Origin of the sequence: Methanobrevibacter sp., assembly GCF_036307625.1 — an archaeon.
GTDB lineage: Archaea > Methanobacteriota > Methanobacteria > Methanobacteriales > Methanobacteriaceae > Methanocatella.
The window spans coordinates 1-57,671 of record NZ_JAXJXF010000066.1; the positions used below are offsets into that span (position 1 = coordinate 1).

Here is a 57,671-nt window from a genome sequence, read left to right on the forward strand (position 1 = left end):
ATCTTAAGTTGTTGATTGCACCTAAGATAAAACCGATGTTGGTGTATAAAAGACCAACTGCGATAGCTATTATCAAAATAGTATCAGGGTGCACGAATGCCTCAACAGGTCCATAAATGGTTGGTAAACGCATACCTAATAACCTTTCTGGGAAGTCCCCGATACAACCGTTGGTTATCAGACCTAGTACAACGGCCCACAGACCGGACCAGATTAAGATCCAACCAAAGGATTTCATGGATTCTTTGATTTTACCTAATCCTTTTAACAATACAACACCAATAAGAGATACAAATAATCCATAAACTGCATCGGTTAAACAGAAACCGAAGAAAAATGGGAATGTGATTGCAACAAATATTGTTGGATCCATTGCGTTATAACGTACTGGAGAGTACATATCAACAAGGTATTCGAAAGGTTTTGCATACCATCCGTTTTGTTGTAAAATAGGAACATCTTCATCATCTGTACCTTCAACTTCTATTATTTCAAAGGCACAATGTCCATCAGAACTTTTTTCAACTAATTGTTCAACTTTTTCAGTGTCTTTTTTTGGTACCCAACCTTCAAAGACATAAGCATCTTTAGTTTGAACAAAAGATGAAAGAATTTCGTTCTTTTCTTTTTCATTTTCTAATTGTTCTTTGAGAGCCAATATCTCATCATCCCATTGCTCAGCAACAGCTCTCAATTCAGTTTTAACTGAAGCACGTTCTGATTCAATGGTTAATAATCTTGCATCAGCATTTGAAATAATCTGTTGAGGAGTGCCTTCAACATCACCTATTTCAATTTTCTCAAAGTCATATTTACGAAGTGTTGAATAAACATCATCACTTGATTCTTTTAATGTTACTACGACAATAATATCATCTTCTTTATTGTCTGCAGGAACAGTAAATACATCTAATTCATCTGTCAAGTTACTTAATTCATTTTTGATTTCTGAAGCAGATTCAGCATTAATCCTTCCAACAGTAGTAGAAGTGTACTTTGAATCTTTTAAAAGTGCTAAATCCATGTCAAAATTAGATAAGCGATTAGCCAAACTTTTATTAGACTTTAGTTCACTTGTTTCAGTGTCGAGTGCGCTTAGTTTTCCTTCAATAACACTGGTCTTAGCTTCAACTTGAGCTAATGTATCCTCAGCTTTTCCAATGAAAGCTTCAGTATCCAATTTATCTACTTCTTTTTGAACTGGCATGTCTGGACTAATTAAAGACATTAAAGTGTCCTTTAACCCATGGCCTTCTGATAAAGAATTTCCTAATAGTTCAGATATACCATTTGTTTTCATAAGAAGAGAAGATAACTTACCAGTGTGACGAGTAGCTTTTGCAGGAGTAACTAATTCCGCTAATTCAGGATCTTGCTGAACACTATCAGAAATATCACTGATTTGTACGAGTCCTGATTCGTGGAGAGCATCCACTGTAGGAGCCACATACTTTTCCAGTGTAACTATTCTAATTTTTCGCATTCTAGCTGTCTTGAACATATAATCTCACACTACAAAATATTTTTGACAATAACGGAAGCAGCTTCATCAACATTTGCCATTGCCGCATTTTTAATAGCTGCAACATCCTCATCGGACTTTTTAGCAATAGATTCTGCTTCTACTTTAGCTTTATCTTCTGCATCAAAAACAGTATTTTTCGCTTCTTCTTCTGCTGCTTGTTTAGCCTGGGAAATGATTTCCTCAGCATTTACTTTTGATTCAGCAATCAAATCCTTAGATTGAGATTCTGAATCAATAATAAGTTGTTCAGCGTCAGATTCAGCTTTTTTTATCATTGCGATTGCGTCTGATATCTCTGCCATAATTAATCACCATGGTACACTTATTTTTGTTGAGTAATATATATATCTTTTACTATTCAATATTTGTAAAAATAGCTGAAATTTAATTTTAATTAAAAAATAATATCCAAAATATAAAACTTATATAAAAATATTAAATAAAAAAAAGAATAAAAGATAAATAATTTATCTATAGAACCATTTTAAAATACTAGGCGGTAATTTTTGCAAATAAGCAAGAATTGCTATAATAATGATGATTAAACCAATTATAAGAAGTTCAATATTGTACGGATAAGCCAATAACATATATCCACATACTGCAATAACAATTCCTTCAAAAAAGAAAACTGCCTTTGTCCAGGATGGATTGAACAATATGATAAGATATGCAATTGCAATCAATATCAAGATAATTGCAGTAGCCAAAACCTCATTGGTTAAAGGCTGGTGTCTTAAAATTGGATAAATAGCCCAAACAATTAACATTATAGCTAACAACACACCCAATAATTTAAACATTTTAACGTTTGCCATAATAACACTAATTTTAATATCAACTTCATAATATTTATATCATTTTATCTAATGAATACATATGGAAAGAGCAGTTTGGATAATTTTAAATAAAAATTTTTCACTAACATTGGATAGTGAGATAAAAGAAGGCAAAATTACTGATAAAAAATTTTCCCCTGGAGGAGACATTTGGACCGAAGAGCTTCCGCGCTTAGGTTTCAGTGATGAAAACATCCAAAAGGATTATGATAATTTTATAACAGACATCATTGCACTATTCAGCGAACCAAATGCAGATAATGTATTTATAGATGCAAAAATAGGTGAAGAGTCAGAATACATAAATGCTAAAAGTCCATTATTAATTAGAAAAATAGAAGAATATAATGTGAATGAAATTATAGAATAGCATTCGCTTTATTCAAAACATCATCCATACTATCAAATTCAAGTTTTTCACCATCTTCCCCCACTTTTTCTGTTGTAATTAAAACGTGTGGAGATGCCCATAGATAAGAATACGTAAAGTAAACCAAATTAATAATTAAAAATAATGAAGATACTGAAAATGCCAATATTAAACAGACTACCTGTATCAAAACATTACCATATCGTCTTTTCTTCATTAAAACAAAAGAATCTCCAGTTTCAACAACTTTAAATTTTTTCTCGGATAATTGTCCAGAAATTTTATCTATCTCTTTTGAATTATCCGCACTCAATATAAAAAGTTTCATTTTAATCTACATAAACAACAAATTCATCTAACTCTTTTCTTGGAGTATCTCTTGGTTCAGCATTTGGATATCCTAAAGGAGTAAACAATACGACTTCTTCGTTTTCATCCAAGTTTAAAAATTCGTAAGCTTTATTTTTCTTGAATGCACCAATATAACAGGTGCCTAATCCCACATCAGTAGCTGCAAGAATAATATGGTCCATTACAATAGTTGCATCAATATCTGCAATATTTTTTCCATCCCAAGGTCTGGTCCATGCTTTATCTCTTAAAGCAACAACAGCTATAACATATGGAGCTTCAACAAACCATTTTGCAGCATAGATTTCAGATAATTCTTGTTTATATTTTTTAGCATCAATTACAAACACTTTAAAAGGTTGTGCATTAACACCTGTAGGAGCTATAGTTGCAGCATTCAAAACATATTCAAGCTTTTCTTTTTCAATTTCCTTGTCCAAATATCCTCTTACACTATATCTTTTCTTAATAACCTCTAAAAATTCCATATTATTACCTTCCATAATATTCTATATCATCAAGATCACAAAATTTTCTGAATTCATCTTCTTCCATGTTCTCTTCATTAATGTGAGCTATGATTCCAGGAACCCTGCCAATAATAAAAACACCAAGTCCCATTTCTGGAGTAAATGCCAAATCAGATAAAATAGCTGCATTTGCACCATCAACATTCAGCCTGATTCTTTTCTTTTGATAAATCAAATCTTCAAGAGCCAATGCTAATTTAATATGCGGTCCAACAAAACCTTCTTTTATGACTATATCCATTAATTTATCGGCTCTCGGGTCAACATTATGATACCTGTGGCCAAAACCAGGGAGTTTTTCATCACCAAAGGCATATTCATTATATATATCAATGGCTAAACTTGCAATTTGCTTATTATCCAATATTGAATCTTCAGTCAAATAAAGAGAATTTATCTTGGATTGATACAATTCCATTGTTTTTTGAATTGCACCTGCATGCTTATGTCCAAAAGACAGTAACGCTCCTGCAACTGCAGAATTAATGGGTGAACCTGAAGAAGCAACCAGACGTGCAGTTTGAGTGCTTGGAGGAGTAACCCCATGGTCACAAAATGAAACCAGCACATGATTGAATATTCTTCCTTCTTTAATTGATGGCAATCTACCTTTCAATAATAGGTAAATCATATCACTATACCTGATCTTTTCAATCAAATCCCTTTGATTATAACCTCTTGTAATAATTTTATCCTTTTCAACTTTGGAAATACTAGTTTTTAAAGAACGAGGATTAACTCTAAAATTATTTTCTTGCATAATTTTCTTATCCTATTTCAATTAATTAAAATAACATTAATAAAGTATATAAATCTTACAACATTAAACAGGCCACCCTTGGTTCAACAAAACAAGAAGGCCTGACTGAAACTATCCTAACGCCACTTGCCCTTTGATTGCCTATATTGACATATGTTCCCAAAACGGTTGTATTTCCACCCAAACCCAGAGGGCCAATTTGAGTTTCATTCAATCTATCAGTAACGAACTTTTCGACATCATTTTGATTATCCAAGTTCCCATAAGCAATTGATTTCAATAAAAGAGATGTGGCTTCAAAATGAGTTCTTCCGATGCCTATTGCTGGAATAGACGGAGTGCAACCAAGCATTTTTAAAGAATCGCCCAACCAATCAACTGCAGTATTAATTACATTTGAAAAGGAACGTTTATGATAAACTCTAAATGTTTTTGCCCTTATTTCAGGACCTCCACCTTCAAGCAGGAAATGAATGTTTAAAGTATCCGGAGAAATATCTCTTTTATATGTTGATTCATCATTTACGGAGTCAATCAAAATTGGAGCCGGCTTAAGCATTCCAGGACTTTCAAATAAACCCTGACTTTGTTCAATTCTTTCAATTTCATTGCCTTTCACTGCCATTGGTCTTGCTGGAAGGTTATTTAATCCCAATTCAATTCCTTCATGGATTTGATTTAAAAGGTCTCCAGTAATCTCTCTTTCACTACCCACCTCAATTATTACATGGGCAATGCCTGTATCATCACATAATGGAAATTTGGTATCTTGGGCAACTTCATAATTTTCTAAAATCTGTGATAAACACCAGGACGCATTGTCATTAGTTTCAATTTCGATAGCTCTTTTTAAGGCATTTAACTTATCTTTTGACAACCTGGTTGAAGCTTCAACAATTGTCCTGGAAATATCTTCAATAACATCCATAAAATCACTCAGGAATTGATAAATACTTTGAATCTTTTGGAGATGGAATCGCATCCTGCATATAACTATCAATAACTCTTTTAACCAATTTAACCTGTTTGATTCTAGCTATGGCCTCTTTTTCTGTAGTGTCCCAATTATGATTGGCTGCAACAGATCCCCCAGTTTTCAGATAAACCGGAGAAGCTGCCTTAATAAAATCTGGAACTTCGTAATGCCTTATAAAACCCCCAGTAGATTTAGGATTTTCAGTGTGCAAATCAATTGGAATATCAATTGCATTTCTAATGGATGCAATCATCGGAATTTGCAAATCACGAACAGGATTTAATGAATTGAGACCAATATGTTCAAGTAAAATTGCAGAAGCAGGATTACAGTGACCGGCATGTGCAGACAATTTAAAATGAACATTTAAAGGTATTTCACATGCTTTTCTCATTTTATTTAAAACATACAGTAATCCCTCATCATATAACAGGATTCCACGAACACCAAGCCTGCAGGCACGCTTAACATCTTCAATTGCATAAACCAGATTATCATAACCCCTTAACCTATATCCTATTCTGCTGCCTTCCTTAGTATGAACAGTTGCTGAAGTATCATAAGTTGCCCTAGGCCCTACGGATAAAAACAGTTCACATCCATAATCAATTGCCAAATCAACCATTTCCTTAATCTCTTCATCAGTCAACATCATTATTCCTTTGGTTTGAGTAACCCTATGAATAAATATATTATTTTTAACTGATTCCTTTAAAAGAGCATCCATAGTTTTTGGAGATTGGATTCCTGGAACTTCAAAACGATATTGTCCCCCATCCTTGAACCTCTTGTCTGATTGAAAATCCTTGCAAGTCTCTTCAATGCCAATTTTTTTAAGAAATTCTTTTGTTTCATCCATAATATCTACCTGTTTAATTTATCGACAACATACGACATGGAATAATCTTCCAAAGAATCAATTACTGTTAAATTCTTTATATCATACATAGGATTTAATCCTTTAAATTTATCAAGAAGTTCTCTTAATTGCAATGGATTTTCAAAATCACCCTTAGGAAGAAGGGTTAAATTTTGAAATACACCATTTCTAAACTGATCATCCAATTTGATAATAACATTTGAAGGTCGCTTATCAGGATATAATGCATTCAGCTTATCATCAGAAATTAAAATCATTTTGTTTGCAATACTTTTAATGCTGTTTACAACATCAACACTGGAATAATTATCCAAAAGACCATATTCTATCAGTTGATTGATGGAATCTACACTAACTTCGCCAACAACCAATGAAATTGCTACAGCATAAGGCAAGCTCTGTTTAAGCTCTTCCAAATTCTTAGGATTATAATTATCATGTTCCGCAGCAATTTTATATGTCTTAACAGCAACATTATCAATGTGCTCGTATTCATCGCCAATACTGGCTTTAAGCTTTAATGCAGTGTCAATTGATGAATGCAAATGTCTGCAAAAAGGATATTTTTTAAAGTAAATATCCCTAACTCTCACTTTCCCAACATCTTTGAGAGCAGTTTCAAATGAGAAATTCTCCATATCGAAATCAGTATTATCAAAAACCATTGTTTTTAGAAAACCTTCATCTCCCTCAAAAATAGTTCCACTACCAGTAAAACCATTTCTTGCCAATAATGCAGATAATAATCCATTATATGCTGCTTTTCCAGCATGCAATGATTTACCCATGGATCCCCCATGGTCAGACTCCAAAAGACCGGCAGCCTGAGTACCGCATAATCCTAAAGCATTAATTGTTTGTTTTCCATCAAGTTTTAATAATTTAGAAGCAACTGCACCTGCAATAAAAGTACCAATAGTACCTGTCGTGTGAAATCCTTTATTCCTATGGTCAGGATTTACCAATTTACCCAATAAAATCCCAACTTCATATCCTACCATTACTCCTTCTAAAAATTCTTTCCCACTTAAATTATTACTTTGAGAAATCGCCAGCGCAGTTGGAAAAATGACCGCCCCTAAATGAATTTGAGCGCCCCTATGACCATCATCCAATTCAAGCACATGAGCTGCAACACCATTTAAAAAAGCAGCACTTAAAATATCTGTTTTTGCTTTTCTGCCAATAACTGATGCTTTCATATTCAAATTTAAGTTTCCAGAAAATATTTCTTCAACTGTATTGAAAGCTATATTAGACGCATCTTCACAAGACCCTCTGTAAGTCACTCCAAAGAAGTCTAAGAATGCAGCTTTAACAGTAGTGATGGATTCAACAGTTGCTTGTTCATATCTATAGTTTGAAATAAATTTAGAAATATTTTGTAAAAACATAAAACACCTATAATTAGTATATGTAAAAAGAACTATTAAAGTTAACTTATAATGTAAAACAATTTTTCAAAAAGAAAGAAAAAAAGAAAGTTAAACGGCCGGAACTCCTGTAAGAACCAAAACTATATGCGCCACAATTGCTGCACCATAATAAGTGGCCGCAATAACCAGAACAGTTACAACAATAGCTCTCCAACCCAAAGCTTTAAATTCATCCCAACTTTTACCCATTCCAATACCGACATAAGCTAAAAATACAGTCACTATAGATAAAAGTTCAACCTTTGAAACATAATAAAGTACAAATTCTGATGTAGGCATTCCTGGAAAAGCCAATATAATACCAAATACACTAATATAAAGAATTGAAGAAATGTTAAAAGGCAAATATCTTTCCATCCATACTCCCAAAAGAGTAATACCTGATAAAATACCCATACCTACCAAAGAATCAGTCATCGGATGTTTATAACCTAAATAATTACCAATGACCGCGATAACAGAAAATATTGCCAATAATAAAATCCAATTAAAAATTCCATGAACGGAAACATTTTCAGATCCATCAATCAACTCAGGCATTAGTCATCCCCCTTCTTAATTGAATCCTTTCCGATTTTTGGCTCTAACCATCTGTACATTCTCTCAGTCAATGGGATGGCAACAAATATTACAATATATATACCTACACAGAAAGACAATAGATTACTGAATCCTGCAAATGCTTCAATTTGAGATTCCATTCCCGGAAATGCTGCAAGAGTTGGACCGATAGCAGCCGCATTCATACTGGCACTTCCAACACCACTAGCCATAGCAAAAGCATAAGGATGCAATGGCAAGAAAGATAATGACAAAGTAACAAGGAAACTGATAAATATTGTACCAATTACAGTACCAATAATGAATATTGCAAAAACCCCTCTAGATTCTGGAGAATTAAAACCATACCTATCAACAACTACAGCCACATTCGGTTCACGACCAATTGAATTAGTCATACCAATGGCCTCTTCTTTAAATCCTAAAAACAATGCAATAGGAAGAATTAAAATTGTTGCCAAATGTCCCAATTCCTGTAAAATCAATGCAGGACCCATTTCAAAAATCAAATGAATAGATTGGCCACTGGAAACAGCCAACTTAGCAATCAAAACACCAATAAATAGCATCATAGCCCCTTCAGCAATACGAGCCTGTTTTCTTTTAATCCAAGTAATAGGCTTTGCCAAATAAAATGCCAAGCCCAATATAATAGTATAAATCAAAGGCATTATTGTAATTGCAACATCATTAGTTATGGGAATTGTTTGGGTACCGATCAACTCAGCAATAATTACCAAAACAAGTACAGTACCATGTAATCTATAATCTCTCCAAGGATTTTTCTTTAAAATTCGTTTATCGGTTTTTTCACGATAAATATGTTCAACCTGCTCCCCATCATCTTTCATCGGAATAATAGCCAACTCCCAATTAGCATAAAAATTAACCATAATTTATTATAATTAATATTAGATTTCTAAAAACATATTAATAAATCATTAGCATTTAATTTTCAAAATTTCATAAAATACGAATAAAAATATATAAGAATATGAGTAAAATTACACAAAAAGAGAATAAAAATTAAAAAAGTTATGCTGGAACACCAGTCATAACCAATACAATATGAGCCACAATAGCGGATCCAAAATATGTGGATGCGATAACCAGCATTGTAACGATAATTGCTTTCCATCCGAGAGCTTTAAACTCATCCCAACTTTTTCCCATACCTATACCGACATAAGCTAAAAATACTGTCACTATAGACAACAATTCAACTTTGGAAACATAATAAAGAACAGTTTCAGATGTTGGAACTCCAGGAAATGCAATGAAAATGCCTATTAAACTTATGTAAATTATTGAAGATATATCTAATGGAAGTTTACGCTCCAGCCAAACACCAATCAAGGTAATCAAAGCCAAAATTCCCATTCCAATAAATGAATCGGCAAGAGGATGACCATATCCTATATAATTTCCAATGACAGTGATTACTGAAAAAATTGTCAATAGCAAAATCCAGTTAAAGACACCATGGGTGGACACATCAACAGGTTCATCGATTAGGTCAACCATTTAGCTACCCCCATTACTTGCCATATCCTCATCTGAATCATCGTTTTCATTATGATTTCTTCCGAGTTTAGGCTCCAATATATAATATAATTTCTCAGTCAACGGCAATGCTATAAATATCACAATATACAAACTGAAAGAGAATGAAAGCAAATTACTGAATCCTGCAAATGCCTCAATATTTGTTTCCAATGCAGGAAATGCCGCAAGAGTTGGACCTAAAGCAGCAGCATTCATACTTGCACTGCCAACACCACTGGCCATAGCAAAAGCATAAGGATGTAAAGGCAATAATGAAGTACTTAAACTAGCTAAAAAACTAATAAATACAGTACCAATTATAGTTCCAATAATGAATAACGCAAAAACACCTCTGGACTCTGGAGAATTAAATCCATACTTATCCACAACAATACCAACTTCTGGTTCACGACCAATTGAATTAGTCATACCAATAGCTTCTCTTTTAAATCCTAAAAGGATGGCCACAGGAAGTGCGATCAGAAGTGTTGCCAAATGCCCCAATTCCTGCAGTAACAAAGCTGGACCCATTTCAAAAATCAAATGAATGGATTGACCACTGGAAACAGCCAACTTAGCAATTAAAACACCAATAAACAACATCATTGCCCCTTCAGCAATACGAGCCTGTTTTCTTCCGATCCATTTAATCGGTTTGGCCAAATAAAAAACTAATCCCAAAACCATTGCATAAAGCAATGGCATTATTGAAACTTCAACACTTTCAGATAATGGAATTTTGATTGGACCTATCAGTTCTGCAATAATTACAAGCAGAAGAACAGTCGCATGCAACCTATAATCCTTCCAAGGATTTTTTTTCAAAATTCTTTTATCTGTTTTTTCACGATAGATATGATTAACTTGATTCGTTTCATCAGAAATAATAACCCTCTCCCACCCAACATAAATTAAAAATATGTTTAAAAAATTATTATTAAAAACTAATATATAAATTAGTATGATTTAATTCACAAAAGTTCAAAAAATGAGAATAAAAAATAGTAAAAATTAATTAAAAGTTCACAAAAAGTGAATATAAAAAAATAAATAAAATTGCATAATTTTACGAATAAAGATATAAAAAGGATTATTTAATTTAAACCCATACGACAGAGAGGTTTTGATAGATGGCGCCTTGCAGAAACAGGTGTTTCATAAAATTGAGAATTTTTTAGGTTACGGGTGATTACAATAGGAACTTTTTTACTAGATTTTATCTTATTTCCACAACGCTTACATTTAAATCCCTTGTTTTTGCCTGCAGAAGTCATTCTTTTTCCACATTCACAAATTGGATTTTTATATTCAATGTCATTTAATTTTACCATTTGAAACTTTTCAATATTAAATGTATTATGCTCCCCAATACCACCAAAGACTTTGATAATGTCACCCGGCCTCAAATGAGAAACGGTTTTTCTAAAGTTTTTTGTTGGTTCATAAGCACCGCATTCAATCTCACCAGAATCATCGGAAAGTAAAAAGAACATATGCCCACCATCAATAATATTAGGTTTGTTTTTGACTTCACCAACCACCTCATAGCAACCAAATTGATCCATATCCGAAATTTTGTCAACTTTTTGAATATGCATATCTGTATGTTGATTTGTCTTGAAAATACACCAGTCCACAAGGGGTTCATTAACTTTTACAATGCTTTTTGCCAAATGTAGTGCATCAACATTATTAGACCTGATGCCATATAAAACAGGACATGGAGTTTTAGGTTCAATTGCAATATAATCTTCAGAATAATCAATATTTTCAAAAGTATCCGGAAAAGTTTTTTTATCCATCAGATAAACAGAATCATAATCTATTTGCCTTTTAGTCCCATAATTTTCAGAACTCCTATATGTAAGCAACTCATAAGTACAATCAGATAAAGGTAGGCTTATTGCTGCAATCGATCCGATGATGCCTCTGCCTTTTTTAAATTTATGAATCTCACATCCCACAGATTTCCCAAATTCCTCTGCCTCTCCAATTGTTATGAATTCATAAATGGCCCTGAATGCATAATCTTCCATTTCCTTAGTTATTTCACCATTATAAAAAATTACGCCAGGATTTGTATTATCACAGTCAAACATGGATAGCTTTTCAACTTCATTCAATACAATTTGGCGAGCAAGATTAGCCTTATCATTGTCCAATATCTTTAAACTAACTCCACCATTACCACGAGTCTTGAATCTTGCAAAAGGATTTAATCTAATTAACCGAGGATAATCCACCAGTTCAATTCCATTATCTTTAAATTTATTGATGATTTGACTTGCCAAATAAGTAGTGCACATTCCATCGGGAGAATCAGTATCATCAATTCCAATATATAAATATTTAATTACGACCACCTTCAAATATAGAATTATATTAGAGTTAAAACAATATATAGTTTACAAGAGGTCAGTTAATATGTTAACTAGAAGCCAATTACTACACAATATCGAAAATCTGTTAAAGTCGCAAGGTTATAAAACTTCAGACATTTATGAACAGGGATCATTTGATATTGTAGCTCGTAAAAACTTACTCATTTTACTTTTAAAAACATTTCAAAATATAGACAGCATTAATGAAAGTAATGCTTATGAAATGAAGCAATTAGCCAACATATTTCTTGCTTCTCCAATTATAATTGGTGAAAAATCAAGAAATGGACTTTTGGAAGAAGGAGTAGTATACGAAAGATACGATATCCCAACAATTGGCTTTGAAACCTTAAAAAATATGATTATTTATAATGAATATCCCGAAATTCTAGCGGACAGGGGAGGATACTTCGTTAAAATTGACGGCAATGTCATTAAACAATATCGTGAAGAATATTCGCTGTCCCTGAAAGATTTAGCAGATTTAGCTCATGTATCAAGAGCCACCATGTACAAATATGAAAATGAAATAGTGCGTGCAAATACTGAAACTGCAATGATTTTGGAGGAAATCCTAAATACAAAAGTCACATTAGACATTGATTTATTAAAACAACCTCAAAAAGATGATATTGCATTCAGTAACGGCGATGATACTCTTGATTTGTCTAAATTAGGATATGGGGTTGTTTCAACTAATAAAAGTCCATTTGATGCTGTAGCTAAAATGAAAAGTTCAGACAAACAATCACCATTGATTGCAAATGTTGAAAAAAACAGAACTGAAAAAACTTTAAAGAGAATGGCAGTTCCTTTAAAAGACTTGTCAATGGTTACAACATCAGAACCAGTATTTATCATCAATAATGAAAAAATTAAAGAATCAATCGGAACCATACCCGTAATTAAATCTTGGGAATTAAAAGAATTCGAGAATTCAAGAGAATTACTGAAAATGATTAAAGAAAGAAAAGAAAAGTAGGTGGTAGAATGGAAAATTTAAGTATTGATGGATTAGAGAATTATCCAATCAAATGGGTTTGTAATTATGCCGGTCAAAAAGCTATTGGAATTTGTGGAAAAACACAGAAAATAGCCATGTTTGCATCTGATGAAAGAGTGTCAAGAATACTGGATGATATAGTTATCGGAACCGATGAAAATCAAGAAGGATACGGTTGTGAAGAAAAAGGAAGATGCTGCAATTTTGAATGTGAATACTGTGAAATCAGTCCAAGACAATACTTGCAAATCACAGGTAAAAAACCATCCAACAAAAATATAAAAAATTTAATTAACGGATTGAAGGATTTAAATGAAACCCTTGAAAAAGAAAATTTAGTTCCTTTTGAAAAATATGAAGTAGTCAAATACTAATATTTGCTCAAAAGTGAAAAATCTTCTTTTGCTTCATCCTTACTGGCCACACCCAGAGTTATTGCATCTACAAAATCAACATTTTTATAAAATTCAAAAGAATCTTCAGGCTTTAAAACACCTACTGCAAACACTCTTGTGGCAATAATCTTTTTATTTAAATCCACTATTTTTTCTATGAATTCATTACGTTGTTTTTTATTAAAAGCACTGATATCCATCATATAAGATAATGAATTATATGGAATCATATAAAGATCAAATAGACCCATATCAATATTATCTTTAAGCAAATCTGTAGTTTTTGATGGAAATGCAGTAACCAAACCGGAAACTGAACCGGTTTCATTAATTCTAGACAATATTTTTGAAGTTAATTTCCAATCATAACCATCAACAATGAACTCATCAACCAGCATTGCGGGACAGTCATAACTTGAAAAAAAGTCAATATCTTCATCCCAATCAGCTTCTTTTGCAATCTCATAATTGGGATTCAAATAATCCACATCACTTTTCCCAATAGTTGCAATAACCTTCATTTCACAACCACAGTCGGCTGCTATTTCATATCCTTCAATCAGATTTTTATCATTGATTAAATTGATTGCACGAACCCCCATATTATATGATTCGACAATCACATCGGCAATATTATGAGGATTATCATATAAATCAATTTGATATAATCTGGATCTATGTCCAAAATAAGGTTCTGCAATAAATGGACCATATCCCAAGATTGTTTGAGGAATAACCTCATTATTAACTTCAAAATAATCTGAAAAAATATTTTCACCTATTCTTTTTCAACAACAACAGCAGTCCCATATACTAAAATCTCTTGCATAACATCGGAAATTTCATTAGAATCAAATCTGATTGCAATGATAGCATTTGCACCTAACTCTTTAGCATGTACAATTGCCCTATTCAATGCCTCATCTCTTGATTCTTCCATCATTTTAACATATTGAGTAATTTCTCCACCGAATAATGATTTTATGCCTGCGCCGATTTGTCCACCGGCACCTCTACTTCTGACGGTTAAACCATATATAAATCCTTTTGTTTCAACAACTTTAAAACCAGGAATATCATTTGCAGTAGAAATTGGAAATTCATTTACAGATACCATATTTTCATCTCATATTATATGACTTAAAAACAATTAAGTTAAATTTTGTATAATTTAAATTTAATATTTACTAGAATATATATTTTATTTAAAATTTTAAATATAATAAAAAACATAAATTAGAATAATATTTATTACTAAATATTTCTTTTTCAAAAAAAAAACAAAAAATGGTGAAAAAATGAAAGTACTTATTGCTGATGCTATTAATGAAAAAGGTATTGAAAATTTAAAGGAAGTAGCTGAAGTTGTAGTAGATACAAGCATTACTCCTGAAGAATTAGCAAATACCATACATGAATATGATGGAATCGTTGTTCGGAGCCGAACAAAACTTACTGCAGACATTATTAAAAAAGCAGACAACATGAAAATTATTGCAAGAGCCGGTGTTGGAGTGGACAACATTGATTTAAATGCTGCAACTGAAAAAGGTATTATGGTTGTAAATTCACCAGAATCTACTTCCATCACAGTAGCGGAACATACTATGGGATTATTACTTACCATGGCTCGTAAATTATCCATTGCTGATAAATCTGTTAAAGAAGGAAAATGGGAAAAGAAAAAATTCATGGGTGTTGAACTTAGAAACAAAACCCTTGGTGTAATTGGAATGGGTAGAATAGGTTCCCAAGTAGTAAACAGATGTAAAGCATTTGAAATGGATGCAATGGCATATGATCCATACTTGCCTGAAGAAGTTGCAAAACAGATGGGTGTAAAATTAACTGATTTAGACACCGTGCTTAAAAATGCAGATTTTATTACAATTCACGTGCCACTTACCCCTGAAACCAAACATTTAATTTCAACAGAACAATTTGAAATCATGAAAGACAGTGCTTTCATTACAAACTGTGCTCGTGGAGGAATTATTGATGAAGATGCATTATACGATGCCCTATCCAATAACAAAATTGGTGGAGCTGCACTAGACGTATATGAAGAAGAACCTCCAGCAGAAGATTCAAAATTATTTGAACTTGACAACATAGTATTAACCCCACACATTGCTGCTTCCACTAAAGAAGCTCAAAGAGATGCGGCAATTATCGTAGCTGACGAAATTATTGATTTGTTCAATGGAGGAACTCCTAAAAATGTTTTAAATATGCCACGTATCGATAATAAAACCTACAAAGAAGTATCCCCATACTTGGAATTATGTGACAAATTAGGTAGTTTCATTTCCCAAGCTGTTAATGGAAAAATTAAAGAAATTGAAATCGTGTACAGTGGGGAATTAGCTGAAATTGACAATTTAGAAATATTAACAAGAACAGTACTTCAGGGAGTTGTCAATCCCTTCTTGAGTTCTCCTGTAAATGCAGTTAATGCTTCCCTTGTTGCTAAAGACAGAGGCATAAGCGTAACTGAAGGCAGGAAAAACAACGCTAAAGGATATGATTCATTAATCAAAGTTACTGCTAAAAGTAGCAAAGATAAATTCTCCGCTGAAGGTACCAATTTACACGAACCAAGAATCCTAAAAGTTAATGATTATTGGGTAGACGTGATTCCTGAAGGACACATGTTTATTGCAAAATATGAAGATGTTCCTGGAAGTATCGGTAAAATTGGAACAAAATTAGGAGAACATGGAGTGAATATTGGAATTATGCAAGTTGGAAGAGATGAACAAGGCGGAAGAGCCATCATGATTCTGACTTTAGATAAAGAAATTCCAAATGAAGTCATAAAAGAAATCCAAAATTTAGACAATGTTTATGATGCTGTCGGACTTGAATTATAAATAAAAAACAATTTCACCATTTTGTTTTTTATTTTTTTCTTATTTTTTCAACCATTCAAAAAAAAAAGAGTATTATTTTCTTAATTCTCTGTGAATACTCTTAACAGTGCCATCAGGGTTAAGTTCTATTTTTATTACATGAGGATTGTTATTGATACGTGTGGCTTCAAATTCTTCATAATGGTCAACGAAAGTATCATCTGTAGTGAAAAACTCATCATCCGCTTCATCAAGAAGTCCAGGTTTGAATTCATCATCTTCTGTTAACACATCATCCTCATCAAAGAATTCATGAGAATTATCTTCTACCAGATGACTGTAATCGCCAATCGTATAGTTTTGAGGTTCACCATACCTATCATAAGCCTTAAATGTTTGCAATGAATATGGAAGGCAAACAATCATATGAAAATAGCCATTCTTTGAAAAGGTCACAAGATCTGCATCGGACGGCATTGCGCTAGGTCCTGGATGTGAGTGAACTGAACCCCAGTATTTGGTATTCAGAGGAATCATTTCTGTATGCACAACAGCACCTGTTTCACAGGTTTCACCTGGAACAAATATCAATCCAGTTATGTAAAGAATTTTATCCTTTATTTCTCCATCGAAAAAAGCTAAAAATTCATTTGGATAAGCTTTCTTAGAATAATAGATTACAGAATCAAGAACTTCCCGATCAATTCTAACTTCATTAAACTCTTCATCATCATTTCCTAATAACTTTGAAATAAAGCCCATCATATCACCTAAATCAAATTTTCAAAAAATTCTTTATTAAATTTCGGAACTTCCCAATCCACATAAGTATAAGTCCTATATGACACCTGTTCCCTATTCTCTTTTTTATTAAAACCAACAACTTTTTTATTTTTCCTATATACTGCAATTCCTCTTTTCTTATACGTTTCAACATCATTCAAGTTAATGCCATTTTGATACAGCAATTCATGAATTTCGCTTGACTTGAGTCCAGTTATCATGTCGTTTGCTCGTTTATTTGAATATTTCGATTTCAAAAATGAAATTCCATGGGATGCAATGCAATTTTTCCAGGACTCGTCCTGTCTCCATTTAAAATATTTTAAAACATCTTCATCAGAAATTGGAATGATTCTTGAATCAAAAGATGGTGGTTTTTTAAAATCCTCATCATAATGCAATACAAACGAACTAGCTGTAAAACTAGCAATTACAGAATTGATTTTTTCAATTCTACCATCAAAAGGTATCTTATCTAAAAGTAAGCTTATTTCATCTGAAAAAGTATATACAAACACAGGAGAAAATTCTTTAAATAAATCATTGCAGACTTTTGACATGACTCTGTAAAAATTTTCATCATAAGGTTTTACCAGATTTAAATCCCTTGCCAGCTTATGAAAACTTCTGCCGTCTAATCTGACAATAATTTTTGAGTTTTTCGGAACTTTCAATGATGAATAAACTTCAAAATCCTTCATTACATACCCACACTAATGGTTTCATTGAAACTTTTAAGCAACCTAATAGCTGAAAGTGCCGCCAACATACTGGTTTTCGGATTGGCAGCACAAGGATAATTCATAGTTGTTGTTTTGAATTCACCGAAATCACCTCTTGCAGTAATTTCATGAACATTCCTATCCACCTTAGGGTCTACAATAATCTTTACATTAATATCCCTTTGACAGGCAACACTAATTGTCGCCGCAACATTGATATTTAAAGGAAATTCCTTAACAGCTTCGGATGCCTTTCCTTCAAACAAAATCTCCTCTTTATCAATATTTTTACCCAAAGATTTTGGAGATTTGCGTGTAACCAGATTAACATCTTTTAAACCAAACTTAGCAACTGCTTTAATTCCATCCAAACCAACAATAGCTCCAGAAGGCAAATGTATTTTAGCATTGTTCTTTTTTGCAATTTTTTCAATATTCTGATAAAAGTCAATGTCCATAAATGCCCCTACACTCATTATAATCATGTCACGACCTTTACCTAATACTTCAGGTGCAAATGACCTAACAGAATCCGGTGAAGCACATTCAAGAACCAAATCCACATTATCAACCATTTCATCAAAATCAAGTGCTGCAACACCGCCAGCTAGAGAAGCTAAATTTTCTGCCCTCTCGATATCCTTATCAAAAAGGTATGCTATTTCAATACCATTATTTTCAGGAACAATACTTGTTGTAATTATATTAGCAATTGCTCCACAGCCTATAATGCCCACTTTCATAAAAATCACACTATAAAATTAAATTCTGAATAAAGATAATTAAAAAAAAGAATTGAAGAAAGATTAACTATAATCTTTCAGCATCAAATTGAACTTGAGTTTCGTTTTGTGGTTGAGTTTCAGGTTGTTTTGGAACTACTGGATCAGGGATTTGTGGTTCTTGATTCACTTTTTTTATGTCCCTAGGATTGATTAACATGATATCCCCAATAGCTTGAACTTTATCAAAATCCACAGTCAATAAATCATTTTGGAAAGATCTCATATCATGTTCCTCTGGAGATTCCCCACGAATAGAACCAAATAATTGATTTACAATTGAACCAGTAGGTCTTCTTTCTTGTTCAATAGCTCTAACTTGTAATTTTGAAATAGTTCCTAATCTAATATTAAGAATAACGTCTTCCACACGTCCAACATAATGCCCAGTATTTGTATAAATATCTAAACTACGTAATTTTGAAACTTCTACCATGTTTACACCACAAGTAATATAATAATTAAATAAATATGTATAAATTTATTTTATTGTTAATATAAATAGTTTATGTTTTAAAACTATTAAATCGTCGTTTTACAAAAAATTTATTAAATTATAAAATTAAAATATAATTTAGAATAGAAAGAGGACTTCAAATGTGGGACACAACTAAAGATTATAGAATTTTAGTAGCAAGCAAAGCAAGAGAAAATTATTTGAATCTTATTCCAACAGCATCATTCAGAGGAAGCTGGAATAAAAAACAAGCTATTGATTTAGGCAAACAGATGAATAGTGATTTTCAATCATTAACATATTCATATTTAGAAGGGGACGAATTGGTTAACTCCCCAGATGTTGCAGCCCTAAAGGAAAAAGCTGAAAAAATTATTGAATATTTAGGTGGTCCCGACTGGAATAAAAAATTTTTAAGCAACGCCCCTAAAGAGGACCGGGAAAAAACCCAGGAAAACATTGCAAAAGTAAGATTCTTTTTAGACACCATCATTGGTCTAAAAGACCGTTTGGCATTAGGTCCTATTAATGACCCAATAATGGGAGTTGACATTAAAGTTGGAGAGGTAATGAGTGTTACTGCCCATCCAAAAAACGATAAACTTATGCTCTGTAATGTAAACTTAGGAAAACGTGCAATAACTGTTGTTACCAATGATTTAAATGTTAAAGATGAAAATAAAGTTGGAGTTTCCCTACTTCCACCGCAGGCATTTAGTGACATTGTAAGTGAAGGAATGTTTCTTGGTATGAATGGAAGTATCCTCAAAGATGTTGAAGGTGAACTTGGCCAAATGCCTAAAGGAATCCCTATGGAATCCCTTAACGAAACTCGTAACCTTGTTGAAAACTATTTAAAATAAGTTTAAATACTTATTTTCTTTTTATCTTAAATTTAAACCTATTAATTTTGTTTTTGTCATTTCTTCAACTGCATATTTTATTCCTTCTTTTCCAACACCACTATTTTTAAATCCTCCGAACGGCATATTATCCGTTCTGAATGTGGACTGTTTATTTACGAATACAGTTCCTGCCTCAATTTCCTGTGCACATTTCATTGCATTTGCATAATCTGAAGTGAATACTCCTGCCTGAAGACCATAATCAGTGTCATTAGCAACATCAATAGCTTCCTGAACAGATCCGACACGAATGATTGGAGCAACAGGACCAAATGTTTCAAAAGCAACCAAATCCATATCCATATTCACATTATCAACGACAGTTGCTTCGTAAAATGCACCGTCACGAGTTCCACCTGTCAATATCTTTGCACCATTACCAACAGCATTGTTTACAGTTTCTTCAACCTGAATGGCTGCTTTTTCAGAAATTAATGTTCCAAGAGTTGTTTTGCTATCCAACGGATTTCCCATTATCAACTTTTCAGTTTCGCTGACCAGCTTATCACAAAATTCGTCGGCTATATCATCCTCGACAATTATTCTTTTGACACCCATACATACCTGACCTGCATTTAAAAACGCTCCATTGATAACTCCTTTAACTGCTTTGTCAATGTCAGCATCTTTTAAAACAACCATAGGATCATTTCCACCAAGTTCCAAGGTGACCTTTTTCATGCCTGCCTTTTGAGATATCATCATTCCGGTTGTAACGCTTCCAGTAAATGAAATTTTATTAATTTCTGGTGATGTCACCAGATAATCCCCTATTTCTGAACCATATCCGGTCACAGTATTTACAACTCCATCAGGGAATTCCTCATCCAACAACTCACAAAATTTCATGACAGTTAAAGGCGCTTCGGTGGGGGGCTTTACAATTACAGTATTTTTACATGCAATAGCCGGAGCAATTTTATGTATTGTTAAGTTTAACGGATAATTGAATGGTGTTATTGCCGCAACAACACCTAACGGAAGTCTTTGGGTGAATGCAAAAAATCCTTTTCCATTTAATCCGGCATCCAAAGGGACACTTTCACCATAAATTCTTTTTGCCTCTTCAGCAGCTAGCTTAAGTGTTTCAATGGATCTGTCTATTTCCACCAAGGATTCATTAATCGGCTTTCCAACTTCCAGACTCAGCAATTCTGCAAAGTCTTTTTTGTTTTGCCTTAATTTTTCGACAACATTGAATAATTTATTGGATATTTTGAAGGCAGACATTTCGGTTAAATCTTTTTTTGCATTATTTGCCTGCTGAATTGCCAAATCTGCAGTTTGCCTATGAGCAATTGGAACCGTATCAATTATTTCGCCATTATAAGGATTTTTAACTTCCTGCAAGTCTTCACTTGAAATATGTTTTCCACCAATTAGCATATCCATATTATCACCTTTTAATTAATATTTTATATTAAAAATTATAAATATTATTTTATGGAAACAAACCGATTTGAAACATTTTTTGATGCAATAATTGCAATCATCATAACTGTTTTAGTTTTAAAAATACCACAACCTGCATCACCAACACCCGGAGCTGTTTTAGAGTTACAATCCATTTATGCTGCTTATTTCATTAGTTTTTTAATATTATATAACATCTGGTACGCCAATCATAACCTGTTCCAGGTTGTAGACAATATTGACAATACCACAGTCTGGATTTATGGAATAATGACTTTTGTCATATCCTTGCTTCCTTATTTTACAATATGGCTAGCCAGAAATGTTTATTCAATTCCTGCCGAGACAATGTTTGGAGTGATTTTTATTGTAACCCATATTCTGCACACATTAGCAAACAGGACAATATATAAAAGCAATCCATATAATAAAAAGCTACAGGCTTTGAATAATGATTCATACCTGTTAAACCTGCCTGCCATTATACTAATTATCGGATTTATTTTAACTTACACAATTTACATTCCGGGAATTTATGTCTGCTGCCTTATTTCCATAGTATTGTGGATTTTAATAGGCAGATATATAAAGGAGGATGAAAATGGAAACTGAACGATTTGAAGCACTAATCGATGCGATTTTAGCAATAATAATAACAATCATTGTATTGGAAATTCCATTGGCATCCACTGGAAGCTGGGAATCATTATTTGAACTAAAATATGAATTTATAATTTATGCAATAAGTTTTATTGTATGTTTCAACTTCTGGAACTTCAACAACAACCTATTCAACATAGTCAATAAAATCGATTCAAAGATAATCTGGACGATGGGGCTAACATTGTTTGTACTTTCACTGCTTCCTTATCTGACAACATTCGTTGCTGAAAATTTCTATGTATTCTTCCCACAGTTCCTGTACGGATTAAGCTTTATTGTGACTGCCATTCTTTCCAAATTAATCTCCAGATTTTTAAAAGAATCAGATCCAGGAAATGTTGCATTGCAATTGGCTTTAGAAAAAGATCATATTTTTTTAATTACAGTTGTTCTGGTGCTGATTGGAATGATAATCGGTTATTTGGCATATCCTCCTGCAGTAATCATATCCTGTTTGATATCAATTATTACAATATGGATTGTTCCAAAAATAAATGCATAATTATCCAATTATCTCTTTTTTCATTTCCTTAAATGCTTTTTTTGCTTCAGGTATTGGGAACAATGGATAAATGTGAAACAGTCCTTTGCCAACGATAAATCTGACATCAACACCGCTTTCCTTTAGATTTTGAACATATTTTTCAATATCCTTATAGAAAATTTCATTATCCCCTGCAAAAATTAGTGTTTTGGCCAGCCCTTCATTATCACCAAAAATAGGACTTACGCGATAATCTTTTACATCCAGATTACCCGCCCATGCCTTTCCAATTTCCCTTAAACCAACTTCACCTAAAATAGGGTCATCTTTACTGTTATATGGAGCGTTGCTCATTGAAATGTCAACCCATGGAGAGAATGTGACAATATGATCCGGCTGCGGCAAATCAACAGACCCAATATATTGGCAGAATGATAAAACAAATCCTCCACCTGCAGAGTCTCCCATCAAAGTGATATTGCCTTTTGAAATTAGTTTTTTATATAATTCAGTAATCAGCACAAAAGTTTCCTCCACGTTATGCAAAGGAGCGAGTGGATAAACAGGTGCAAGCACATATGCACCCAATTTTCGTGACATCAACATGCAAAATACATAATGTTGCCAATTAATTTCATTGACATAAGCTCCACCATGTATGTAAAGAATTGTATTTTTAGCATTCTTATCCCCGAAAGTGAAAACTTCCATACCATTGAAATCCATACTTTTGAAAATACTCTTTGGAGGCTTAGCATCTTTTTTTAATTTGTCTTCAAGGAATTTATTAATCTCATCTAAAGAATCCATATACTTTGGCTTGGTGGACTTTAAAATTGCTTCCTCTATTTTTGCAATAATTGATTTTTGATTAGACATAATAACTAACTCAATGAACAATATGTTTTTAAAAACATATAATTTTTTGTAATGTTATCTAAAATAATTGCCCAAATTATGCAATTGTGAATTGAATTGCTTAACTTCTCTTGATTCTATTTGTCCGCTCAAATCAGATAGATAATTATTGTACATATAAATAGCCAACAAGACCACAACCATGATGCCACCAAACAGCAATATGAATTCCGCTGAAGTTTGTCCCTTGTTATCCATCAAAAACCCCCCATAAAAAGATTTCCACCAAAAGTAGTTATCAAATAAAAAATACCAAAAGATGCTGCCGATAGAGGAAGTGAAAATTTAATTCCCTTTTTAAACTCACCATACATTATCAGGCTAATTATGAAACCAACCAAAAGGGAATGAATAACCAAATATATTTCACCAGCAACAGGAGCAGTTAAAATGATTTCAGACTCCATGCCGTAATTTTGCATGAATTGTGAATAAACGCCAACCATTCCAATTGCAAATGGAGTTGCAACAATCGCTGAAATTAAAAGAAACATGACAGACATAGTAACAGTAGATTTTCTTTCACGTTTCAAGGCAAGCAAATCCCTCAAATCATCAGAAACTTCAAAAAGCACATTTGAAATGCTTGACCCACTTCTACGACCTTCCAAAATAATATCAAAAATCCGTTCCAATTCACGAGATTTTAAACGTTTACTCATAGCTCTCCAGGCATCATCAAAATTGCGACCCATTCGTATTTCTATTATTGTACGTCTCATTTCATCGTATAGTGGGCCTTCACCGTACTGTGACATATCTTCCATTGCATTTTCAAAGCTTAAACCGACCTTCAACATACTTGACAATTGTCTTAAAAAGTCAGGTGCAGTCTTTTCAATTTCCTGTGCCCGTTTTTCCTGTTGGACAATAACATGTGTGAAAAGGCCAGGAATGACAAAAAGTGGCAGAATCAATACAGACCATGGCAAACTGAACATTAGTATCGTTAATGTAAACACAGCTTCAGATACTAAAATAAATATTATAAGAATAGCTAAAACTTTACTTGCATCAGTAAAAATAGCTCCACTTAGTAAAAATTCCTGTAATTTAGATAAATACTTTTCAGGAACAATATTGTCCAATAATAGTGCTAAATTATTAACTATTTTAAATTTCATGAAATAACATTTGGTTTTAAAAGATATAAAATCTTTGTTTTATTTCAATACAATTTTAGAATGTAAAAACACTATTAAATTACTAAAAAAATCTATTTTTTCATATTTTTAGAATATCTCATCCAAATGATATAGAACATCTTCATGAAAACCAGAAAAAAATTTTACATATTAAGTTAAAACTCAAAATCTGCTCGAATTACACATATTTTTGCGAAAGTCAAAGAGTCCGAATTTTTCAATTATCTCCGGAATACTTCAAAAAAGGCTCTTAAGGTAATTAATACAGGATAGATTTCCAATCTTCCAGTCAGCATATTGAACATGCCTGCAATTTTCAACGGCCAATCCAAGGATTGTGATATTTGACCTATTTCCAAACCAATGTTACCCTGCATAGAAATGGTGAAAAATAATGAATCAAAAGTATCATGACCATATAAACATAACAATGACCATGAAATTAAAATAAGTATTAAATAAATAGCTATATAATTTCCGCTTTGTTCCACAAGGTTTTCTGAAATTTTTTCACCTGAACGATTCAAAGGAACAACACTCCCAATAGGAGACCATATTTCACGCAGATTCCTGTATATTCCCCTAATAAATGCAATAACCCTCATCAATTTAAGTGCACCTACAGTAGAACCAGTGGATCCACCAATAAGCATCAGAACCATTATAATAAATATAGAAAATGCAGGCCATCCACCCATTACGGTTGAACTCTGAATACTGGCACCAGTTGTCGTAATGGCTGAGACCACAACAAATAAAATGTCCATTGGAACAATATATGAAGTCAGATATATCAATAGAGATGCAACTGCAATTAAAGCCATCATTACCCGAAATTGCAAATCATTAATTAATGATTTACCCCTTGTCCGGATAAGATTGAAGTGAACCAGAAAGCTTGTTGCGCCCAATATCATTATAACCATTGTAACAAAATAAATTAGGTTGCTTTGATAAAATCCAACATTTGCATTTTTTATACTCATACCTCCGGTCGAAATAATACAAAATGTATTGCATATAGAATCAAAAAGAGGCATACCCACAATCAAATATAAAACAATCCCGAAAATGGTTAAAATTAAATAAATTTTAAGGGTTTGCTTGATTGTTGCTTTGATAGAAGGTTTAATACGGTCTTCACGAGCTTCAGAAAGATATAATTTTGAGGATACAACACCAGGTTTTGATAGGGCAAATATAATCATGACAATTATTCCCAAACCACCAACCCATTGTTGAAATGCTCTGAAAAACAATATACTATATGGCAATATTTCAACATCAGGATATATCGTAATTCCACTCCCAGTTAATGCAGACATGCATTCAAAAATACTGTCTATCATGCTTATGCCTGTTATAAAATGAAGTATCGAGCCACAAATGAGGCTTGCCCATATCCATGATAATGTAGATACCATCATCGCATGCTTTAAACGCATTTTATTAACATCATATTTCTTTAAAGCTTCAACAAAAATTAATCCGAGAAAAATAGAAATCAACGCAAATATAATAAAAATTATTGCATTAAATTCAAGATATATTAAATCAGCTATAATTGGAACCAAACACAGGACACCAATCCCAATCATCAGAAATCCCATATTCCTAGCAACAACCAACAAGTCACTTTTATTAATATATCTCATAGCATTAACCTACTACATTAAACAATTAGATATTGAATAAATCAGTATATAAATGTTTTAGTAAATAAAATATTACAGAAAATAAAAGTAATTACATTAATTTATCTAAAATAAGATAATTTTGTAGATTATTGGTAAAACAATTAGTTATACAGATATATCAAAAAATATCGGAAATAAAAAAAAAGAAAATAAACGGTTTATTTAAACATCTGAGTATAATAAACCGGTTGCTCTAGCAGTGAAGAATGAAATGTAAATACCTAAAATACCAATCAATATTCCTCCGATGACAGTATTCCATTTATTAATTAAACCTACAATAAAGAATAATACTAATGAAAGGACTGTAATTACGATAACGAACAATATGAGTTTTACAACACCTACTTTAGAAATATCTCCTATAGCTTCACCAATAGACAAAGCATCCACTAAATCTTCGGTTTTAGCCAGCCTACATTGACCCATAATCAATGCAAATGCAAATATAATAGCCACAATAATTGTAAGTATCAAAGACAACCAGTGCTGGAAGATTATTGCTAAAATCGCACTTAAAATTATTGGAATAATCATATAAACAATACTTACAACAAAATATTTGATACCATTGATAAATTGTCTTACGAAGTCAATTTCAGGAGCTCCACCACTCCTTTCAATACCGTACTTTATAATGTCTAATTCATAACCAGAAATAAAGAATCCTAAAAACAAAGCAACTATGATTCCAATAATTCCTGATCCAATAACTGCCAATATGTTATCGGTTGCAACACCAGCCATCATTCCTGCGAAAGTTCCGGCGACTGCAATTCCTAAAATAATTCCCAATATAAGATATATGGCAAATGCTTTAATATTTTGAAACGGATAAACTAAAGCATCACCCAATATTTCACCTAATTCCATCTTTGTTCACCTATAAACATTTAATATAATACTTAAAATTAAAGATAATCTAATTTATTACAACAAACAATATTTATATATTTTGAAAAACTTGAAAAATTATATAATAAACTTTAAAGAAAAATAAAATTAATTAAATTTGGAGAAAATTTAATGAGTAAAAATAGAGTTGAATGGATTGACTTTGTACGTGCAATTGCAATATTAACAGTTCTGTATATTCATGCAACGGACGGTATTTTCATAATATCTTCTGATGCTATAATGAATTATACAATTTATTCTAGAATATTTGATTTTGCATCACTTTTTATTGGACGTATAGGGGTTCCTTTCTTTTTAATGATTACAGGTTACTTATTATTGGATAGGGCATATGATGATGAGCGTGTCCGTAAGTTTTGGAGCAAAAACTGTAAAGGATTAATTATCGTTACAGTAATTTGGGCCATCATTTATGCAATTAGTCTACAGTTTATTACCGTTGGGAGTAGCCAGGTCAATGTTTCTGAAGCTGGAAATTTATTCTTTAGCCATATGTGGTATATGCCTATGATTATTGGAATGTATCTTTCAATGCCATTTGTATCAAGCGCATTAGAAAAATTTAGCCCAAAAACAATCTTCCAAGCAACAATCGTATTTACACTTTTAGCATTCTTACTGCCATTCATCACACTTGTATTGTCAATGCATGGCATCCAAAATGTCAATATCCAATATTGTCTTGGATTTAGTGGTGGAGTTTATGGTATCTACATAATCCTAGGGTATTTGGTCAAAAAAGGATTATTTAAAAAATATTCCTCTAAACTCATGGGACTGATTGTAATAGTGTCATTTTTAATATGTGTACTGTTCCAATACTATTCATTCATCAAAGGATATGAATTCTTCTTATGGTATGAATTCCCATTCATTTTAACTGGATCATTTGCACTATTTGAATTGTGTTCAAGAATGGGAAAAGTTAGAGCATTTCCATTAGTTAGCTTTTTATCAAAATACTCTTTTGCAGTATTTTTAGTGCACAACTTATTCAGATTGCCATTGCTCCCAATTGTTGTTGAACTACCATTTACAGAACCTGTTAAAGCAATCATCCTTTGGATTCTATTAATAATATTCAGTTATATTGCTGTAGTTATCATATATAGAATTCCAAAATTTGGAAAATTTATTTTGTATATGAGATAAACAAACATTATCTCCTTTTTATTTTTAATATTGAATGGATAATTCTGTCAATCACATCTAAAAATTATAAATTACTATAAAAAGCTAAAATAATAATTATTAATTCCACATTAACATTTTGTAATACATCACACAGTCATTTATATCAGAATAGACCCATATGAATTTATTCATTTAACTCATTCATCAAAAAATTTTTAAAATTATGGCATTTTCTAAATTTAACCCAAAAATAATAATATTTACTAAAAGAAATATAATCTCATCATTCATATTACTCCCCATTATACAAATTTTCGTAAAAATTTTTAAGGGAGTAATACATAAATTTAAATTAATAAAAAATTAAAATTTTTAAATTATTTTAGTCGTGATAAAATGAACATTAAAAAAAATTATAATGGAAAAGAATTAACTATCGAAGTTGGAGACCGTATTGATACTGTTACTGCACCAGATTTCGAAAATGAAATAATGGATGAAATGGGTAAATTTGATTCATTAATTATCGATTTTACTGATTTGGAATATATCTCAAGTGCAGGATTACGTGTTTTAATTGCAACACAAAAAAAATTAAAACCTGAAAACATTCCTATGGTCATTAAAAACGTTAATGACACCATCAATGAAATATTCAAAATGTCAGGTTTTGACAAAATCTTAAAGATAGAATGAACTCAATTTCATTAAAACCAGAATTAAAAGAGTTATATACTTTAAATGAGTTTATTTCAAATGAACTCGGAAAGGAAAATATTCAAGTCAATTTAATTGTTGAAGAGATATTTGTCAACATCGTTAATTACTCGCAAACTGATTTTATCAGAGTTAATGTAGAATTCAAAAATCCAGAATTAACCATCGAATTTATTGACAACGGAGTGGAATTTAATCCTCTCCTTAAAAAAACACCAGACCTTCCTGAAAATATCGAGGATGCTAAAATTGGAGGGCTAGGTATCTTTTTAACAAAAGAAATAGCAGACAATCTAAATTATCAATACCAAAATGGCGAAAATCATTTGAAAATTATTAAAAATGTGGAATAATGAATGATAAATTTAAAAAAATAGTGATTCCCTTCATTCTAATGATGATTCTTGATTTGGGAATATATTATTTGCATCACGGATCAAATTTCGGTGGAGGATTGAGCCCACATGTAGGATTATTAGTAATTTTGGGATTACTATTCGGACCATATGGTGCGTTCGGTGCAGTTGTTGCAAATTTACTGTGTGATTTAATAAGAGGTTATTATCCCATACTTTCAATATTATCAGCAATATTTAGTTTTGGAGTATCATATCTAGGATATAAACTTTGGTATGATTCATATAAAGGCAGACCTGAAGTTTCAAAGCCAAAATTAAATAACACTTCAAATGTAATATTATTTTTTGGAATAATACTAGTGTGTGGTGCTTTATATTCATTAATCCATGGGAAGTTGTTTTATTTATTATATCCCGATACTGTATCCATAACCACACTTATTGAATTAAGATACTTTTTAAACTTTATCAATTCATCAGCCATCTTTGGAATAGTCGGAATATGGCTTTCAACTAAAATTAATTTTGTCCACATCCCAGAAAAATCAGAAAAAGAATTCAATTTAAAATTATATAAAATATTGGGAATTTTATTGATTTTATCATTAGTAGTGACATTTATAATAGATTATAGCATCAAAATGAACAATTACCGTATTTTAATTGAACTAATTATTATTGGAATACTGTTATTCAGTTATTTAAGGAAACCAATTACTTCAGACATTTATACTGAAGACTATGATTCAATTCCAGAAGCTATAATGAATATCTTCCTCTTAACAACATTATTTATGGTAATTTTTGGAATCATACTGGCCAGTAACCACACATTAATTACTGCAATTGACAACCTCCTTCCAATAAGCAGGACTGAAGTTGTGCTTTCGATGATGTTATTTATGGACATTCTAATGCTTATCTTCCTCATTCCATCATTAACTGTTTTAAAATATATCGAAAGGAAAGTAATCGAACCTATTTTATCATTTGCAAAAATTCAAGATTTCATTCATGAAAATGAAAAAATAGAATCTGACGGATTAGTGAAAATTTATTCAAAATACATTAATGAAACAACTGAAATTGGAACACTTGCCCGCTCATATACTGACTTAATCAAATTCAATAACAATTATATAGAAAATATCCATAAAATTGAAGGTGAAAAAGAGCGTATTAAAGCAGAACTTGAAATTGCAACAAAAATTCAGGCATCAAATCTGCCAACTGAACCAATTACAACCAACAATTATCTTGTTGACGGTTATTCAAAACCCGCAAAAGAAGTTGGAGGAGACTTTTTCGATTATTATGAATTAGACAACGAAAATTTAGCAATAGTAATTGGTGATGCCTCAGGCAAAGGTGTTCCGGCGGCAATTCTCGCAATGACTACTCAGGTACTGGTAAAGCAATTGCTTAAAACAGAAAGAGACCCTTCAAAAGTTTTATATTTATTGAATAATTTACTATGCGAACATAATTCCGAAGCAATGTTTATTACACTATGGCTGGGAATTTATAATAAACGGACTAAAAAAGTTATTTTTTCAAATGCAGGACATGAACCGCCATTGGTTAAAGAAAACAATGAATTTATCTATCCGACTATAGATTCAGGAATTGTTTTAGGGATTATGGAAGATTATGAATATATAACCGAAGAAAAAGATTTATCACAAGAGATAGTGCTATATACCGATGGAATTACAGATGCAAACAATAATGAAAATGAGATGTACGGAAAAGATAACTTATCAAAATTCTTCAACAAGTTTAAAAATAATAATGAACCAATTGAACCATTATTAAATGAAATTAAACAATTTACCAAAGATACTGAACAATTTGATGACATGACATTATTATATTTAAAGATCCGCAATGATTAAGGTAGCCTGTGCAAAAGTCGATGATTTAAATTTGTTTAAAGCATACAAATTACTGCCCGAAACTAGAAAACAAAAAGTTAACTTATTCAGATTTGACAAGGATAAAAAACTTAGTGCCGGAGCATACCTACTTTTAGACAAATTATTAAAAGAAGAAAACATCACCCATCCCATTTTTAAAACTCAAGAATACGGCAAGTCATATATATCCAACTATGAAAATATTTACTTCAACTTAAGCCATTCAGATAAGTTAGTCGCTTGTGCAATATCTGATAAAGAAATAGGAGTAGATATTGAATACAATGACCCTGAAATTGATTTGAACATAGCTAAAAATTACTTTTATAACAGCGAATATGAAGGCATTATGAACTCGAAAAATCCATCTGATGAGTTTTTCAAATATTGGGTTTTAAAAGAAAGTTACATGAAATACACAGGCCTGGGTTTTAATTTAGACTTGGATAGTTTTGAAATAATCATCAAAGAAAATATTAAACTTAATAATGATAAAAATAACCTCAAATTCAGTTTATTTGATGTTTATGACTATAAACTAGCAATATGTTCAAAATATAATGTAAAGGAGTATGTAGAATACACTCCAAAAGAACTGTTATAATCTTTTAATCATTTTCAAGACTATGCATTCACTTTATATCTAAAGGCAAATCACCAATGACATTACCTTTTTTAGAAATACTGACAGTATCCTCAAGGCGAACTCCAAATTCCCCTTCCAGATATATTCCAGGTTCAACAGTTATCACCATACCATTTTCAATAATTGTTTCATCCTTAGGAGAAAATCCTGGAATTTCATGAATATCCAATCCTAAGCTGTGACCTGTTGAGTGAATAAACTTATCGCCATATCCATATTCGTCAATAATATCCCGTGCAACCTTATCAACTTCACAACATTTAATTCCCAATTTAATGGATTTTATAGCCTTGTCATGTGCTTCAGCCACAATATCCCAAATTTCATGTTGATGTTCAGTATAAACCATCGTACGGGTATTGTCAGAACAATACCCCTCAAAAATAGCTCCCCAATCAATTAATATCGGTTGTGACAATTTTTTAGCCCCAGGGATGGCATGAGGCAAACTTGATGAAGAGCCACTTGTGACAATGGTATCAAAGGATTCTTTATCAGCGCCATTTTCAATCATATACCGAACCAGATCAAAAGCCACTTCTTTTTCAGTATTTGGATTATTTAAAATGTCCAACTGTAAAAATGATTTTTGAGCAATTTCAGTTGCTTTGGTAATTTTTACAATCTCATCAGGAGTTTTTATCATTCTTTGTTTATCTATATATGTTTTAGAATCAATTTTAAAATCGTCCCTAAATCTAACATAAGTACTGAACGGCAACGTTGGTTCGATTGCTAAACTTCCAATCCCTTCTTCCTTTAGCTCTTTAATCATAACATCATATGATTCATATTCTTTTGTCTCAATTGAAGAATTGTTTTTAGCTAATTCCATATCCATTCCAGAAGCATAGATAATGGGATTGTCTTTAATTAAGCAAAATGCAAAACTGGTGGGCTTATATCCTGAAATATATTCAACATTAGTAAATCCAGTCAATAAATAAGCATCAAAATCGTCGCTTTTTAAATCTTTTAAAATGTTATCAATATGTAAGTCCATGATTAATATTAGAAAAAACTTTATATATAAAATTAGATATTTTAAAATTATGTTTAAAGTTACAGCTAGTGAAATTAGAGATTTGATTATTGCATTCTTTGTTATCTCACTAAGTTTTGGAATCGCAAATACTGGAAGAGACATGAATGCTTTAATGATGATTCTTCCGCCAATCATGGTAGGAGTAGGGCTTGGTTTTATCTTACACGAATTAGGACATAAATTCGTGTCAATGAAATATGGATACTGGGCAGAATTCAAATTATGGCCACAAGGATTAATACTTGCACTTGTCACTTCATTTTTCGGATTCGTATTTGCAGCTCCAGGGGCAGTATACACATATGCAAATTACATGAGTGATGAAATTAACGGTAAAATATCCATCGCAGGACCAATTGTAAACATTATTCTTGCAATAGCATTTTTAATTATTGCAACAATCGTGTATCGTTCTGCATTTACTTCAGAAACATCTCTTTTAATATTTGTAATATGTTCCCTCGGTTATTCAATTAACAGTTTTTTAGCTGCATTCAACTTATTACCAATTGGAAACCTTGACGGATCCAAAGTAATGAGATGGAACATTGGAATTTGGTTTGTTACAATAGCCATTGCTGGAATTATGACTGCATTATCCATGACAATGGGCGTTGAAAACATGGTTAGAATAATAATAGGATTTTAGAATATGAGCGAAGAAATTACATACTTTACAGGCACCCATAGGGTAATTGCTCCCAAACAAACTATTGAAAATAACGAAGAAAAACTTAAGATAGCGGGAATTACCCGTATTGCAGACATTACAGATTTGGATAGGATAGGCCTTCCAATTTATACTGCAATCAGACCCACTGCAGAAGACGGTGCAATCAGCATTTATGGTGGAAAAGGCATTACAAAAGACCATGCAAAAGCATCCGCCATGATGGAAGGGTTTGAGAGATATTCCGCTGAAAGACAAGAAACCGATGAAAGCATCATATGCAACTTAACTGAAATTGAAGAATACGGAGAATATATTGACCCTAAAACATTAAATTTACCTAATGAATTTGAAAAAAAAGACATTAGTGGTTTTAAACTTGAATGGAGCAAATGTAAAGACCTCATATCTAATAAAGAGTATTATATCCCAACCAATGCAATTTTTCACCCATACCTTCAAAAAGAAACTTCACAAAGCTTGTTCAAATCCAACACCAATGGACTAGCTTCAGGAAATATTCTAGAAGAAGCAATATTGCATGGAATGTTTGAAGTGATTGAAAGAGATGCATGGAGCATCTTTGAGCTTACACATAAAAACTATGCCCAAATTAATATAGACAGTATCGAAAGCGAAATTATCAAAGATATAATAGGTAAATTCGAAAACGAAGGAATAAAAATCAAATTGATGGATTTTACTGCAGACATCAAAATCCCAACAATAGCTGCTTCAGCAGATGACACAGTCACCAAAGATGCAGGGCTTTTAACATTAGGAATCGGAACCCATCTTGACCCAGAGGTTGCAATTCTAAGGGCACTCACAGAAGTAGCCCAAAGTAGAGCAACACAAATCAACGGTGCTCGTGAAGATACCGTCAGAGCAGATTTTGCTCGTGAAGCAGGTTACGAAAGAATGAAACGCATTAACAAATTCTACTTTAAAGATGAAGAGGAACAGATTAAATTATCAGACATTGAAAATAAAAGTACTTCCTCAATTACAGAAGACATTGAAATTGTTAAAAACGAATTAATAGCTAATGACATTAAACAAATATTATATTCCAATTTAACAAGACCTGAATTAGATGTCAGCGTAGTAAGAGTTGTTATTCCCGAAATGGAGCTTTATGCAATTGACAAAACAAGAGCAGGTTATAGATTTTTAAAAGTTTGATTAAAATGGTTAAGATTATTATTTATACAGGTTTATCACTCCCTTTTGATGAAGCAAAACAGATATTGGATAGTTTTGATGATGTAGAAGTAATATATAAAAGACCCATTAAAAGAGGAGATTTGAATATTGCTTTAAAAGAAAAACCAGATATTATTGGCATAATTGATGGAGTGTTTCACCAAAATTCTGCAGTAGGACACAAAGAGATTCTAGCTGCAATAAAATCTGGCATAAAGATGTTTGGATCATCAAGTATGGGGGCATTGAGAGCATCTGAACTTGATACATTGGGAATGGAAGGTATCGGATATTGTTATGAACAATATGCTACTGGAATAATTGATTCAGATGATGACGTTGCAGTAATGCTCGATAGCGAAACTTTAGACCCACTTTCAGTTCCACTGATAAATATGAGATACGTATTTTCAAATGCCGCAAATGAAAATATCATAACCGAAAATGAAAAAGAAGAGTTGCTCAGCATAGCTAAAAAAACATATTATCCAAAAAGAAATTATGCATCAATATTAAACGAATCCAGTTTAGACGATGGGAAAAAAGAAAATTTAATAAATTTTATACGTGAAAGCAAAGACATTAAAAAAGAAGATGCAAAATCTTTGTTAAGGCACATCAAATCAATAATATAAAAATTCCATTTTTTTCTAAAATAATATACTTGTCTTTAGACCGATTATTAAATTAATAAAACAACCTGATTTTAAATAAAAAATCAATTAATTAAAATGAAAAAGATATTCGAAACTATCTTTAAATTAATTATAGATTCAAAATAATCAAAAATAATTTCATTTAAAAAAATAAGAATAATTAAAAAAATAAAAGATTAATCCTTCATTTCTTTATATTTTTTTAAAACAATGTCTGGAGTCTCAATACTCTGATTGAAAGATACAGAAAACTCTTTAGGTTCAAAATCATCAGTAACTTTTCTAAGTCCCTGCAATGAAATAGTTTCACTATCAATTTTAAATCCAACACCGTCAGCATCGACACTAATTAGATTAATTTCCAGTTCAGAAGCTTCATCCAATACCTGATTAGCTTTAACATCATATTTTAGATTTAAAATCTTGTGAGGAATAATCTCATTAATCGTCCTTTTAATTACTGAATCAAACAACTCTAAAAATTTTTTAGCAGGTGGCAAGTTATTAGCCCACCAATAAGTGATTACTGAGTTAATGATAATCTCATGTTCAGCCAAATCGTCATAAAACCTTGCACGAACGCTAACACCACTATCATTAACTTTAACAATCAAAACCGGACTAACACCCATTATATCACAATTATTCTACTAATGCTTTAATCAAATCACTAGCTCTGACAAGACCAACCAAATCCCCTTCAACACCAATAACAGGAATTTGTTCAATATTTAATGATTTCATTTTTTTAGCACAATCAGTAACTTTAGTTTTGGAATTAGCTACTTCCACATTGCCAACAGCAACATCACCAACAACTTTATCTGTAAATTTCAAGTGGTTTTTCTCAATATATAATACAGAAGTACTATCCCATGACCATTTGTCACCTTCAGTACCAACTGTGGAACTGTGTTCACTTCTTTCAGAAATGATTTCGATTTCGGAAATGAAATCTGTTTCGGTTAAAATACCTGCTAATTTAGCATCATCATCAAGAGCCAATACAGATTTTAAACCAAATTGATTCATAGTTTCAAATGCAACATTCAATGGAGCATTGACCCAAGTAGTAGGAACAGTAGTGATCATATAATTTTCAACTGCATCATCAACATTGACTTTAGTTAATGCTTTTGATACCAAATCAAAAGAAGTGATAATACCGACTAGTTCTTCATCATCATTAATAACTGGAACTCTTCTAACGTTATTATCAATCATTATACGTGCTGCATCAGTTACATCATCATCAGGACTAACAGTGACTAAATTCCTACTCATTAGCATTGCAATTTGTTCTTCATCAGGATTATTAATTAAATCTGAACGAGTAATAACACCTACTAATTTATTAGTGTCTTCTTTTACTACTGGAAGTACTGCTTTATTTTCTTTTCTCATTAAGTCTAAAACTTTTTCTCTGTTTCCAGGTACAGAAACACTAACTACATTTTTAGACATGGTTCTTTTGACTAACATAAAAAACACCTATATTAAATAATATGAAACAATAAGGTAGGAAATTAATGCACTACAAGTACAGCACATTTAGCAGAATTTACAACCTTATCTGCTACACTACCCATAATAAATCTATCGAAGCCAGATTTACCTGAACTTCCCATAACAATTAAATCAACTTGCTCTTCAGCAGCTACATCTAAAATAACTCTTGCTGGAGAACCTTCTCGAATAACATGATTAATTTTTATATCTTCTTCATTTAATTTATCGAATTCATCGAGATTTTCTTGTGATCTTTCATTTAATATTTGATTTAACTGGTACACTTCATCATCTAATGGAAGTCCGTTAACAAAATTATTTTCAGTGACGCTTACAGCTATTATTTCAGCCCCACTAACTTTAGCTAAGAATAAAGCATGTTTTTGTGCTTTTTTAGCAAATTCTGACCCATCTGTAGGGACCAATATTTTTTTATACATCATTAACATCTCCCAATATAATATATGAATTCAATCATGATACTATATGCTAATTTTTTTATTTATGATATATAATATATTTTTCGATTCACACCTATTTATCATATTTAAGTAAGGATTAATTGAAAAAGAATTTGACACGATAAATTCCGCAGATTCACCCACAGAAATTGTTGATTTTTTAACAAGATTGTTGATTTTATTACAGCATACATTAGTTGTAGCCATTTGCAACAATTGTTTTGGATTTAAATAGTCTTTATAATAAACAGACATTAACTTTAAGCTGAATTCCAACTCCCGAAACATATTTGGAGAATTAAGCATCACATTATCCGTTCCAATTAAAGGTTTAATGCCCATATCCAGCATCTTATTTAGAGGAACAACACCAACATTCAAAGTCGCATTAGCTCTTGGACAAACGACAACATTCTGATTTGATTTTGAAACCAAATCCAAATCATTGAATTTTGGATTGGTTAAATGAACTAACTGATTAAAATCAGATTCGACACCACGGGCAATTTCGGTTTTATCAAATTTATCGAAAGACTCCAATTGATTAGATTCTGATTCCGCAACATGAATTGAAGATATTTTATCTTGTTTATTGCACTCATCAACAATAATTCTTGCAACATCATCCGTAACTTCACCAAAACCGCTTGGAGCAATACCGTCGGCAATTCTTAAAAGTTTGCGAACGGCTTTTTTAACTTTTTTCAAATCAGGATCAACACCATAAAAACTGTCATCCCTGCCCAAAATGATTGGTTTGATGGGAATTTCTGCAGAAGCCTTTTTTAAAAGCTTGACACCATCAATTCCCCCTTCACGATAATCTATGAAATGAGTAATACCATTTTGAACCATTTCCCACATCGTATCCATCATAGCAGACATTAACACTTCATCATCCACATTATCCAAAGCCTTATGTTTTACACCGTTGGGAGGTTTTACCATTTCACTTAATGATAATGAATAACCCTCATCTTTGATAATTGAATCACCAATGTGCATATGTGCATTGATAAATGAAGGGCATACAACCGCACCATCAACATCGATAATTTTACCTTCCCTAGAATCTTTTCCAATTTCCACTATTTTACCATCATCAACAACAATATTTTCTTTTTTTAAAGTCAAATCAAGGCCTTTTAATATGATTCCATTAGCTATAGTAAACATTAAAGGAAAATCTAATTTTTTTAATTAATAAATTTTATCATGCATTAAATTTATTAAATTGAAACAAATAATATTAAATTTAATAGACTAGTATGATAATTAGCATCTTTTAAATAGGAGATGATTTTATTAATTCTCAAGAAATACGCTATTTTTACAGAAATATTGTGAAAGCTGGAAATGTTTACCGAGTAAAGCACAATAACAAGGATTATGGAGAATTTAAAAAATTATCCGATGCATTATATGAAAGGGATGCACTATTTTTTTGTAATTTTGACTATGACGTACTTGTTGAATGTGACTTGGAAAACAAGTATGAACATATGGAACTGCCCCCATTTCCTGAAAAACGACCAAAAGGGCGAATTAAAGGAATGCATGTCAACAAAAAGGAAAGGGAAGGAGAAATCCTTTTTAATCATAAGCTCCGTAAATTCTACATACAAAGAGGAGATGAAATTGTAGGACATTATGATACAATGACTGAAGCATTCTATTACAAAAAATTACTAATGGACAATGATTGGGACATTAATGTGCTGAAAACAAATGTCACCGAAAAAATTGAAGTCAACATTAAAATTGATACAACTAAGGAATATAAAGTCAAATTAAATTACTGTCCTAAATGTAAAAGTAGATTGGACATCAATGCAACAGAATGTCCGTCCTGCGGTATTAACATTAAGGAATATTTATTCGAAAATTAAAAAAAAAGAGATGAAGAATTAATCTCCATCAGTGTATTTATTCAAAGATTTTACATTGATTTCACTATTTTGAACAGCCGGAATTGCATTTAAAACTGCTCTTGCTCCAGCCAATGTGGTAACATAAGGTATGCCAAGTTCAATAGCTAATCTTCTGATGATATAACCATCTTTTGCAGATTGTTTACCTTCGGAAGTGTTAATGATTAAATCAATTTCCTTGTTTAGAATTGCATCCCTAATATTCGGAGAACCTTCAGATACCTTTTTAACTTTTTCAACTTCCTTAAGGCCTGTTGCATCACCAGTACCTGCAGTTGCAACAATGTCAAATCCTAAATTAGCAGCTTTTTCTGCAATAGGTCTGATTTTTTTCTTGTCCTGTTCCTTAACAGTAATGAAAATTTTACCTTCCCTAGGCAATTCCATTCCCGCTGAAAGCTGTGATTTGTAAAATGCCATTCCATAGGTTTCATCAATACCAATACTTTCACCAGTAGATTTCATTTCAGGACCTAAAACAGTATCGGATTCCGGAAGTTTTAAGAATGGGAATACAGATTCCTTAACAGCCACATGGTCAATTTTAATTTCTTTGGTTAAATCAAAGTCTTTTAATTTAGCACCATTCATAATCCAAGTAGCTACCTTGGCAAGAGGCACACCAATAGCCTTACTTACAAACGGAACAGTCCTACTTGCACGAGGGTTGGCCTCAATGATATAAACCATTTCCTCATCAAGTTTTACAGCATATTGAATATTCATTAAACCTTTAACATCCAATTCCAATGCTAATTTGGTTGAATTTTCACGAATAGTATCTAAAATATGTGCCGGAATGGTTTGAGGAGGTATTACACATGCAGAGTCTCCGGAATGAACACCTGCTTCTTCAATGTGTTCCATGATACCTGCAATGAATACGTCTTCACCATCACATAAAATATCAACATCAAGTTCAATAGCATCTTCCAGGAATTTGTCTACCAAAATAGGATGTTCAGGTGAGACTTTAACAGCCTCTTTCATATATTCTTCTAGCTCTTTATTGTCATAAACAATTTCCATAGCCCTTCCACCAATAACATATGATGGACGAACAAGAACGGGGAAAGTGATTTCTTCAGCAATGGATTTAGCTTCTTCAAATGAATTAGCGGTTCCATAAGGTGCCTGATGAATATGTAACTTTTCTAAAAGTTCGGCGAATAATTCTCTATCTTCAACCCTGTCAATACTTTCATAAGGAGTTCCCCATATTTTAACACCTGCATTTGCCAATGGAACTGCCAAGTTAATAGAAGTTTGACCACCGAATTGAACAATGACACCATCAGGTTTTTCTTGTTCGATGACACCCATTACATCCTCAAAGGTGAGTGGTTCAAAGAACAGTTTATCAGAAATATCATAATCAGTACTTACGGTTTCAGGATTATTGTTGATTAAAATGGTTTCAATTCCATCATCTTTAAGTGCAAGAGAGGAATGTACACAACAATAATCAAACTCAATACCTTGACCTATCCTAATAGGACCTGCACCAAGAATAACAACCTTTTTCTTAGTAGTTGATGTTAATTCATTACCTGAATCATAACTACTGTAATAATAAGGAGTTTTAGCTTCAAATTCAGCAGCACAAGTATCTACCATCTTATATGATTGTTTGATGTTGTATCTTGAAAGCAAGTTTCTAATATATTCTTCAGTTTGTCCTGACAAATCAGCCAATCTTTTATTTGAACAACCCATCTGTTTTGCTTTTCTTAAATAATCTTCATCATCCAATTTATCTGCAGAAACCTCATTTTCAAAGTTTACAATGTTTCTGATTTTGTATAAGAAGAAATTATCGATATTTGTAAGTTCCCTTATCTTATCAATATCCATGCCATCTTTAATTGCAGAATAAATTTGGAAATAAATTAAATCTGTAGGTTTTGATAAATCCTCTTCAGTATATTCAACATATTCAAAACCATCAAAACCCATATCAAGTGATCTTAAAGCTTTTTGGAATGCTTCTTCAAAAGTTCTTCCAATAGCCATTACCTCACCGGTAGCTTTCATCTGAACTCCAACTTCACGTCCAACACCTTTGAATTTGTCAAATGGCCATCTTGGAATTTTAACAACGATATAATCAATAGCGGGTTCGAAAGAAGCAGGAGTTTCTTTGGTAATGTCATTTTTTATTTCATCCAAAGTCATTCCCAAAGCCACTTTTGATGAAATTTTTGCAATAGGATAACCGGTTGCTTTGGATGCTAGTGCACTACTTCTAGATACACGTGGATTTACCTCAATAACTTTATATTCATCATTTTCAGGATTGAGTGCAAATTGAATATTACATCCTCCACGAATACCCAATGCTCTGATAATCTTGATTGAAGCATCACGCATTTTCTGAATAGTTTCATCACATAGGTTTTGAATTGGAGCTACAACAACACTGTCCCCTGTATGAATTCCCATAGGGTCTATGTTTTCCATAGTACATACAATGATACAAGTGTCTTCTTTATCCCTCATTACTTCAAATTCTATTTCTTTCCAACCTAAAACAGATTCATCAATGAGAACCTGATTGATGAAACTCATATCCAATCCGTGAGTAGCAATTTCAATTAACTCTTCTTCATTGTGAGCTATTCCACCACCAGTTCCACCTAATGTAAAAGCTGGCCTTACGATGACCGGATAACCAATTTCCTTAACTGCATCTAGTGCTTCATCAACGCTTTCAACAGCTTGACACTTTGGAATTTCCTCTCCGATTTCTTCCATCAAATTAGCGAATAAATCACGGTCTTCCACATCTTTAATTGTTTGAACATCAGAACCTAATACTTTAATTCCATCCAATAATCCTAAATCTCCAAGGCCTGTTGCAATATTTAATCCGGTTTGTCCACCCATAGTTGGTAAAATAGCATCAATATCTTCTTCTTCAATAATTTTTGCAACGACTTCTGGAGTTAATGGTTCTGTGTAAACAGTGTCTGCCATACCTAAATCAGTTTGAATTGTAGCAGGATTACTGTTAACAAGTACTGTTTCAATACCTTCTTCTCTTAGTGATTTACATGCTTGTGATCCTGAATAATCGAACTCTGCAGCTTGTCCGATTTGAATAGGTCCAGAACCAATAATTAATACTTTTTTAATATCCTTATCTACTGGCATTTATAATCCCCATTTCATAGTTTAATAATCATCCATCATTTGACTGAACTCATCAAAAATATTTCTTGTATCATTTGGACCAGGGCCTGCTTCAGGGTGGTACTGAATACATTTAAGAGGTAGTTCTTTGTGGGAAATACCTTCAGGAGTCCCATCATTTAAGTTTATTTGAGCTAATTCTAAGTCTGTTTCTTTTAAAGATTCTTTATCAATTGTAAATCCATGATTTTGAGATGTGATAAAGACTTTTCCAGTGCTTAAATCTTTTACAGGCTGGTTTTCTCCACGGTGCCCAAATTTCATTTTGTATGATCTTGCACCGAAAGACTTAGCAATCAATTGTTGACCCATACAAATTCCAAAGATTGGCAATCTGTTGGATAATTTTTTCATTGTTGCAATTGTTTCGGATACCCTATCAGGATTTCCAGGACCTGATGTAATCATCAAACCACTTGGAGAGTAATCCAAAACAGTTTTATAATCAGTATCGTAAGGGAATAATACTACACCAATATCCCTTTCTAAAAATGAGTTAATAATATTCTTTTTAACACCGCAGTCAATCAAAGCAACCTTTTTGTCTGCACCCTCATTAAATAATTTAATCTCTTTTGTTGAAACTAAAGGAACAACATCTCTTTCTTCAATACTTGGTTGTGATTTTGCCATTTCAAGTAGTTTATCGTCCTCAATATCTTCAGTTGTTATTGCTGCTTTAAGTGAACCTCTTTCCCTGATTTTAAGGGTTAAATCACGAGTGTCAATTCCGCTGATTCCTGGAGTTTCAAACTCTTTTAAGAAATCATCCAAAGTTTTTTGAGGTCCGAAGTTGGATACTTCGCGACAAACTTCACGACATACAAATCCTTCAACCTGAATTTTATCAGACTGATACCAATCTTCACTTACCCCATGATTTCCTTCTAAAGGATAAGTGGACATCAAAATTTCTCCTTTAAAAGACGGATCAGTTAAAGATTCTGTATAACCACCCATACCAGTAGAAAAAACAAGTTCTCCCAATTTAGTGGTTTCATAACCGAACGCTTCACCTTTTAAAATAGTTCCATCTTCCAAAGCCAATTTAGCTATTTTTACCATTAAATCACCATTATAAAAAAAAATATAATTCTCTATTTTTATATATTTATTTTACTATATTATTAAACTTTGTTTTTACATATGAAAAAAGAATTTTTTAAAGAAAAAAATCAAAATAGAAAAAATTCGAAGAGAAAAATGAAACTAAAAAATTATTTTTAAATTTATCGACCAAATAATATTTTAATTTAAATTATACAATATAGTAATGATTAAATCAACGAGCGTGAAAAATGGATTTTGAAACTCAAGACCTTGTTAAAAAACATCTGAATGCTAAAGATTTTGAAAAATTTAAAAAGTTGATTAAAAGAACTAAACTATACAATGTTCCCGACTCCCTAACCGGAGAGCTAAGGCCATATCAAAAAATCGGGTATTCCTGGTTAGTTCAAAATATCAGATACGGATTCGGAAGCATATTGGCCGATGATATGGGTCTTGGGAAAACAATACAGGTATTAACCGCAATTCTTTATTACAAGGAAAAGGATCTCCTAGAAGACAAAACCGTATTAATCATTGTTCCACCAACATTAATATCAAATTGGGAAAACGAAATTAAGAAATTTACGCCTGATTTAACATATTTTATTTATCACGGGTCAAATAGAAGTTACCCTTTAGAAAGCTATGACATCATTCTTACTTCTTATGGGGTTGTAAGACTTGATTTAGACATGTTTTTAGATGAAAAATGGTTCATATGCGTTATTGATGAAGCCCAAAATATTAAAAATCCAAATACAGAACAGACAAAAGCCATTAAAAGCGTTAACGCCAGGTCAAAAGTTGCCCTAACAGGGACTCCTATTGAAAACAAATTAATGGATTACTGGTCAATATTTGATTTTGCAAATAAGGGATATCTGTCAACGAAAGATGATTTTAAAAGGCAATTTGTAATGCCAATAGAAAAATTGGAAGATGAGGAAACATTGCATGAACTGAAGACAATAGCCAAACCCTTTGTCTTAAGACGTTTGAAGACTGATAAAGATATTAAAAAAGAATTGCCTGAAAAATTCATAAATGACATTTACTGCACTTTAACCAAAAAACAAATAAAATTATACAATGCCATTCTGGAAGAGATATTTTTTGATATTGAAAATTCAAAAGGAATTCAAAGAAAAGGAATTATTCTTAAGATATTAACCGCACTAAAACAAACATGCAATCACCCTGCACAATTTTTATCCATCAAAAAACCAAAAATAAGTGAATCCGGAAAAATGGAACTTTTAGTGAACATTTTGGAAAACATACTGGACAATGATGAAAAAGTCATAATATTCACACAGTATGTAGAAATGGGCAAATTAATACAGCAATTAATTTCTAAAAAGTTTAAGCAGGAAGTGCTCTTTTTACACGGTTCACAAACAAGAGAAGAAAAATCAAGAATTATAGATACATTTCAAGAGGATGAAAGCTATAAGATTTTTGTTGCAACACTTAAGACAGGAGGAACCGGGTTAAATCTAACTGCAGCCCAAAATGTGATCCACTATGACTTATGGTGGAATCCTGCAGTGGAAAACCAGGCAACAGACAGAGTCCACAGAATCGGTCAGGAAAATGATGTGATGGTTTACAGATTCATCACAAAAGGAACATTAGAAGAAACCATCGACGCAATAAGCAAACATAAAACCGATTTGGCTGCCAAATCAATCAGCAATGATGAAACATTCCTTACCGAGATGACCAATGAAGAGCTGAAAGAAGTATTGAAATTAAGAGTATAATCAGAATTTCATGCTAAAGTTAAGGCTTCTTGAGGAATGTGTCAAAGCACCGATTGAAATGATGTCTACACCCAATTTAGCATAGTCCACAATAGTATCCTCCGTTATACCACCAGACACTTCAATCAATGAAAATTGGCGAATATTCAGTTCATTTAACTTGTCAATGACTTCGCTGACCTCACTAGGAGACATGTTATCAAGCATTACAATATCGGCACCATTTTTAACGCATTCAACCGCATCATCAAGAGTTTCCACTTCAATTTCTATCTTTTTAGAAAAGCTGACATTTGCTTTTGCCTTCATCAATGCTTCAAGCGGAGTTCCACAGGCTGCAATGTGGTTGTCCTTAATCAACACCATATCATCCAGGCTGAAACGGTGAGTATCTGCCCCACCTACACTTAAAGCGTATTTATCAAATTTGGCGATTGCAGGTGAAGTTTTGCGTGTTCCAGCAACTTTAACCTCATAATCCTTGACTAAATCAGCATAATGATTAGCTGCGGTTGCTACACCACTCATTCTCATGGATAAATTTAAAACAGTCCTCTCCAAAAGCAAAATTGTCCTTGCATCACCAGAAACTGACATTAACAAATCATTTTTAGATATCTCAGAGCCATCATTTAACCAAAAGTTGACTTTAATGCCATATTCTTCAAATACTTCACGAATTACGTCCATTCCTGCCAGAATACCCTCATCTTTAGAAATTATTTTAGCAGTTATCTCTTTTCCTTTTTCAACAACAGCATTTGAAGTAATATCGCCAAATCCTTCATCTTCGGCCAACATGTATTCTATAATTTTATCCAAAAAATCACCTAAACTTTAATAATTAATTAAAATATATATTTATTCTATAATATAATATAAGTGATTATAGATGGATATAATATTTTTAGGAACTTCCTCAGCAGTTCATTCGAAAGAGAGAAATCAAGTTTCAGTTGCTGTCAAGGCATTCGGAAAAGTGATGTTATTTGATTGTGGAGAAGGAACTCAAAGACAAATGCTTCACACAAAAGTAAGCCCTATGAAAATATCAAACATATTTATCACACATTTTCATGGAGACCATATTCTAGGCCTTCCGGGACTCATACAATCTTTAGGACTGCATGGTAGGGGAGAAAAACTAACAATATATGGTCCTAAAGGATTACATAAAGTCAGAGATGCAATATTAAACTTCGGTTATTGCAAATATGAATACCCTCTCGAATTCGTTGAAATAGAACCTGGAATAATTAAAGAAACAGAGGAATACATTATCAAATGCCAATACGTCCGACATAATGTTCCAGCACTTGCATATTCAATTGAAGAAAAGAAAAAACCAAGATTTTTGCGAGAAAAGGCCATTGAATTGGGAGTTCCTGTAGGGCCTCTTTTCGGCAAATTACACAACGGAGAAGAAGTTGAAGTTGATGGAAAAATCATAAAACCAGAACAAGTTCTTGGAGAACCTAGACAAGGAATCAAACTCACATATTCAGGAGACACCAGACCTTGTGAAGAAATGATTGATTTCGCAAAAGACAGTACAGTTCTAATCCACGAATCAACGTTTACAAGGCAAGATGAAGAAAATGCAGAAGAACATGGACATTCAACAGCAGCTGATGCAGCATACGTTGCAAAGCAATCAAATTGCAAGGAATTAATATTAACCCACATCAGTACACGTTATAATGGAGAATTTTCTAAAATTATATTGAATGAAGCACAAGAAATTTTTGAAAATACTAAAATCGCTTACGATTTAATGGAAATTGAAGTTAAATGATACTATGGATTTATTAACAACATTTGATCAGAATTTGCAAACTCTAGTTTACATAATAATCATTATTGTTTCAACCACAATCCTAACAAAACTCATTGAATATTTAATGAAAAAAAGGGAAAATCTTAGTCGCAATATTACCGCAGTATTGCTGATGAAAGACATTATAATTTACTCCCTATATTTTATTGCATTAATGTATATTTTACAGTTATTTGGAGTAAACCTTGCAGGAACGTTATTGAGTTTAGGTATTGTGGGTATTGCAGTGAGTTTTGCGGCCAAAGACATTATTTCCAATTTATTTTCAGGAATCCTATTAATACTTGGCAAAAGCATTAAAGTCGGAGATACTGTTGAAATTAATGGTGAGAAAGGAACTATCGAACGTGTTTCCCTTAGGACAACAACCATCATTGATGACTTGGGTATAGTGAACCATGTTCCAAACTCCACATTAACAAATAATCCATATTTTGAATTTAAATCCAATGAACAACGTCGGGTTGATCTTATTGTAGGATTGCCTTTGGATATTGATGTTGAGGAATTTAGAGATTATATTACTGAAAAAATTGTTACTTATGATGAAATAGCTGATTCTCCCAGACCAAATGTTTTTGTAAGGGAAACCAGTTTTAAGCAAATCAAAGTCAAAGTATCTTTTTGGGTAAAAGATTTTGATACGGAAGACAGCCATAAATTAATAATAGCTAATAAAGATAAATATAAATTAGTAATCGCTAACGAGATTAGAAAATATATAAATATGATGGGTGAAAAAAATGAGTAGTTCAATACAGGAAGAAATTTTGAAGTTGAAAGAAGAAAAGAATGCCATAATACTGGCGCACAATTACCAACCTAAAGAGGTCCAAGAAATTGCCGATTTTCTTGGAGATTCTTTAGAGTTATGTATAAAAGCATCCGAAATTGATGATAAAGATTTGGTAGTATTCTGTGGTGTGGATTTCATGGCAGAAACTGCATATATTCTGAATCCAGATAAAAAAATTGTGATTCCAACTCTTGAAGCGGAATGTCCAATGGCACACATGTTGCCCGAAGAAGAACTACTGAAAGCCAAAGAAGAACATCCCGATGCTGGAGTTATTCTTTATGTAAACAGTATCGCAGAAGCAAAACAGCATGCAGATACATTATGCACTTCAGCAAATGCAGTTAAAGTTGCTGAAAGTTTACCTCATGATAAAATATTATTTGGACCCGACAAGAACTTGGGAACCCATGTTGCAGCAAAATTAGATAAAGAAATTATTCCCGTTCCTAAAGATGGTCACTGTTACGTTCACAGACTATTCCACATTGAAGATGTTGAACTTAAAAGAGAACAATATCCAAATGCAGAAATTATCTGTCACCCAGAATGTGACATAAAAGTTCAAAACGCATGCGATAAAGTAATGTCAACCGGAGGAATGTTAAGATACATTGCCGGAAGTGATAAAGAGGAATTTGTTATTGGAACTGAAATTGACATGATTACAAGAATAAACTCTGAAGTTCCTGGAAAAAAATTATATCCTCTTCTTGAAGGTGCAATATGTGAAACAATGAAATTGCATTCATTGGAAAAGATTCTTAATGCACTTGTTACTGAAGAACCGGAAGTTGTATTGCGCAAAGATATTGCAGACAAGTCAAGAAAAGCTGTTGAACATATGCTCAATGCATCAAAATAGCTAGTTAAACTAGCTTTCACCTTTTATTTTTTAATTAAAATAATGAATTTGAAGAGGTTATTGAATTATTTGAATTGTTTCAAAAAAGAAATAATCTCCAAACCAATATCCTTATAATCATCTTCATCATAAAAACTTTCTTTTTCACTGAACAAAGCTATTTTTGAATTTTTTATTAAATTTTTTAATGGTAAAACATCTTTTTCATCATTGAAGAAGAAATAGTCTGATAAGCCCATAATTAATGCTTTGGCTTCGATATTTTCTAACTTATCTGAAACATCATATTCCAAAAGACAGTCATTACGTGATTTGAAATCATAGATATCCATAAATAAATTTTCATCAACATAATCTCCCATCAAAACATCGATTTCTTCATTGGATAACTCTTCAAAAACATTTTTTGGAAAATAACCTACAAACAATAACCTGGAGATTACTACAATCAATTTAGATATTGAAACAGAATATCCATCAACATAAAAATCATCAGAAGAATCAATTATTGCATCTGCAACATTAAGCATGACATAACGATACCCATATGTTTTAAAAGTAGTATTCAAAGTAATGATAAACTCAACGTCATTTGGATATTCACTTGCCCAGGTATAGACTTCAAATCCACCCACACCCTCGCCAATAATCCCTGCAACTTTCTTAATATTGAATTTTTCTTCTAAAAATTGTCTTTTGAAATTGACTCTGTCTTTTACAGTATAATGTGGAAAATCATATTTCAAACCTGATGATGAAGGGGAACAAGAATTAGGAGCTCCAAGAGCAGTTATTTTAATGAAAAAAAAGTCAGTGATAGATGCCTCATGAATCATATCATGAGATTTAGCAAAAATAGAATTTCTTCCTTTAAGAGTTGGACAATAAACAACAGCATTAATAATATTGCCTTCGTTATCATATTTCGGCGTTCCATTAACCCAGTATTCTACATCAACATTGTTCAAAATCCTCCCGGATTCGAACTCGAAAGATTCCATAACATAATTTGAATATTCCACATCAAAATTCATTTTAACTCACATTTTATATTATTTGATGTAAATTATATAAAAGTTAATGATTAAATAAGTAAAAATATTTAAAATGTAAAAAATATTATTTATTTACATGTCTTCTAAAAAGCCTGATAAGAAAAAAGTCATCTCTATTTCTTCACGCGCTATAAAATCTCCTAGTCTAAATTTGGCAACATCACTTTGAAAAGGATATAATTTATCATCAAAATACATTTTTAATTTTAATGTGTTTTCATCAATTTCAGTTTCCTCTTCCAAATTCTCATTTAAAAAATTCATTTGATTTGAAGTTAAATCATTGACTAAATACACAATGAAATTTTTATCACCTATTTTTCCATAGTCAGAGATTTTAACTATCATCAAAAATCACTCATAAATTCTTTTAATTCATAAGATATGTTTTCAAGTTCATTGAAACATAAATGTCCCAATTCCGAATCCATTACAATCAATTGAGAATTTTCAATCATTTCAGACATTGGAATTCCATCAAGTTCGGGTGGGAAATGAGGGTCTTGCTTGCAAGAGATGATTAAAACTTTAGATTTGATTTTATTCAAATCATATTCCACATTAAAGTTCATACTGGCAGCATTGCAATATTTCAAGTCATAAATATCAGTTTCAATCATTTCATTTCCAAATTCTTCAAATTCCAAACTCAATTCATCATTTGTTTTTGCTCTCAATGCCTCTTTAGAAAGTCCAAAGTTAAATTCCGCAAGGCAAGCTATCCTTAAAGTTCTGATTAATGAATATGTTAATTCTCCTTTTGCATAATCTGGATCTGATTCGATAATTTCATCCACAAATCTTGAAAGAATGTAATCATGACCTGCAACCTTATAGCTACTAACCCCACAGATTATAAAGTCCTGGAAGTTAGGATATTCAATAGCTTGGGTCAAACCTACAAAACCGCCCATTGAATTTCCAATCAAGCCCAAAACATGAGCAATATTAAATTTTTCAGTCAAAAACTGTTTTTGAAAATTAACCACATCGACCATCGTATATTTCGGGAATTTATTCTTTAAGCCAGTTTGTGATGGAGAACATGAGCCGGAAGAGCCCAAAGCAGTCAAACTAATAAAAAAATATTTATCTTCATCAAAAGGGCAATCTTGAAAAGTTAATGGTAAAATTTTGTTAATGCCTTCAAAACTACCTAAAGAGCCGCTGCAATAAATTATTGCATTATTAATCAATCCGTTTTCATCATATTTTGGAGTTCCATAAGTCATATATTCAACTTTAACGTCTTTAAGAACTTCGCCATTTTGAAATTTAAAAGAATCCATTATAAATTCTTCTTTTTTATTTTCAAAAAATTCCTCATCAAATATTTAAATCCCCTCCTTTAAATAATATATGAAAAAACAAATTATTTAAATTAATCTAAACAATGTTATTGTAATGAAATACAGAATTTTAGAAAAGCCCAATTGTGAAGATGCATACGATTTGGTTCAGGAAGCCTTACGCAAAAGGGCAACAATAGTGATATTTGCATGTTGTAAAGTTAATTATGAAGGAAGAGCATTAAGCGAGCTTAACTGGGGAGAACGTATCATTATGATAAAGCCTGACGGCGCATTTCTAATACACCAGGAGAAAAAAGTTGAACCGGTTAATTGGCAGCCTCCGAAATCGAAAACAAGAAGTTATGTCAAAAACGACAATCTTTTCCTGGAAAGTCATAGAAGAACTCCAAAGGAATTATTGACTGTAGAGATAAGAAAAATCCAATTCATCAATTATGCCAATATGGAAGACTTTGAAGAGCTTGAACAGGCAGGATATGAAAAGGATATGAGTGACATGATTATGGAAAAACCACATATGATTGAAGAAGGTTTTAATCCAACTACACGAGAGTACAGTGTTGAACATGGATTTATTGACATTTTAGGAAAAGATAAAGACAATAATTTAATGGTTTTGGAATTAAAAGCCCGTAAGGCCGGAGTTAGTGCTGTAAAACAACTTAGAAGATATCTTCAAGATTTGGAAAATACTGAAAATGATTATCTAAAAGAATGCAAAGCAGAAAAGAAAAAAATAAGAGGATTGCTTGTAGCTCCATCACTTATGGATGATGCACAAGAATTGCTGGAAGAGGAAGGCATTGAATTTGTATCCGTTGAACCTCCTAGGGAATTAAAGCGAGACAAAAAAGTCACATTAGATGCATTTTAACTCAATGCATCCTCTATTCTTCTCATCTCATCAAGATAAAATTTTTTAGTAAATTTATTTGCAGGGATTGAATTGGTAACATGACAATCCTTTTCCAATTTATAAATAAGATAATCTTCAGTTTCCAGTGGAAGAGTATCATCATCACTTAATAAGTCCAAATCATCCAATTCTTCAAGAATATCATTAAATTCTTTTTCTTCAAGTTCAATTACATCATCCAAATCCATTTCTTGGACTTTCGGATTTAATTGCAAGGCAATAGCGACAAAACCATTAACTGATTTATCTGAAATTTCAAATTCAGAACTCCTTATCTCATCCATAGACAGTTTAACATGGTTTAAAGTGTGTTTTGTAACTGGAATTTCCCTAGAAATACCAATCTGATTTATTTCATAATTGTTTTTCCAGCTGCCAATTTTATAAACTGCATAATTCATATCATCAATATTAATAATTTCATCGTCAGACATTTTTATCACATTTATAAATATCTTTTTATAAAATAAAAACATTATTATTAAATATAATGTAAATTTCAATGGAGGTTGAACTGTGAAAAAATGTCCAGAATGTGGAAATCCAAGTTATGATGGAGCTCCTGTTTGTGGAAATTGCGGGTATAAATTCCCAAAACAAAAAGTTGCTGTTCAAAAAGAAGAAAGTATCTTTGAAAAACCACCAGAAACATCAAAGAAACCTTCAACATCAGATGAAAGTACAATTAACATATTAAAAGAAAAGAAATTAGTTATTGGTGCTATACTATTAATAACTTTAATTGTAATTTGTGGAATCGTATTAACCGGGTCTAATAATAACAATAAATCAACCACCACAAGTGGTGAATTGGTTAAAGTTAGCGAAGGAGCATTTGCATTCAAATATCCTGGAAATTGGGAAGTAATTAACCGCACTGATAGCGAACACCCAAATGCCAAATTCTTCAAAAACGGAGAAAATACAATTATTGAATATTATAACAGCACAATGGATTCTACATCCTTAAAAGAGATAACTCGAGATAGAATTAATTATGCTCAAAACAATAATTCATTTGTAGAACTTGTTGAAACAATTACTTTAGACGGTAGAAATGCATCAAATATCATTTTAGAAAATGCCGATGGAAATTATACCAGATTTGTTTCATTATTCAGTGACAAGAATCTATATGTATTTAAAATTAGCGGTGATTCAATTAACTCAGTCACATCACCGGATATTACCGAAATGATAAATACTGCAGATATTGCATAAGTATGATTAATTTCATACTTCTATTTTTATTTTTAATGTGTAAACATGACTAAAATTAAGCTTGCTCTTTGTCAAATGAATGTTGTTGACAATAAAGAAGAAAATCTAAAAAAAGCGACTTCAATGATAAAGGAAAGTGTTAAACAAGAAACTGATTTTATAGTACTGCCAGAAATGTTTAACTGTCCGTATTCCAATGACAAATTCATTGAATATTGTGAGGAAGAAAAAACAAGCAGAACTATCTCAAAAATATCGCAATTAGCTCATGAGAATAATGTATATATCCTTGCAGGGTCAATTCCCGAAAAAGAAAATGCAAATTTATACAATACCAGTTATCTATTTAATCGAAATGGTGAAATAATCGCCAAACACCGGAAAATGCATCTTTTTGACATTGACGTTAAAGGGAAAATAAAATTTATGGAATCTGACGTGCTGACTGCCGGAGATAATGTGACAATTGCAGATACCGAATTTGGAAAAATAGGTATCGGAATTTGTTATGATATCCGTTTTCCAGAATTAGCCAGATTAATGGCTCAAAAAAATGCATTGATACTGTTTTACCCAGGAGCATTTAATATGACTACAGGACCTGCTCACTGGGAACTGTTATTTCGCTCAAGGGCACTTGACAATCAGGTCTTTTGTGTAGGTGTAGCACCAGCATTGAATGAAAATGCAAGTTACCACAGTTTCGGCCATTCAATCATAACCAACCCATGGGGAGAAATAGTGACTGAAACCGATACAAAAGAAGAGTTAGTAATAACTGAGATTGATTTGAGTGAAATAAAAAAAATTAGAGAAGAACTTCCACTTTTAAAAAATAAAAGAGAAGATCTTTACGAGATTATTGAAAAATAATTATTTTAATTTAGCTAATCTTTTTTCAAAGTACGCCAATTTTTTGTCATTATCTGCAAATACTTCACAGGCTGTTTCAATGACCCTTACTTCATTGTCATAGTCATTTGCCTTTCTGTATAATACACATAATCTTTTATATGGAGCATCTTTTGCTTGTTTTGCTTCAACATAACGTTCATATTCTTTAATAGCTTTTTGAACATTAGTTTTTTCCATTTCCTTAATAGTGCTCATTGGAATAACTTTTACAATAGCTTCTCCTGAGTTTTTAGCCTTTTGCCTTTTTTGTGCTTTTTTAATTGCCTTGTTACAAGATTTCTTGAAGTCCTTATCGTCTTCGGTTTTTCTTGCATCCTTAATTAATTTAATTGCTTCATCAGTTGCCAAATCACCTAATGCCTGAATGGCAGCTAATTTAACACCCCAGTCTTCATCATCAAGACATTTAGCAATATTATCTAGCTCATCATCCGCCTGAAGTTCACCTAAAGCACGTACTGCAACTTTTCTAACACCGAAGTCCTCATCATCCAAAGCTTCAACAAAGTAAGGAATGACTTTTTTGTCTTCAGTTTCTTTAAGTGCAAAAGCAAGGAAACGTTTATCTTTACCTTCAGCATTATTAAATTCATTAATTAACTTATCAACAGCTACATCCCCCATATTTCCTAATATTTCAGCAGCTTTAAATCTTACCTGAGCATTATCATCAGTAGTTGCTTTAATTAAAGGTTCAATAGCTTTTTCATCAGTTGTTCCAACCAATGATTCTATTGCTTCTTTTCTAACTTTAACATCATCATTTGATAAATTGTTAATAGCTTCTTCAAAATTAAAATTTGACATGATAATAAATTAGATTTTAGGAATATATAAATTTTTGAATCAAATATCAGACTTGTAAAAAAAATATGATACAAAAAAAGAAACTAAACTCGCAGTGTTAAAAAAAAAAAGAAAAATAAAATTGAAAATAAAAATTTTCAATTTAAATACAGGTATATCCACCATCAACAGCAATAGCTTGACCAGTTACATAACTGGATTTAGGAGATGCGAGATATACAACTGTTGAATCCAATTCTCCATCGACACCAGATCTTCCAACAGGCACAACTGTTTTTGTGTATGCTTTGTATTCATCATTGTCAATTGTTGAACGAGTGAGTTCTGTTGGGAAAGTACCTGGACAGATTGCATTTACAGTAATGTTGTATTTTGCCCATTCTGCTGCTAATTGTCTTGTAAGGTTTACTACTCCACCTTTTGCTGCTGCATATGGAGATGTTGGTGTTGCCATGGTTCCTACTAAACCAAACATGGATGCAGTGTTAATGATTCTTCCGTATTTTTGAGGAATCATTGCTTCACGTGCAACTGCTCTTGACATTTTGAAGGTACCTGTAAGGTCTACATCAACAGTCATGTTCCATTCTTCATCAGTTAATAATTCAGCTTCTTTGGTTGCACCATATCCTGCATTATTATGGAGAATATCAATTCTTCCAAAGTGGTCCATGATTTCTTTTACACAGTTTTCCACACTTTCGGTATCTGTTACATCACAGGCCACACCAATGCAGTCTACTCCGATTTCTTTAATTTCTTCTACTACTTGGTCTAATCTTTCTTTTCTTCTTCCGGTAACTACAATGTTAGCACCATATCTTGCATATGCTTTTGCCATGTCAACTCCGATACCAGAGGAAGCTCCACTTACTACAGCCACTTGACCAGATAAATTAAATAAATCATTCATTTTTTATACCACATTAGGCATAATGCCTATAATTAACTATATAATATTTTTGACTATTTAAAAATATTTATTTTGCAAAAATTCATTAAATCAATGAATAATAATTAGGATTATGTAAAAATTATATGCATTTGTAATTGATTGATTAAGTATTTCCCCATTAGAAGTTCATATTAAAAACATATAAATCCAATCATTACAAAAATCACCAATAAATATTAATATAAATTAAAAATTATATTAAAAGTAATCGAATCATTAAAAAAGAGGAACTGATAATGATTGAAGAGCAGACAAAAAGTTATTCAAAAAAACAAATCTACAAAACCCTACACCCTTGGGTGAAACAGTGGTTTGATAAACAATTTGATGATTTTACACCTGCTCAAAAAAAATCAATCATTGACATACACAAAAATAACAACATTCTAATATCATCACCAACCGGATCAGGTAAAACATTAACTGCATTTCTATCGGTCATTAGTGAATTGACAACACTTGCTGAAAAAGACAAACTGGAAGACAAAGTTTACTGCATTTACATCTCACCGTTGAAGGCTCTGGACAATGATATCGAAAAAAATCTGGATGAACCTTTAGAAGGCATAGAAAAGATTGCCGGAAAAAAACTGGGAATTCGAAAAGCAGTACGTACGGGAGATACTACTCAATACCAAAGACAGAAAATGCTTAAAAAGCCACCACACATTCTTATAACCACCCCAGAAACATTATCCATTTTACTGGTAGCTCCAAAATTCAGGGAAAAATTAAGCAATGTGAAATATGTAATTATTGATGAAATCCATTCATTGGCTGAAAACAAAAGAGGAGTTCATTTAAGCTTATCCCTTGAAAGATTACAGCACCTAATCGGAAATTTTACCAGAATCGGACTATCTGCAACTGTTAGTCCTCTTGAAGAGGTGGCCAAATTTCTTGTAGGATATGAATATGGCATTGAAAGAAACTGCAAAATTGTCAAAATCGATTACTTGAAGGAATTGGACATGGAAGTAATGTGTCCGGTAAGTGATATTGTACTAGCAGATGAGGAAGATACCAGACTTGGAATGTATGACCTACTTGATGACCTAATTTGGGAAAATAAAACAACATTAATATTTACGAACACCAGAAGCGGTACGGAGCGCTTTGTTTATAATTTAAAGAAAATGTATCCAATGCACTACAACAATGAAAACATAATGGCTCACCATTCATCACTTTCAAAGGAAGTGCGTCTTGAAACAGAAAATAAATTAAAGGAGGGAAAACTAAAAGCAGTAGTTTCATCAACATCTCTCGAACTTGGAATTGATATAGGATACATTGATTTAGTCGTATTGATAAATTCACCGAAATCCGTTGCAAGAGCATTGCAGAGAATTGGAAGAAGTGGACATAGGCTGCATGAAAAATCTCGAGGAAGGATTATTGTAACTGACCGTGATGATTTAGTCGAATGCTCAGTTTTGCTT

The 57,671-nt window shown here is 32.2% G+C and carries 64 protein-coding genes (1 of these 64 running past the window's edge); 24 read left to right on the forward strand and 40 right to left on the reverse strand.

Translation table 11 applies throughout. The features are described from left to right. From UIB65_RS03850 to UIB65_RS03860, 3 genes are all read right to left on the reverse strand, one after another. Positions 1-1,501, reverse strand: a 1,501-nt coding sequence (locus tag UIB65_RS03850) for a V-type ATP synthase subunit I (protein ID WP_330039801.1), incomplete at its 3' end; no start/stop codon positions are given. 11 nt (positions 1,502-1,512) lie between these two features. Then, positions 1,513-1,827 carry a V-type ATP synthase subunit H gene (locus UIB65_RS03855; RefSeq protein WP_330039802.1) on the reverse strand — a complete coding sequence of 105 codons (315 nt, stop codon included), beginning with the start codon at positions 1,825-1,827 and terminating at the stop codon, positions 1,513-1,515. Between the two features lie 165 nt (positions 1,828-1,992). Beyond that, positions 1,993-2,343, reverse strand: a complete 351-nt coding sequence (locus UIB65_RS03860; protein WP_330039803.1) for a hypothetical protein — start codon at positions 2,341-2,343, stop codon at positions 1,993-1,995. A 61-nt stretch (positions 2,344-2,404) separates the two neighbouring features. On the opposite strand from UIB65_RS03860, the gene UIB65_RS03865 reads away from it, so the two are divergent. Next, the gene (locus UIB65_RS03865; RefSeq protein ID WP_330039804.1) at positions 2,405-2,734 is read left to right on the forward strand and encodes a hypothetical protein; all 330 of its coding nucleotides are present in this window, start codon (positions 2,405-2,407) and stop codon (positions 2,732-2,734) included. Here the strand turns inward: UIB65_RS03865 and UIB65_RS03870 are convergent. The 11 genes from UIB65_RS03870 to UIB65_RS03920 all read right to left on the reverse strand — a co-directional run bounded on the left by UIB65_RS03870 (position 2,724) and on the right by UIB65_RS03920 (position 12,136). Continuing rightward, a complete protein-coding gene (locus tag UIB65_RS03870) occupies positions 2,724-3,047 on the reverse strand; it encodes a hypothetical protein (RefSeq protein ID WP_330039805.1) in 324 nt (107 codons plus the stop codon). The genes UIB65_RS03865 and UIB65_RS03870 overlap by 11 nt on opposite strands. Before the next feature lie 16 nt (positions 3,048-3,063). Continuing rightward, positions 3,064-3,573 carry a nitroreductase family protein gene (locus UIB65_RS03875; protein WP_330039806.1) on the reverse strand — a complete coding sequence of 170 codons (510 nt, stop codon included), beginning with the start codon at positions 3,571-3,573 and terminating at the stop codon, positions 3,064-3,066. A 4-nt stretch (positions 3,574-3,577) separates the two neighbouring features. Then, positions 3,578-4,375: a citryl-CoA lyase gene (locus UIB65_RS03880; protein WP_330039807.1), complete on the reverse strand. Its 798-nt coding sequence runs from the start codon at positions 4,373-4,375 to the stop codon at positions 3,578-3,580. 55 nt (positions 4,376-4,430) lie between these two features. Next, on the reverse strand, positions 4,431-5,303 hold the full coding sequence (locus tag UIB65_RS03885; RefSeq protein WP_330039808.1) for a fumarate hydratase: 873 nt from the start codon (positions 5,301-5,303) through the stop codon (positions 4,431-4,433). 4 nt (positions 5,304-5,307) lie between these two features. Continuing rightward, entirely contained in the window at positions 5,308-6,210 is a 903-nt protein-coding gene (locus UIB65_RS03890) for a peptidase (RefSeq protein ID WP_330039809.1), read from the reverse strand. A gap of 5 nt (positions 6,211-6,215) precedes the next feature. Beyond that, a complete protein-coding gene (locus UIB65_RS03895) occupies positions 6,216-7,625 on the reverse strand; it encodes an MmgE/PrpD family protein (RefSeq protein WP_330039810.1) in 1,410 nt (469 codons plus the stop codon). Positions 7,626-7,715: 90 nt separating this feature from the next. Then, complete coding sequence (locus tag UIB65_RS03900) at positions 7,716-8,207, reverse strand: hypothetical protein (protein WP_330039811.1); 492 nt, start codon at positions 8,205-8,207, stop codon at positions 7,716-7,718. Next, positions 8,207-9,121, reverse strand: coding sequence for a DUF3100 domain-containing protein (locus UIB65_RS03905; protein ID WP_330039812.1), 915 nt, complete (start codon positions 9,119-9,121; stop codon positions 8,207-8,209). The genes UIB65_RS03900 and UIB65_RS03905 overlap by 1 nt, the downstream gene beginning before the upstream one ends. A gap of 142 nt (positions 9,122-9,263) precedes the next feature. Beyond that, the gene (locus UIB65_RS03910; protein WP_330039813.1) at positions 9,264-9,752 is read right to left on the reverse strand and encodes a hypothetical protein; all 489 of its coding nucleotides are present in this window, start codon (positions 9,750-9,752) and stop codon (positions 9,264-9,266) included. After that, a complete protein-coding gene (locus tag UIB65_RS03915) occupies positions 9,753-10,685 on the reverse strand; it encodes a DUF3100 domain-containing protein (RefSeq protein WP_330039891.1) in 933 nt (310 codons plus the stop codon). Positions 10,686-10,867: 182 nt separating this feature from the next. Next, entirely contained in the window at positions 10,868-12,136 is a 1,269-nt protein-coding gene (locus tag UIB65_RS03920) for a tRNA(Ile)(2)-agmatinylcytidine synthase (protein ID WP_330039814.1), read from the reverse strand. Positions 12,137-12,197: 61 nt separating this feature from the next. Between UIB65_RS03920 and UIB65_RS03925 the strand changes: the two genes are divergently transcribed. Both UIB65_RS03925 and UIB65_RS03930 read left to right on the forward strand, forming a co-directional pair. Then, complete coding sequence (locus UIB65_RS03925; RefSeq protein WP_330039815.1) at positions 12,198-13,136, forward strand: transcriptional regulator; 939 nt, start codon at positions 12,198-12,200, stop codon at positions 13,134-13,136. Positions 13,137-13,144: 8 nt separating this feature from the next. Continuing rightward, positions 13,145-13,531, forward strand: coding sequence for a hypothetical protein (locus tag UIB65_RS03930; protein WP_330039816.1), 387 nt, complete (start codon positions 13,145-13,147; stop codon positions 13,529-13,531). On the opposite strand, the gene UIB65_RS03935 is transcribed toward UIB65_RS03930, so the two are convergent. Together UIB65_RS03935 and UIB65_RS03940 are read right to left on the reverse strand one after the other, a co-directional pair. Continuing rightward, on the reverse strand, positions 13,528-14,271 hold the full coding sequence (locus UIB65_RS03935) for a hypothetical protein (protein WP_330039817.1): 744 nt from the start codon (positions 14,269-14,271) through the stop codon (positions 13,528-13,530). The genes UIB65_RS03930 and UIB65_RS03935 overlap by 4 nt on opposite strands. Before the next feature lie 59 nt (positions 14,272-14,330). Continuing rightward, positions 14,331-14,669: a heavy metal-binding domain-containing protein gene (locus tag UIB65_RS03940; RefSeq protein WP_330039818.1), complete on the reverse strand. Its 339-nt coding sequence runs from the start codon at positions 14,667-14,669 to the stop codon at positions 14,331-14,333. A gap of 181 nt (positions 14,670-14,850) precedes the next feature. On the opposite strand from UIB65_RS03940, the gene serA reads away from it, so the two are divergent. Next, entirely contained in the window at positions 14,851-16,425 is a 1,575-nt protein-coding gene (gene serA, locus UIB65_RS03945; RefSeq protein ID WP_330039819.1) for a phosphoglycerate dehydrogenase, read from the forward strand. A gap of 72 nt (positions 16,426-16,497) precedes the next feature. Here serA and UIB65_RS03950 read toward each other — a convergent pair whose 3' ends face one another. The 4 genes from UIB65_RS03950 to UIB65_RS03965 all read right to left on the reverse strand — a co-directional run bounded on the left by UIB65_RS03950 (position 16,498) and on the right by UIB65_RS03965 (position 19,127). Further along, positions 16,498-17,166, reverse strand: a complete 669-nt coding sequence (locus UIB65_RS03950) for a Mov34/MPN/PAD-1 family protein (RefSeq protein ID WP_330039820.1) — start codon at positions 17,164-17,166, stop codon at positions 16,498-16,500. Positions 17,167-17,174: 8 nt separating this feature from the next. Then, positions 17,175-17,888 carry a tRNA(His) guanylyltransferase Thg1 family protein gene (locus tag UIB65_RS03955; protein WP_330039821.1) on the reverse strand — a complete coding sequence of 238 codons (714 nt, stop codon included), beginning with the start codon at positions 17,886-17,888 and terminating at the stop codon, positions 17,175-17,177. Beyond that, a complete protein-coding gene (locus tag UIB65_RS03960) occupies positions 17,888-18,652 on the reverse strand; it encodes an aspartate dehydrogenase (RefSeq protein WP_330039822.1) in 765 nt (254 codons plus the stop codon). Before UIB65_RS03960 ends, UIB65_RS03955 begins: the two co-directional genes overlap by 1 nt. 67 nt (positions 18,653-18,719) lie before the next feature. Then, the gene (locus UIB65_RS03965) at positions 18,720-19,127 is read right to left on the reverse strand and encodes a PRC-barrel domain-containing protein (protein WP_330039823.1); all 408 of its coding nucleotides are present in this window, start codon (positions 19,125-19,127) and stop codon (positions 18,720-18,722) included. Between the two features lie 161 nt (positions 19,128-19,288). Between UIB65_RS03965 and UIB65_RS03970 the strand changes: the two genes are divergently transcribed. Then, a complete protein-coding gene (locus tag UIB65_RS03970) occupies positions 19,289-20,011 on the forward strand; it encodes a tRNA-binding protein (RefSeq protein ID WP_330039824.1) in 723 nt (240 codons plus the stop codon). Between the two features lie 21 nt (positions 20,012-20,032). Here the strand turns inward: UIB65_RS03970 and UIB65_RS03975 are convergent, their stop codons facing one another. Further along, on the reverse strand, positions 20,033-21,445 hold the full coding sequence (locus tag UIB65_RS03975) for a lactaldehyde dehydrogenase (RefSeq protein ID WP_330039825.1): 1,413 nt from the start codon (positions 21,443-21,445) through the stop codon (positions 20,033-20,035). 51 nt (positions 21,446-21,496) lie between these two features. On the opposite strand from UIB65_RS03975, the gene UIB65_RS03980 reads away from it, so the two are divergent. Both UIB65_RS03980 and UIB65_RS03985 read left to right on the forward strand, forming a co-directional pair. Beyond that, entirely contained in the window at positions 21,497-22,078 is a 582-nt protein-coding gene (locus UIB65_RS03980; protein WP_330039826.1) for a TMEM175 family protein, read from the forward strand. Further along, entirely contained in the window at positions 22,068-22,631 is a 564-nt protein-coding gene (locus tag UIB65_RS03985; RefSeq protein ID WP_330039827.1) for a TMEM175 family protein, read from the forward strand. The genes UIB65_RS03980 and UIB65_RS03985 overlap by 11 nt, the downstream gene beginning before the upstream one ends. Here the strand turns inward: UIB65_RS03985 and UIB65_RS03990 are convergent, their stop codons facing one another. The 5 genes from UIB65_RS03990 to UIB65_RS04010 all read right to left on the reverse strand — a co-directional run bounded on the left by UIB65_RS03990 (position 22,632) and on the right by UIB65_RS04010 (position 27,246). Then, a complete protein-coding gene (locus UIB65_RS03990; protein ID WP_330039828.1) occupies positions 22,632-23,492 on the reverse strand; it encodes an alpha/beta hydrolase in 861 nt (286 codons plus the stop codon). 54 nt (positions 23,493-23,546) lie between these two features. After that, complete coding sequence (locus tag UIB65_RS03995) at positions 23,547-23,729, reverse strand: class III signal peptide-containing protein (RefSeq protein WP_330039829.1); 183 nt, start codon at positions 23,727-23,729, stop codon at positions 23,547-23,549. Continuing rightward, the gene (locus UIB65_RS04000) at positions 23,729-24,655 is read right to left on the reverse strand and encodes a type II secretion system F family protein (RefSeq protein ID WP_330039830.1); all 927 of its coding nucleotides are present in this window, start codon (positions 24,653-24,655) and stop codon (positions 23,729-23,731) included. The genes UIB65_RS03995 and UIB65_RS04000 overlap by 1 nt, the downstream gene beginning before the upstream one ends. 242 nt (positions 24,656-24,897) lie before the next feature. Then, entirely contained in the window at positions 24,898-26,331 is a 1,434-nt protein-coding gene (locus UIB65_RS04005) for a TrkH family potassium uptake protein (protein ID WP_330039831.1), read from the reverse strand. Between the two features lie 204 nt (positions 26,332-26,535). Continuing rightward, positions 26,536-27,246 carry a DUF4013 domain-containing protein gene (locus tag UIB65_RS04010; protein WP_330039832.1) on the reverse strand — a complete coding sequence of 237 codons (711 nt, stop codon included), beginning with the start codon at positions 27,244-27,246 and terminating at the stop codon, positions 26,536-26,538. A gap of 153 nt (positions 27,247-27,399) precedes the next feature. On the opposite strand from UIB65_RS04010, the gene UIB65_RS04015 reads away from it, so the two are divergent. The 5 genes from UIB65_RS04015 (at position 27,400) to UIB65_RS04035 (ending at position 32,021) form a co-directional block, all read left to right on the forward strand. Beyond that, positions 27,400-28,443, forward strand: a complete 1,044-nt coding sequence (locus tag UIB65_RS04015) for an acyltransferase (RefSeq protein ID WP_330039833.1) — start codon at positions 27,400-27,402, stop codon at positions 28,441-28,443. Positions 28,444-28,821: 378 nt separating this feature from the next. Then, positions 28,822-29,121, forward strand: coding sequence for an STAS domain-containing protein (locus UIB65_RS04020; protein ID WP_330039834.1), 300 nt, complete (start codon positions 28,822-28,824; stop codon positions 29,119-29,121). Next, the gene (locus UIB65_RS04025; protein WP_330039835.1) at positions 29,118-29,495 is read left to right on the forward strand and encodes an ATP-binding protein; all 378 of its coding nucleotides are present in this window, start codon (positions 29,118-29,120) and stop codon (positions 29,493-29,495) included. Before UIB65_RS04020 ends, UIB65_RS04025 begins: the two co-directional genes overlap by 4 nt. Beyond that, a complete protein-coding gene (locus UIB65_RS04030) occupies positions 29,495-31,396 on the forward strand; it encodes a PP2C family protein-serine/threonine phosphatase (RefSeq protein ID WP_330039836.1) in 1,902 nt (633 codons plus the stop codon). The genes UIB65_RS04025 and UIB65_RS04030 overlap by 1 nt, the downstream gene beginning before the upstream one ends. Beyond that, complete coding sequence (locus UIB65_RS04035; protein ID WP_330039837.1) at positions 31,389-32,021, forward strand: 4'-phosphopantetheinyl transferase superfamily protein; 633 nt, start codon at positions 31,389-31,391, stop codon at positions 32,019-32,021. Before UIB65_RS04030 ends, UIB65_RS04035 begins: the two co-directional genes overlap by 8 nt. 28 nt (positions 32,022-32,049) lie before the next feature. Here the strand turns inward: UIB65_RS04035 and UIB65_RS04040 are convergent, their stop codons facing one another. Beyond that, positions 32,050-33,075, reverse strand: coding sequence for an aminopeptidase P family protein (locus tag UIB65_RS04040; RefSeq protein WP_330039892.1), 1,026 nt, complete (start codon positions 33,073-33,075; stop codon positions 32,050-32,052). Between the two features lie 40 nt (positions 33,076-33,115). Between UIB65_RS04040 and UIB65_RS04045 the strand changes: the two genes are divergently transcribed. The 3 genes from UIB65_RS04045 to UIB65_RS04055 are packed head-to-tail and all read left to right on the forward strand — an operon-like array spanning position 33,116 to position 35,619. Then, on the forward strand, positions 33,116-33,757 hold the full coding sequence (locus tag UIB65_RS04045; RefSeq protein WP_330039838.1) for a site-2 protease family protein: 642 nt from the start codon (positions 33,116-33,118) through the stop codon (positions 33,755-33,757). Positions 33,758-33,760: 3 nt separating this feature from the next. After that, on the forward strand, positions 33,761-34,963 hold the full coding sequence (locus tag UIB65_RS04050; RefSeq protein ID WP_330039839.1) for a YcaO-related McrA-glycine thioamidation protein: 1,203 nt from the start codon (positions 33,761-33,763) through the stop codon (positions 34,961-34,963). Positions 34,964-34,968: 5 nt separating this feature from the next. After that, positions 34,969-35,619, forward strand: coding sequence for a TfuA-related McrA-glycine thioamidation protein (locus UIB65_RS04055; RefSeq protein ID WP_330039840.1), 651 nt, complete (start codon positions 34,969-34,971; stop codon positions 35,617-35,619). 197 nt (positions 35,620-35,816) lie between these two features. Here the strand turns inward: UIB65_RS04055 and UIB65_RS04060 are convergent, their stop codons facing one another. Genes UIB65_RS04060 through UIB65_RS04075 form a run of 4 tightly spaced genes read right to left on the reverse strand, consistent with a single transcriptional unit; the run spans position 35,817 to position 38,786 of the window. Further along, positions 35,817-36,272 carry a hypothetical protein gene (locus tag UIB65_RS04060; RefSeq protein WP_330039841.1) on the reverse strand — a complete coding sequence of 152 codons (456 nt, stop codon included), beginning with the start codon at positions 36,270-36,272 and terminating at the stop codon, positions 35,817-35,819. A gap of 10 nt (positions 36,273-36,282) precedes the next feature. Continuing rightward, the gene (locus UIB65_RS04065; protein ID WP_330039842.1) at positions 36,283-37,122 is read right to left on the reverse strand and encodes a CBS domain-containing protein; all 840 of its coding nucleotides are present in this window, start codon (positions 37,120-37,122) and stop codon (positions 36,283-36,285) included. A gap of 44 nt (positions 37,123-37,166) precedes the next feature. Beyond that, positions 37,167-37,589, reverse strand: coding sequence for a universal stress protein (locus UIB65_RS04070; RefSeq protein WP_330039893.1), 423 nt, complete (start codon positions 37,587-37,589; stop codon positions 37,167-37,169). 42 nt (positions 37,590-37,631) lie between these two features. Continuing rightward, a complete protein-coding gene (locus UIB65_RS04075; RefSeq protein ID WP_330039843.1) occupies positions 37,632-38,786 on the reverse strand; it encodes an amidohydrolase family protein in 1,155 nt (384 codons plus the stop codon). A 167-nt stretch (positions 38,787-38,953) separates the two neighbouring features. Here UIB65_RS04075 and UIB65_RS04080 point away from each other — a divergent pair, with 167 nt between their 5' ends. Continuing rightward, positions 38,954-39,499, forward strand: a complete 546-nt coding sequence (locus UIB65_RS04080) for a zinc ribbon domain-containing protein (protein WP_330039844.1) — start codon at positions 38,954-38,956, stop codon at positions 39,497-39,499. An 18-nt stretch (positions 39,500-39,517) separates the two neighbouring features. On the opposite strand, the gene carB is transcribed toward UIB65_RS04080, so the two are convergent. Next, positions 39,518-42,694: a carbamoyl-phosphate synthase large subunit gene (gene carB / locus UIB65_RS04085; protein WP_330039845.1), complete on the reverse strand. Its 3,177-nt coding sequence runs from the start codon at positions 42,692-42,694 to the stop codon at positions 39,518-39,520. A 21-nt stretch (positions 42,695-42,715) separates the two neighbouring features. After that, complete coding sequence (gene carA / locus UIB65_RS04090; protein WP_330039846.1) at positions 42,716-43,798, reverse strand: glutamine-hydrolyzing carbamoyl-phosphate synthase small subunit; 1,083 nt, start codon at positions 43,796-43,798, stop codon at positions 42,716-42,718. A gap of 233 nt (positions 43,799-44,031) precedes the next feature. Here carA and UIB65_RS04095 point away from each other — a divergent pair, with 233 nt between their 5' ends. Further along, positions 44,032-45,549, forward strand: a complete 1,518-nt coding sequence (locus tag UIB65_RS04095) for a DEAD/DEAH box helicase (protein WP_330039847.1) — start codon at positions 44,032-44,034, stop codon at positions 45,547-45,549. On the opposite strand, the gene nadC is transcribed toward UIB65_RS04095, so the two are convergent. Beyond that, complete coding sequence (nadC, locus tag UIB65_RS04100) at positions 45,550-46,371, reverse strand: carboxylating nicotinate-nucleotide diphosphorylase (RefSeq protein WP_330039848.1); 822 nt, start codon at positions 46,369-46,371, stop codon at positions 45,550-45,552. 70 nt (positions 46,372-46,441) lie between these two features. On the opposite strand from nadC, the gene rnz reads away from it, so the two are divergent. Genes rnz through nadA form a run of 3 tightly spaced genes read left to right on the forward strand, consistent with a single transcriptional unit; the run spans position 46,442 to position 49,047 of the window. Next, complete coding sequence (gene rnz, locus UIB65_RS04105) at positions 46,442-47,344, forward strand: ribonuclease Z (RefSeq protein ID WP_330039849.1); 903 nt, start codon at positions 46,442-46,444, stop codon at positions 47,342-47,344. A 4-nt stretch (positions 47,345-47,348) separates the two neighbouring features. Continuing rightward, on the forward strand, positions 47,349-48,137 hold the full coding sequence (locus UIB65_RS04110) for a mechanosensitive ion channel domain-containing protein (RefSeq protein WP_330039850.1): 789 nt from the start codon (positions 47,349-47,351) through the stop codon (positions 48,135-48,137). Next, positions 48,130-49,047 carry a quinolinate synthase NadA gene (gene nadA, locus UIB65_RS04115; RefSeq protein WP_330039851.1) on the forward strand — a complete coding sequence of 306 codons (918 nt, stop codon included), beginning with the start codon at positions 48,130-48,132 and terminating at the stop codon, positions 49,045-49,047. Before UIB65_RS04110 ends, nadA begins: the two co-directional genes overlap by 8 nt. 65 nt (positions 49,048-49,112) lie before the next feature. On the opposite strand, the gene UIB65_RS04120 is transcribed toward nadA, so the two are convergent. From UIB65_RS04120 to UIB65_RS04130, 3 genes are all read right to left on the reverse strand, one after another. Continuing rightward, positions 49,113-50,081, reverse strand: a complete 969-nt coding sequence (locus tag UIB65_RS04120) for a hypothetical protein (protein ID WP_330039852.1) — start codon at positions 50,079-50,081, stop codon at positions 49,113-49,115. 93 nt (positions 50,082-50,174) lie between these two features. Next, the gene (locus UIB65_RS04125; RefSeq protein WP_330039853.1) at positions 50,175-50,450 is read right to left on the reverse strand and encodes a DUF5750 family protein; all 276 of its coding nucleotides are present in this window, start codon (positions 50,448-50,450) and stop codon (positions 50,175-50,177) included. After that, positions 50,450-51,391 carry an alpha/beta fold hydrolase gene (locus UIB65_RS04130; protein WP_330039854.1) on the reverse strand — a complete coding sequence of 314 codons (942 nt, stop codon included), beginning with the start codon at positions 51,389-51,391 and terminating at the stop codon, positions 50,450-50,452. Before UIB65_RS04130 ends, UIB65_RS04125 begins: the two co-directional genes overlap by 1 nt. Before the next feature lie 115 nt (positions 51,392-51,506). Between UIB65_RS04130 and nucS the strand changes: the two genes are divergently transcribed. Next, entirely contained in the window at positions 51,507-52,289 is a 783-nt protein-coding gene (gene nucS, locus UIB65_RS04135; protein WP_330039855.1) for an endonuclease NucS, read from the forward strand. Here nucS and UIB65_RS04140 read toward each other — a convergent pair. Further along, a complete protein-coding gene (locus tag UIB65_RS04140) occupies positions 52,286-52,765 on the reverse strand; it encodes a hypothetical protein (RefSeq protein ID WP_330039856.1) in 480 nt (159 codons plus the stop codon). The genes nucS and UIB65_RS04140 overlap by 4 nt on opposite strands. A gap of 82 nt (positions 52,766-52,847) precedes the next feature. Here UIB65_RS04140 and UIB65_RS04145 point away from each other — a divergent pair, with 82 nt between their 5' ends. Both UIB65_RS04145 and UIB65_RS04150 read left to right on the forward strand, forming a co-directional pair. Beyond that, entirely contained in the window at positions 52,848-53,552 is a 705-nt protein-coding gene (locus UIB65_RS04145; protein ID WP_330039857.1) for a zinc ribbon domain-containing protein, read from the forward strand. A 45-nt stretch (positions 53,553-53,597) separates the two neighbouring features. Continuing rightward, positions 53,598-54,425: a carbon-nitrogen hydrolase family protein gene (locus UIB65_RS04150; protein ID WP_330039858.1), complete on the forward strand. Its 828-nt coding sequence runs from the start codon at positions 53,598-53,600 to the stop codon at positions 54,423-54,425. On the opposite strand, the gene UIB65_RS04155 is transcribed toward UIB65_RS04150, so the two are convergent. Continuing rightward, the gene (locus tag UIB65_RS04155) at positions 54,426-55,274 is read right to left on the reverse strand and encodes a HEAT repeat domain-containing protein (protein WP_330039859.1); all 849 of its coding nucleotides are present in this window, start codon (positions 55,272-55,274) and stop codon (positions 54,426-54,428) included. A 142-nt stretch (positions 55,275-55,416) separates the two neighbouring features. Further along, a complete protein-coding gene (locus UIB65_RS04160; RefSeq protein WP_330039860.1) occupies positions 55,417-56,187 on the reverse strand; it encodes an SDR family oxidoreductase in 771 nt (256 codons plus the stop codon). Between the two features lie 278 nt (positions 56,188-56,465). Between UIB65_RS04160 and UIB65_RS04165 the strand changes: the two genes are divergently transcribed. Continuing rightward, positions 56,466-57,671 carry the beginning of an ATP-dependent helicase gene (locus UIB65_RS04165; RefSeq protein ID WP_330039861.1) on the forward strand. 1,392 nt of this gene lie beyond the right edge of the window, so only the first 1,206 of its 2,598 coding nucleotides appear in the window; its start codon is at positions 56,466-56,468; its stop codon lies off the right edge, out of view.

Bases quoted from the DNA above. Each gene is read 5' to 3' on its own strand.
- UIB65_RS03855 (WP_330039802.1), bottom strand. From the start codon at position 1,827: ATGGCAGAGATATCAGACGCAATCGCAATGATAAAAAAAGCTGAATCT.
- UIB65_RS03860 (WP_330039803.1), bottom strand. From the start codon at position 2,343: ATGGCAAACGTTAAAATGTTTAAATTATTGGGTGTGTTGTTAGCTATA.
- UIB65_RS03865 (WP_330039804.1), top strand. From the start codon at position 2,405: ATGGAAAGAGCAGTTTGGATAATTTTAAATAAAAATTTTTCACTAACA.
- UIB65_RS03875 (WP_330039806.1), bottom strand. From the start codon at position 3,573: ATGGAATTTTTAGAGGTTATTAAGAAAAGATATAGTGTAAGAGGATAT.
- UIB65_RS03880 (WP_330039807.1), bottom strand. From the start codon at position 4,375: ATGCAAGAAAATAATTTTAGAGTTAATCCTCGTTCTTTAAAAACTAGT.
- UIB65_RS03885 (WP_330039808.1), bottom strand. From the start codon at position 5,303: ATGGATGTTATTGAAGATATTTCCAGGACAATTGTTGAAGCTTCAACC.
- UIB65_RS03890 (WP_330039809.1), bottom strand. From the start codon at position 6,210: ATGGATGAAACAAAAGAATTTCTTAAAAAAATTGGCATTGAAGAGACT.
- UIB65_RS03895 (WP_330039810.1), bottom strand. From the start codon at position 7,625: ATGTTTTTACAAAATATTTCTAAATTTATTTCAAACTATAGATATGAA.
- UIB65_RS03900 (WP_330039811.1), bottom strand. From the start codon at position 8,207: ATGCCTGAGTTGATTGATGGATCTGAAAATGTTTCCGTTCATGGAATT.
- UIB65_RS03905 (WP_330039812.1), bottom strand. From the start codon at position 9,121: ATGGTTAATTTTTATGCTAATTGGGAGTTGGCTATTATTCCGATGAAA.
- UIB65_RS03910 (WP_330039813.1), bottom strand. From the start codon at position 9,752: ATGGTTGACCTAATCGATGAACCTGTTGATGTGTCCACCCATGGTGTC.
- UIB65_RS03925 (WP_330039815.1), top strand. From the start codon at position 12,198: ATGTTAACTAGAAGCCAATTACTACACAATATCGAAAATCTGTTAAAG.
- UIB65_RS03930 (WP_330039816.1), top strand. From the start codon at position 13,145: ATGGAAAATTTAAGTATTGATGGATTAGAGAATTATCCAATCAAATGG.
- UIB65_RS03940 (WP_330039818.1), bottom strand. From the start codon at position 14,669: ATGGTATCTGTAAATGAATTTCCAATTTCTACTGCAAATGATATTCCT.
- serA (WP_330039819.1), top strand. From the start codon at position 14,851: ATGAAAGTACTTATTGCTGATGCTATTAATGAAAAAGGTATTGAAAAT.
- UIB65_RS03950 (WP_330039820.1), bottom strand. From the start codon at position 17,166: ATGGGCTTTATTTCAAAGTTATTAGGAAATGATGATGAAGAGTTTAAT.
- UIB65_RS03955 (WP_330039821.1), bottom strand. From the start codon at position 17,888: ATGAAGGATTTTGAAGTTTATTCATCATTGAAAGTTCCGAAAAACTCA.
- UIB65_RS03960 (WP_330039822.1), bottom strand. From the start codon at position 18,652: ATGAAAGTGGGCATTATAGGCTGTGGAGCAATTGCTAATATAATTACA.
- UIB65_RS03965 (WP_330039823.1), bottom strand. From the start codon at position 19,127: ATGGTAGAAGTTTCAAAATTACGTAGTTTAGATATTTATACAAATACT.
- UIB65_RS03970 (WP_330039824.1), top strand. From the start codon at position 19,289: ATGTGGGACACAACTAAAGATTATAGAATTTTAGTAGCAAGCAAAGCA.
- UIB65_RS03975 (WP_330039825.1), bottom strand. From the start codon at position 21,445: ATGGATATGCTAATTGGTGGAAAACATATTTCAAGTGAAGACTTGCAG.
- UIB65_RS03980 (WP_330039826.1), top strand. From the start codon at position 21,497: ATGGAAACAAACCGATTTGAAACATTTTTTGATGCAATAATTGCAATC.
- UIB65_RS03985 (WP_330039827.1), top strand. From the start codon at position 22,068: ATGGAAACTGAACGATTTGAAGCACTAATCGATGCGATTTTAGCAATA.
- UIB65_RS03990 (WP_330039828.1), bottom strand. From the start codon at position 23,492: ATGTCTAATCAAAAATCAATTATTGCAAAAATAGAGGAAGCAATTTTA.
- UIB65_RS03995 (WP_330039829.1), bottom strand. From the start codon at position 23,729: ATGGATAACAAGGGACAAACTTCAGCGGAATTCATATTGCTGTTTGGT.
- UIB65_RS04000 (WP_330039830.1), bottom strand. From the start codon at position 24,655: ATGAAATTTAAAATAGTTAATAATTTAGCACTATTATTGGACAATATT.
- UIB65_RS04005 (WP_330039831.1), bottom strand. From the start codon at position 26,331: ATGAGATATATTAATAAAAGTGACTTGTTGGTTGTTGCTAGGAATATG.
- UIB65_RS04010 (WP_330039832.1), bottom strand. From the start codon at position 27,246: ATGGAATTAGGTGAAATATTGGGTGATGCTTTAGTTTATCCGTTTCAA.
- UIB65_RS04015 (WP_330039833.1), top strand. From the start codon at position 27,400: ATGAGTAAAAATAGAGTTGAATGGATTGACTTTGTACGTGCAATTGCA.
- UIB65_RS04020 (WP_330039834.1), top strand. From the start codon at position 28,822: ATGAACATTAAAAAAAATTATAATGGAAAAGAATTAACTATCGAAGTT.
- UIB65_RS04025 (WP_330039835.1), top strand. From the start codon at position 29,118: ATGAACTCAATTTCATTAAAACCAGAATTAAAAGAGTTATATACTTTA.
- UIB65_RS04030 (WP_330039836.1), top strand. From the start codon at position 29,495: ATGAATGATAAATTTAAAAAAATAGTGATTCCCTTCATTCTAATGATG.
- UIB65_RS04035 (WP_330039837.1), top strand. From the start codon at position 31,389: ATGATTAAGGTAGCCTGTGCAAAAGTCGATGATTTAAATTTGTTTAAA.
- UIB65_RS04045 (WP_330039838.1), top strand. From the start codon at position 33,116: ATGTTTAAAGTTACAGCTAGTGAAATTAGAGATTTGATTATTGCATTC.
- UIB65_RS04050 (WP_330039839.1), top strand. From the start codon at position 33,761: ATGAGCGAAGAAATTACATACTTTACAGGCACCCATAGGGTAATTGCT.
- UIB65_RS04055 (WP_330039840.1), top strand. From the start codon at position 34,969: ATGGTTAAGATTATTATTTATACAGGTTTATCACTCCCTTTTGATGAA.
- UIB65_RS04060 (WP_330039841.1), bottom strand. From the start codon at position 36,272: ATGGGTGTTAGTCCGGTTTTGATTGTTAAAGTTAATGATAGTGGTGTT.
- UIB65_RS04065 (WP_330039842.1), bottom strand. From the start codon at position 37,122: ATGTTAGTCAAAAGAACCATGTCTAAAAATGTAGTTAGTGTTTCTGTA.
- UIB65_RS04070 (WP_330039893.1), bottom strand. From the start codon at position 37,589: ATGTATAAAAAAATATTGGTCCCTACAGATGGGTCAGAATTTGCTAAA.
- UIB65_RS04075 (WP_330039843.1), bottom strand. From the start codon at position 38,786: ATGTTTACTATAGCTAATGGAATCATATTAAAAGGCCTTGATTTGACT.
- carB (WP_330039845.1), bottom strand. From the start codon at position 42,694: ATGCCAGTAGATAAGGATATTAAAAAAGTATTAATTATTGGTTCTGGA.
- carA (WP_330039846.1), bottom strand. From the start codon at position 43,798: ATGGTAAAAATAGCTAAATTGGCTTTGGAAGATGGAACTATTTTAAAA.
- UIB65_RS04095 (WP_330039847.1), top strand. From the start codon at position 44,032: ATGGATTTTGAAACTCAAGACCTTGTTAAAAAACATCTGAATGCTAAA.
- rnz (WP_330039849.1), top strand. From the start codon at position 46,442: ATGGATATAATATTTTTAGGAACTTCCTCAGCAGTTCATTCGAAAGAG.
- UIB65_RS04110 (WP_330039850.1), top strand. From the start codon at position 47,349: ATGGATTTATTAACAACATTTGATCAGAATTTGCAAACTCTAGTTTAC.
- nadA (WP_330039851.1), top strand. From the start codon at position 48,130: ATGAGTAGTTCAATACAGGAAGAAATTTTGAAGTTGAAAGAAGAAAAG.
- UIB65_RS04120 (WP_330039852.1), bottom strand. From the start codon at position 50,081: ATGAATTTTGATGTGGAATATTCAAATTATGTTATGGAATCTTTCGAG.
- UIB65_RS04125 (WP_330039853.1), bottom strand. From the start codon at position 50,450: ATGATAGTTAAAATCTCTGACTATGGAAAAATAGGTGATAAAAATTTC.
- UIB65_RS04130 (WP_330039854.1), bottom strand. From the start codon at position 51,391: ATGGATTCTTTTAAATTTCAAAATGGCGAAGTTCTTAAAGACGTTAAA.
- nucS (WP_330039855.1), top strand. From the start codon at position 51,507: ATGAAATACAGAATTTTAGAAAAGCCCAATTGTGAAGATGCATACGAT.
- UIB65_RS04140 (WP_330039856.1), bottom strand. From the start codon at position 52,765: ATGTCTGACGATGAAATTATTAATATTGATGATATGAATTATGCAGTT.
- UIB65_RS04150 (WP_330039858.1), top strand. From the start codon at position 53,598: ATGACTAAAATTAAGCTTGCTCTTTGTCAAATGAATGTTGTTGACAAT.
- UIB65_RS04155 (WP_330039859.1), bottom strand. From the start codon at position 55,274: ATGTCAAATTTTAATTTTGAAGAAGCTATTAACAATTTATCAAATGAT.
- UIB65_RS04160 (WP_330039860.1), bottom strand. From the start codon at position 56,187: ATGAATGATTTATTTAATTTATCTGGTCAAGTGGCTGTAGTAAGTGGA.